This is a genomic window from Leptospira sanjuanensis, assembly GCF_022267375.1.
GTDB classification, from domain to species: Bacteria; Spirochaetota; Leptospiria; order Leptospirales; family Leptospiraceae; genus Leptospira; species Leptospira sanjuanensis.
In genome coordinates, this window is the sequence record NZ_JAIZBH010000001.1 from 3,588,358 (window position 1) to 3,646,028 (window position 57,671).

Consider the following 57,671-nt stretch of genomic DNA (forward strand, 5'->3'; position numbering starts at 1 on the left):
GTCCAGACAAACCTTGGAATCCTCGGGACGACCCGGACCCGGAGAAAGAATGATTCCCTTCGGTTTGAGTTCGTTGATTTCGTTTAACGTGATTTTATCGTTCCGATAAACTTCGACGTCGTTTCCGATCTGACAGAAATACTGATAGAGATTGTATGTGAAAGAATCGTAATTGTCGATGAGGAGAAGCATTACTTCCATTCTCCTTTGAGTCCGTTTCTCGCAAACTCCACCGCTTTTAAAAGAGCGGCCATTTTGTTTTTGGTTTCTTCCAGTTCCGATTCGGCGACGGAATCATACACGACTCCTCCGCCCGCTTGCAGGAATGCGGTGTCTCCGTAGAACACGATCGTGCGGATGATGATCGCGAGATCGCTTTCTCCGGAAAAAGAAATATAACCGAGCGCGCCCGAATAGATCGCGCGGCGGGTGGTTTCCAATTCGTCGATGATTTCCATCGCGCGGATTTTCGGAGCGCCCGAAACCGTTCCAGCGGGAAGAGTCGCGCGGATCAGATCGTAAACGGTTTTTTCCTCGTCGAGTTCTCCCGAACATTGACTTACGATGTGCATTACGTGAGAATATTTTTCGATGACTTTGAAGTCGTTCACGCGGACGCTTCCCGGCATACAAACTCTTCCGAGATCGTTGCGTCCGAGATCGACGAGCATGATATGTTCCGCGATTTCCTTCGGATCCGCGAGAAGATTTTCTTCGAGATATTGATCCTCGCTCGCGTTCTTACCCCGAGGACGAGTTCCGGCGATCGGACGCAAATACGTCTGATTGCCCGCGTATTTTACCATGATCTCGGGAGAACTTCCCACGATCGTGATTTCACCGAGTTTCAGATAATACATATAAGGACTCGGATTGACCGTTCTTAAACCGCGATAGATTTGAAACGGAGAAACCTCCGGCTTAAATTGGAGTTTTCTAGAAGGAACGACTTGAAAGATATCGCCCGCCTTGATGTATTCCTTGGCGCGTTCGACATTCTTCTTATATTCCTCATCCGGAATATTCGGATTTAATTGTAAAGTTCCGTGGACGGCTTTCGGATTTTTGATTTCGTCCGGAATGACTCCGTTTCGGATTTCCTCTTCGATAAAATCGATTTTTTTGAGGACGCTATCGTAACATTCTTTGAGGGAAGCGAATTCTCCGATTCTTGCGTTGACCACGATTCTTAAAACGTGATCGATATGATCGACCACGAGAAGTTCGTCGCAGATCGCGAAGTAACAATCGGGCGCGTTTTCATCCTCGGGTTTTGTATCGGGAATGTTTTCGTAATAACGAACCGCGGAGAAGGACAAAAATCCCACGGCGCCGCCCGCAAACGGAGGCAAACGATAATCCTGAACGTAAACGTCGTCTCCGAGAAGATTTTCGAGAAGCACTAAAGGATCGTATGTGATGATTTCGGTCGCAGGTTCGTCGCCGACGGTGATATAAAAAAGGCCGTTCTTTCCTTGCAAAATTCGGGAAGGCGATTTTCCAAGAAAGGAATTTCTCCCCAGCTTTTCACCGCCTTCGACGGATTCGAGCAGGAAAGAATTTTTTGACGATTCACATCCCCATTTTGCAAACAGAGAGACCGGGGTCTCCATGTCCAAAAAGACCTGTTTGAAAACGGGGATTAAATTTCCGCGCTCGGCTTGCGCGGAAAATTCCTCGAATGTGAGAGAATAGTCTTTCAGAGGTTCGGTCCCTCGATTCCCTTTCCGTCGGCGAGGAAACGAGAAACGATCATTCTTTGAATTTGCGAAGTTCCTTCGTAGATTTGGAAGATCTTAGCGTCTCTCATTAATTTTTCAACCGGATATTCTGTGTTAAAACCGTATCCGCCCAGAACTTGAACGGCGTCCGTACAAACTCTCATAGCCATATCGGCGCAGAACATCTTCGCGATGGAGGCTTGATAGGTGTTTCTGAACCCGTTGTCGATCATCCAAGCGGCTTGATAACAAAGAAGTCTTCCGGCTTCGATATCGCGTGCCATTTCCGCGATCATAAAGGAAATTCCCTGGTTGTCCATGATCGGACGACCGAACGTATTGCGTGTGTTCGCGTAGTTGATGGAATGTTCCATCGCGGCTCTTGCGACACCGACGGCTCCGATCGCGACGCCGGGACGAGTGTGGTCGAACGCGCCCATCGCAATTTTAAAACCTTCTCCCTCGCGCCCTACCATTTGCCACGCGGGAACTTTCACGTCTTCGAATGTGATTCCTCGTGTGTCGGAACATTTCTGTCCCATGTTGATTTCTTTCTTTCCCATGATGATGCCGGGAGATTTGGCATCCACAATAAATCCCGTGATTCCTTTGTGACCTGCGGATGGATCGGTTTTGGTAAGAACGAAAAACCAATCCGCGTAACCGGCGTTGGTGATCCACATTTTGGATCCGTTGATGATGTATTCGTCCCCGACTTTTTTTGCGGAGGTGCGGATCGCGGCAACGTCCGAACCCGCGCCGGGCTCCGTTACCGCATAAGCCGCGAGTTTGAATTCTTCCGTCATAGGTTGAACGAATTCTTTTTTGATTCGATCGCTCGCTCCTAAGAGAACCGGAGCTAACGCGAGATTGTTTGCAAGGATTGCGGTAGCCATTGCGGAACAACCCCAGAATAATTCTTCACCGATGATAACATCGTCAAGTTCCGCCATTCCCGAACCGTTGAACCGAGGTTCGATGTGAATGTTCATCAGCCCGATTTCCCAGGCTTTCTTTAGGACTTCAATGGGATATTCTCCCGTATGATCGTGATGTTCCGCGCGAGGACGCATTTCCTCTTTTGCGAATTTTCGGGCGAGTTCGCGTAATTCTTTCTGTTCGCTGGAAAGGGCAAATTCCATTTTAATAGCACACCTTGGTCGAAATTGAACTCGTCCGATGGTTCCGGGCATCCCGCCTGGATCGCCGATAGCCGGTGTCTCATTTCCGGTACAGCCTCGAATTCGGTATTGGAACCTGGATTGAAGAGCTCTGTATGCAGGATTCGAAGGGAATCCTTTACCGTCAAGAAGGTACGAAAGCCAAATGCCTCGTAGAACTTGAAAGAAGGCTTCTATTCGCTGTTGGAACTCCTAAGAATTCTATTTGAAATTGTAGGAACTACAACCCGCAGCCCCGGATGAATTCGAATTCTTTCCTTCTTCGATTCTATCCTGAAGTTATCCCCTTTTCGGGAGAAATCCAACCGTTTTCAAAACCGAATTTGAAAATGTAGGAGGTACAACGTTTCAGAAAATGCTAATAAAAAAGCCCGAGGAAACCCCGGGCTTTTCGGAAGAAACGGTAAGGAAGAATTCTTCCCGACCGTAACCGTTCGATTCTCTTATGCTTCCGGATTTTCCAGAACGAGAGCGATCCCCTGACCGCCTCCGATACAAAGAGAAGCCACTCCGTATTTCGCCTTTCTTCTTCTCAACTCATACGCCAAAGTGATGGTAACTCTCGCGCCGGACGCTCCGAGCGGATGTCCGATCGCAACCGCACCGCCGTTCACGTTGGTGATCGCCGGATCCAGACCGAGTTCTTTTTGAACCGCGAGATACTGAGCCGCAAACGCTTCATTGACTTCGACCAAACTCATATCGGAAAGTTTCAATCCAGCTTTTTTCAAGGCGGCAGGAATCGCGATCGCAGGACCGATTCCCATCTTTGCAGGATCACAGCCCGCGTGACCGTAACCGCGAATGATCGCGAGAGGTTTTTTACCGAGCTTCTTCGCATAAGAAGCGGAAGTAACGATCGTCGCAGCGGCTCCGTCGTTCAAACCGGAAGCGTTTCCGGCGGTGACCGTTCCACCCTCGCGGAAAACCGCTTTTAAGGTTCCGAGCTTTTCCGCACCCGCAGCGCCTTTGATAAATTCATCTTTTTCTAATGTAACCGGTTTTTTACCGCCGATCGTAACGGGGAGAATCTCCTCTTTCAAACGGCCTTCGTTCGTAGCCTTTTCCGCACGCGTTTGAGAAGTCGCCGCCCACTCGTCTTGTTCTTGTCTGGAGATTTTATATTGGTCCGCAAGATTCTCCGCGGTTTGACCCATAATCAAACCGACATACTGATCGGTAAGACCTTGTTCGAGAGTGTCTTCGAATTCGGCGGAACCGTAACGAACTCCCCAACGGGCGTTTCTTACAACGTAAGGCGCGTTACTCATCGACTCTACGCCGCCCGCCAGAACCGCATCCGCATCTCCGAGATAAATCTTCTTAGCCGCCTGCACGATCGCTTCCATACCGGAGCCGCAAAGACGGTTCAACGTCAACGCAGGAACAGCGAGAGGAAGACCGGTTTTCAAACCGATATGACGAGCGAGATAAATCGCTTCCTTACCGGTCGGAATTACGTTTCCGAAAATCGATTCGCCGATCGCATCCGGAGAAACTCCGGTTTTTTCTAAGATTGCTTTCGAAGCCAAAACTCCCAAATCCACCGCACTGAGGTCCTTGAGAGTTCCTCCAAAATTACCGAACGGGGTTCTAATACCGTCCAGGATGACCGCTTCTTCCATGATTACTCCTAATAACTCTAATATTCTAAATATTGAATGCGTTTACTTTCAGCCGATTCCGTTTCCTATCTCAGTTCACCTTGCCCGCAACGGGAAACACAAGCTCGAAGGGGTTCGCATGAATTCCCGTTTTGAACATACCGCCTTTGATCGCGTCGGGGAACACCGCCTCGTCGCTCCAAATCTCTTGGATGGTCGCAATTCTTCCCTTGCCCTTACCGATAAACTGAGTTTGTAGATATCCTTCGGGAGATTTTTGCAAAAGGGTGTACGGGAGAATTTTTGTCGAAACCGGAAAGGAAAAACCTTTTGTCGCGATCGTAACGCGAAAGAATTCTTTTCCGTTTCGATACGCGGAAATTTTCGTAAGATTTCCTTCCTTCATCCAAACGAAGTCGGCTCTTTCTTTGGGAATCGCCCAGTTGAGAATTCCCTCTTCCACCGACTTTTGACTGGAAACGAAAATTCTCGTGATTCGTTTGTAGGACTCGTCCTTGTATTCGAAGTTTCCGGGAATATAAAGAAGTTCGTAATAAGGTCCGACATCACTGGTCTCGTAGTTCACAAGCATCAGAGAACCGAGGCCGCCCTTGTATTGTTTGGAATCTTCATCGGAAAAGAATCCCATCTCACGGTTGTAATCTTTTTTGGCCCAAAGCGGAAAAAGAAATCCTTCTCCCTTTAAATCCCAAGGCGCAGGAAAGTGTTGTCCCTTGCCCGCTTTGGAAGAACCGATTTGTGATTTTTGAGAAAGGATGACGTTGTTGTTTTTGCCGTTCGTTTTGAAAGCAGGGCCGGATTTTGCGGAGGCCTTCGCGGATGCGCCGGAGTTCCGACTCGTCGAGCGACCTATCGAGCGACCCGTAGGGAGCGAGATACTGAGTTTTTCCGAGCGATCCATAGAGAGGTGTTCGGTGAGTTTTTCCGAGCGATCCATAGAGAGGTGTTCGGTGAGTTTTTCCGAGCGACCCGGCTTCGAGGCCGAACCGCGTTTCAAAGCGGATTTGGAAGTAGGAGTTCCCACAGATTTCTTTTTTACAGCCTTTTTTGCTACCACCGATGCCACCTAAAAATAGAAAGAAACCTTCAAAATAAGGCGATTCTACCCGTTTTGTCTTTTCTTCCAAATCCTCAAAAAAAGCCAATTTTGGAAAGTAGGAATTCTTTTCCTTTTTCTCTTTACTTAATTAACATCGTTCGTTTATTTTGGTCATAATGAACATTGTTCACTGAAGAGAAAAAACAAAGGAGGCCCCTTATGGTCCCTATTTTAATTTTATTTTTTGTCCATTGGTTCGGTTCGGTTTTCGCCCAAACCTTCTTTTTACACAGATACGCCGCTCACGCGATGTTCTCGATGAATCGTAACTGGGAGCGATTCTTCCATTTCTTAACGATGGTTCTACAAGGGCCGTCCTACTTAAATCCATACGGATACGCGGTTCTGCATCGAATGCACCATTCTTACAGCGACACGGAAGATGATCCGCATTCTCCCCATTTTTCCAAGAATGCGTTCGATATGATGATCAAAACGAAAAAAATCTACGACGACTTCGCGTATGACAGAGTTCCGGCAAACCCCGAGTTTACACGGGATTTTATTCCTCGCTGGAAATCGATCGATCTACTCGGTCAAAATTGGTGGTTTCGGATCGGATTCGGCTCTTTATACGCCTTTTACTACATTGCTTTCGTTCCGGAAGGACAATGGGCTTGGTATTTGTTGCTCCCGATTCATTGGCTGATGGGGCCGATTCACGGCGCAATCGTGAACTGGGGAGGACATAAATACGGCTATCGGAATCATTTTAAGACAAAAGACGAGTCTAAGAATATGTTACCGATCGATGTTTTGACCATGGGAGAATTGTATCAGAACAATCATCACGGTCACCCGACTTCCCCGAACTTCGCATATAAATGGTGGGAAGTGGATTTTTGCTTTCAGATCATGAAGGGGTTGCATAAAGTTGGGATCATAAACATAAAACGAGACGTTTGGACGACTCAGGGAAGGGTTCCGGTTTCCAAAGCGGCTTGATCCGAGTTTAGAATCAAAGATGACAACTGCAGTTCGACACAAAAGAAGATCCAGAAACAGCCTAAACCGGGAGAACATCGTACAAGTTGCGATGGAGATCCTACAGGAAGAAGGAATCGAAGGTCTTTCGATGAGAAAGATCGCCGAAAAATTGGACTGCAGCGTCGCAAGTCCCTATTCTCACTTTAAGAGCCAAGAGGAAATCATCCAAGTTCTGATTGCAAAGGGAGAAACCGAACTCACTCAGCTTCTCCGCAACGCGCAAAGGAACGGTAAGAACGCATTCGAAAAGTTAGCCGGAATCGCGAGAGCGTATTGGGATTTTTCATTGAACAATAAGGAACTTCACAAGGTGATGTTCAACACCGTTCACGGTCACATGCACCGTAAAGCGTTCCCTAGTTTACCCACGAGCTATCGCGTGTTTTTGGAAACGATCCGAAACGGATGCGCGAGCCACGAATTCAAACTTCCGAAAGCGGAATATCCCGCCATTGCGAGAATGATGTGGGGTTGGATGTACGGTTTGATGGTATTAGATTTAACGAATATGCTCAAACGCCGCCGCGGCGGAAAAGACGATCCGTTGGATGAAGGCTTTTTATATTTCCGTAGAATTCTTCTCGGCGAATAAACGACAATCTCCGTAAAACGACCGGCCTCATTTTATTAGATCGGATTCGATCTTGAAATCTTTTTTCGGGCGGCTCTTTCCAAATCGATCATTTCAACGAAAATCATAGGGAAAACGCAAAGACCGCGCTTAAACTCAATGTCGCTCCTGACTGTCGCAACAGAATGCTCCGATCGACGAATTGAAAACGATTCCGTAAATCGAAATCCCACGAATCAACGATTTATTGATTCCGCTGCACTGGCTGCCGCGATCGTAATTTAAAATTCTTTAATACTTCTTCCTTAGTCCAGCTTTCGACTCGGATTGGAAATTCAGTATTTCGCCAAAGAAGGATCGACTTCGTCTGAATACAGAAGAATTCCGCCTTCCACGTTATGCACCTTTGCAAAACCGGATTGTTTTAAAATTCCGCAGGCCATTCCCGAACGTCCGCCGGAACGGCAATAGACGATCACTTCCTTACCTGATTCTTTCCAAGGATTGATTTCGCCAACGCGGTTCGGAAGTTCAGCAACGGGGATTAAAAGATCGGTTCCCTCGATCGTACAGATTTCCACTTCGTTCGGATTTCTTACGTCGAGTAAAAAGAACGAATCCTGTCCCGCTTTTCTCAGATCCAATCTCGTTTTTAATTCTTTCGGTGTCATAAGACGGTTTTCCCCAGTTTAAAGATAAAATATACTTCAACAAATCGATCGGAATTCCGATGCTGCAACGCGACCTAAGTTGCGACCCATAGGGAGCAACTTTGAGTTCGAAAGCGTTTTGCCAATTCCAGAAATCGTTTCACACGGTTCCGGTAAGTTCCTCCAGTTCCAATTGAAGCGATTCCCATTCCGAAGTCAAACGAGCGATTTCGTTTTTTGCCTCGTTGAAATTATCCAGTTCCAATTGATAACTGCGATTCTTAAAAAAACCGGGATCGGCCAAAACTTCTTCCAGATTCTTTTTAGACTTTTCTAAAAGTTCGATCTTAGCTTCGATCTGTTCCAGATCCTTTTGTATTTTTTTAATACGATTTTTATCGGCGTTCTTTTTGGAACGGGTTTGTTGACCGTCTTCTTTTTTTGCGGAACCGTTTCCGTTCTGCATTTTAGAAGGAGCCGTTTCTTCCAGATTGTATTTCAGATAATCCGCAAAGCTGCAGTTAAAGTCCCGAATCTGTCCTTGATCCACCGAAATCGTGCGGTTGCAAAGATCCTTTAAGAATTCGGGGTCGTGCGAAATGATCAAAAGAGAACCTTCATAAGCCATGAGCGCTCTTCGTAAATTGTCGCGAACGACTAAATCCAAGTGGTTGGTAGGTTCGTCCAAAAAGATCGAGTTCGTAGGAAAGCGAACGAGAAGGGCCAAACGAAGACGGCTTTGTTCTCCTCCGGAAAGAAGACCGGTTTGTTTGTAAACCGAGTCGTCCGAAAACGAAAAATAACCGAGAAGACTTCGCGCCTGTTGTTCGGTCAGATCGGGATACGCCCCCATCACCGTTTGAAGAAGATTTTTGGAAGGATCCAGTTCTTCATGATGGTTTTGGGAAAAATAACCGATCTTCGTTTTCGGTCCGTAATAAATCTTACCGGAAGTTAATTTATGAATTTCTAATAAACAACGCAGAAACGTGGACTTACCCGCGCCGTTCGGACCGACGACTGCGATCTTGTCACCCGCGGAGATTTCGAGATTGCCCCCGCTGAAAACGTACGGAGGTTTTCCCGAATAGGAAAAAGCGCCGTCTTCGATCCTTGCGGTGATTTTACCGGAAGAGATAAAGTTGAATTGATAATCCGACTTCGAGTTCCAGAAGGATTCTTCCGGCGCTTCCACCTTATCCCGTTTTTCGAGTTTCTTGATCGCGGATTGAACTTGTCTCGCCTTGGTCGCTTTCGCGCGAAAACGTTCGATCCATTCCATTCTCTTTTTGAGATAGGATTCTTCCTTATCGTATTGGGCCTGAAGTTTTTCCTGAAGTTCGTTCTTGTGTTCGAAGTATTCCTCGAGAGTTCCTCGAAATTCGATTACGCCGGAAGGAGAAAGTTCGGCGATCGTATCGCACGTTGCGTTTAAGAATTCGGGATCGTGCGTCACAAGAACGAAGGATTGTCCCGTGGAATTCAGATAATCCGCGAGCCATTGTTTGGACGCGTTGTCCAAGTGGTTGGTCGGCTCGTCTAACAAGAGTAAGTTGCCCGGATTCAAAAGAGTGATCGCAAGGCCGAGACGATGTTGATAACCGGGAGAAAATTCCCGAACCTTCATCTCCATCTGAGCGTTTGAAAATCCCAATCCGCCCAAAACCTTACGTGCTTTGGATTCGAGTTCGTGAACCCCGTATGTGAACGCGTATTCTTCCAGAGAACTTTGTTCGTCCAAAAGTTCGGTGAATTCTTTCGAGTCGTGCGAGATCGAATCGAACTTGCCGTTGATTTCGTTCAATCGCTCGGAATATTCTTTATAATGTTTATGTTTTGCTAATGCGGTATCGATGACCTTCGCTTCGGGATCGAAGTCCGGAATCTGTTGGAATATGGAGATTTCGGTGTTTTTGGACTTGGCTACGCTTCCGCTATCGGGAAAGAATTTTCCTTCCGCGATCCGAAACAAGGTCGATTTGCCGGAACCGTTCGGACCGACCAAACAAACGCGGGACCCGGGTTTGATATGCCAGGAGAATCCGTCGAACAGAACGGCCGACGCATACTGGTGTTTTATGTCGATGAATTGAAGCAAGGATCGGGAAGTTTAGAAAGATAAAAGAAGCAAGGGCCGGGTTCCGCCGAAAACCGACGGACCGGAAAAAGGAATGAAATTATTTCTTACCCTTTGCTGCGAGTTCTTCCAATCTAGCATTCAAATGCAGGATGTATTTGCTGGAACTGCCGTTCATCTTCTCTTTAGAAGTTTGAAGAGCCGTGTTGATCTCAGCAACGGTCATTTTATTGATTTTTTTGTTTTTCTTTTCTTGTGTTTCTTCGGACATAGGTTTCCCGCCAAATAATCTAATGCCAGATTTTTAGAATTGGGGCGTTTCGACAACGATTTTAAGGGAGAATCCTCCGGATTTCCACCGCGCTTGAACGAAATGCATCGTTTTAAAAGAGAATCCATCTTCATCTTTTAGTAAACTCGGCGTATTGGCGCTCGGAAACTCATGTCTCACTTTCTGAACTCAGCGAACGCCTCTCTAGGGATCGGAAAAACTCAGTATCTCGCTCCCTACGGGTCGCTCGATAGGTCGCTCGATAGTCGGAACTGCGCGATTATTTTTATTCAATGCCACCTTGTTCTTTAATAATGAGACATAAATAGTGAGGAGTTTCTACACTTTCATTTCAGAAACAACGGGCCTTACTTTTTTCTTTCGGGAAACTTCGGCGAAATATACAACGGACATTCTCCGGAGTCGAATATGATCCACCGTTTCTTTTTCACACGAGAATCTCTTGCCCCGCTCTTTCTGCGGATCGGTCTCGCAATTTGTATTTTTCCTCACGGCGCTCAAAAACTTATGGGATGGTTCGGTGGCGTCGGTTACGAAGCTTCGATGGATTTTTTAGTGAACACGGCTGAATTTCCGACCGCACTTGCCTTCTTAGCGATCATTTCCGAGTTCTTCGGATCCATCGCTCTCGTCTTAGGACTCGGCACACGATTGGCCGCATTCGGAATCACGTGCACATTGGCGGTGGCCGGATGGACTCATAGGGAAATCGGTTTTTTTATGAACTGGTTCGGCAATCAAGGCGGAGAAGGATTCGAATATCACATTCTCGCGGTCAGCATGGGCCTCTCTCTCTTGCTATTCGGAGGGGGAACCTGGTCTGCGGATTCTTGGGTTTATGATCGTATTGACGGTTGATCAGAAATTTAGAATATTCAAATCTTCGCAAATCCCAACGCGCAAATTTGCGCCCTTGCATTGGACATTTTGGCTTTCGATAGGTTTCCTCTTCGATCGGACATCGCCAAACACCAAACAATCTCCGTAAATAAAAAAGCCGCTTGAAGAAACCTTCAAACGGCTTTTGGTCATCAGAGATCGAAACTTAGATCAATATTTGATCTTATCCACCGCGTCTTCATCCAGGATGTAAGAACCTTTCAGAGTTTGAACGACCAATTTTCCTTTTTTCTGGGAAACGACCACCCCTCTCAGTTCCCTTCCGTCTTTCATGATGATATGTTCGATGCTGAGATCGTAGATCTTGCTCAATTCTTCTTCCGTTTTAGCGGTTTTCAGATTTTGCACATCGTTCAGAAGTTCGCTGTCCAGAGTTCCAAGATTCTTCTTCATATCCTTATATTCAGGAAGTGTAGAATTCACTTTGGAAAGATCGATCGATTCCACTTCTCCGTCTTTGTTTACGGTTACGAGTTTAGAAGCTTCTAAGATATATACTTTTTTGGATGCGTTCAGAGAAGTAACTTCGACGGCGCCTTCTGCCACGAAGACCACGGATTCGCTTTCGGATGCGTTTACTTCAAACGAAGTTCCACGAACCGCTGCGACCGCAGACGGTGTTTCCACGTAGAAGTTGCTTCCTTTCTTTTCTTTCTCGACTACGTTTAATAACCTACCCGCAGCGAGATTCATTCTGATCTGAGAACCGTTGTTTTCTCTCAATTCTTTCAGGATCAATCTACTGTTTTCTTTAACGCGAATTACGCTGGAATCCGTTAAACCGATGTCGACCGCTCCGCCCGCTTCGGTAAGAATGATGTCGGACTCGTTTAAAAGATCGCCTTGGTGTAACTTGATTTCCACATCTCTCATTACGGAAGCCTTGCCTTTTACAAAGACGACCGCCGCTTTCAGAGGAGTTCCTTGAACGATTTCCGTTTCAACTTTCGGAGTTCTTAGGCTAAACCAAGCTCCTCCGATCGTAAGTAATAATACGGCCGCCGCCGCGAGCCATGTAGTTTTTGGAAAATGCAGAATTTTAGTATCAGTCGGAACAGTCATTATTTTGTCCTCCACGGTGAAGCGGGGCTTCATTCCGATCCAGTTCGGATCGAATGCCGGGAGTTGAGATACAGAGTCCTTTTCTCTAAGGAGTCGCGCGTATCCTTCAAATTCGGGAGTATTTATTTTATTTTCCATATTCATGCTTCCCGGGTCTGCAATTCAAGCCGTCCCGCTTCCTGTTTGTTAAACAAACTATAGGAGTCAATTTGACCTTTTTTTTTCCATTTCTGAAATTTTTTTATCACCAGTAGTCCGAATTGATTCTTTTTCAAAATATAAGACGGTAGGAAATAATACCTTATATATAATTCCCCGGTTGGAAACCTATTTTTTTACCTTCTTGGGCTAAGGCCTTCTCCGCTCTTTCAATCAGCCTTGAAACACCGGAAATACTCATTCCAAGAATTTTAGAAATTTCATCCAGTTTCAAGTCTTGCTGATACCGTAACAGCAAAGCCTCTTTGTATTCAGGAGAAATGGCTTCCAAAAGGGAATCCATAGTACTTTTAACATCCGATTGGTCAATTTTTTCCATTACGGAGGATTCCGGGCTTGGGGACTTGGACGCAAAATTATTACCGGTGTCTTCACCGACTAAGGAGACGTTTCTTTGATAATAGGATTTTGCGTGGTTAATAATTAAATTCCGCGCGATTCTAAAGAGAATCATCCGACAAGAAGTCGGATCGGGGAGATCCTTATTTTCATAATATCGAAAAAAGTTTAGAAACGAATCGTGCAGGATGTCTTGTGCAGAATTTTCGTCGTAGAACGATTTTTTTATATAATGAAATAAATCATCTTTGTTGTGGTTATAGAGCTTTTCTAACTCGGTTGTGTGTTCCACATAATGAGGATCACCGATTCCTACTTGTTTTTTCAAGCAAAAAGATAATTTCTTGTAGAAAAGATGAATCATAAAATTTCATGATTAGGAATCGGAATTATAATTATATGTCTCGAATATCTAAAATTGTAGCCTCTTCGGGAGTTTTATTTCTTGTTTTTACGATTTCTTTCCCTCTGGCGGCAAGTACGATCACTCTGAAAAACGGTAAAATCCTTCAGGGTAAGATCGTAAATCAATCGAGAACCGAAGTTCAGATTGAAGTAAACGGAAAAGTGCAAACGATTCCTAAAACGGAAATTTCCGAAATCAATCTGAAAGATCCTAAAAAAGAAGAAACCAAGAAAGTTATAACAAAGCAAGAGACGAAAACCGAAGAAAAGCCGGCACCCTCCACTTGGAAAGAAACGAAGTGGACCATTACGGCGAGATCCGCCGTTCTTCCGGGCTGGGGCCAATGGAAGGTCGGTCAAAAAAAATGGGCAGCGATCAGCTTAGCGCTGTTTGCTGGAGCGGCTCTCTATGCCAATAATGCAAGAGAAAAGGCAGCTACGGAAGAAAACTCATACAAAACGAATTCCATTGCAATCACGGCCCTTGCGTTCTCCGATCCGAACTTAAATCCAGTAACTTCGGACGAAACGGTTCGTGCGACGGCTTTGATTACGAGAGTTTTAGTCACTGCGACGGCAACGAACCCTTATTTCAGCAATTACGACCGCGCGACTTCCCAATACAACCAAGCGCAATGGCTATTAGGTGCAATTTACGGCTTACAGTTGATTCACACGTTCCTCTTTGCAAGGGATTATGAAAAAATGCAGGCGGCGCTTTCCGATCCGAATCCCGAAGGATGGAAATTTACCGCTTCTATAGTAAAGAGTCCGGTCAACGGTTTGACGGAAATCACTCCGACTGCCGCTTATACCGTAAAATTCTAAGATTCTTTTAAAACTTCTTTGAAAGCGCGCGGGAATTCGTTTTCAGGAAACCCGCATCGTTGAAATCGTTTAATCTATGTTATTCGAAAATCAGGTTTTTACTTCAAGCTTTCCGCGTATTTGCTCAGATTCGCGACGTGTTGCTTTCCGCCTTCGATCGCGCCGTATTTTTGATTCACTCTTTCCAGCTCTTCCTTGGAAGGGAAGATCTGTTCCATCGTTAGATTCGTACCTTCGCCCACTTCTTCGAAGGTAACCTTTGCTTGAAAATCGACGTCTTTCGCTCCTTCTCCGTCGCCGAGATGTTTATAATAGATGTGATACGGTTTCTTGATTTCTATAAACTGAATCTTGTTTTTGTAATCGTGTCCGTCAGGACCGTGCATGATAAAATCCCAGATCCCCCCGTTCGAAAAATTCATGCTATTGCTCGTCAAAGTGAAGCCGTCCGGTCCCCACCACTGAGTCAGATGTTCCTCCAATGACCATATCTCGAACAGTAATTCGGCCGATATTTCAAAATATCTTTTATAGATTACCTTGTTGCCTTCGATGATCGTTTCTGTTTCATTTTTTATCATGGGATCGCTCCTTTTTAATTTTCGAAATGTATCGATCCAGTTTGTCCAAACGTTTGTTCCATAGATTTTTTATATCGAGCAGCCATTCTTCCACTTCGTCGATTCCCGAATCGTTTAAACTATAGATGCGTTTTTGTGCGTCCTTCTTCATATGAAGAACTTTCGCTTCTTGTAATACTTTTAAGTGTTGTGATATCGCGGGCGGACTCATCTTGAAATTCCGGCTGATCGCGGTCGAAGTAAGTTCTCCGCTCTTGGCCACCAATTTCACGATTTCCCTTCTCGTATCGTCCGCAAGAGCGGCAAACGCATTCATACATGCATATTAAACCATATTCTTAATTAAGTCAATACTTAATTAAACAAAACAAAAAACTTAAACTTCCAAAGGAACTTTCGGTTCCGTTCGTTACGGAAATATCGAATCGGACATCATAAACAGGCCGAATTCAGAATCGGTTGAAAGGAATGGCTCGCGGATTCCATTCTGAATTCGTTAGAAGGGACCGAGTGTCAAAAATCAGGCTTTGGATAATCAGTATGGCTTGCGACCGATTAAGAACGTTCTGCAGATTTTACTGACGAATACAAATCAAGCGCGCGGGGGTGGAGCAACTGAAGTAATAACTCGCGATCGCGGACGAACTCGTTGAGTTCGTTACACCGTTGTAGCCGAAGCCGGTAGTACCGTCCGTATACGTCGAACAAGTATAAGAACCGCCCATTGGATCGAAAGAGGAGCTTCCGATTCCTGTCCAAAAACTCAACGTAGAAGTATCGCTGCTATGATTGATGCTCGAATTCAATGGAAAAGTAAAGATCGCGCTTCCCGTCCCGATTCCGTTGCTGGTCCCGGTCGCAATGTAAGCTCCCTCCGGTGCGGAAGCGCTGTAAGAAAAATAACGAACTCCGACTTTCAACGGCCAATCGGTTTCCAGTACGCCGCCGGACTTAGTCGGATTTCGAACCGTATCGATACCCAACAAAGCCTTGTATTCGGAAGCGGCTCCCGGTAAAGCGGAAGGCTTCTCCGCCTGACATTTTGCGTCGGCTCCCGCAACTCCGCCCAAGTTTCCGGTAAATCCCGGTCCGGTTACGCCCGGTGCTGAAGAATTGCTCGCAAGAAAAATACAACGATCCCGATCCGTCACATTGAACTTCAACGCATACACTTTCGAATCGGAAACGCGGGTTGCGTTAAGCGTCATCGTATCGTCCAAACAATCGTTATCGATTGCGGTGATCGTTACGTTCGCGGTATTCGAACCGGAATACGTAAAAGTCGCGGGAGAAATCGTGGGGCCGCCGGCTGTATCCGCCCAGGCGAAATTAAACTGCTCGACCGAAGCCGCTCTCGTTTTTAGCGTAAGCGTTACCGAAGTGGATTGTCCTTCGTTCAGCGTTGGAAATTTGGTGGAATCGAACGGATTGTCGTCAACGGGCAGTATCGCGGGAAGAATGTTCGCAATCAATCCTACCCCGCCCTTCGAGAGATCCATTTCGATTTTCTCCGCTTGGCTACAGGAAAGAAGAATGAATACTAAAAATAAAAATCCAAAAAAATGAATCCGAACGATCGACATGTCTTTGCAACCTTTCTATCGGGAGAATTCTTCCGAATTTCTCCGTTCTCTTTTTAGAGCGTAGAATCAATCTATCTTAGAAAGTTTGAATTGAAAACAGAATTTTCGCACGACTAACAAAATTTATATCAAAGTCGTATTAAAATCTGCCAAATTAAACGGAAATTTTTTCTTTCCCTTTGACTTTCGAAATTTCCTTTCGAAAATTTTCATACGGATCTTCGTTTGTACTTTCGGAAGAAGCGCCCTTACCGGCTTTACCGGACGTTGCTCCCGGATCGGGTTTGGAAGCGAACCAGGAATCCAAATACTTCAAAGCCCTGGAAATTTTTTCGTTTTGAAAATCCTCGTCTTTGTTTCTGAGTTTGAATTCTAAGTTCTTCTTTTTTTCGGACAATACTTTATGAATTTCTTTCGCGCGAGATCGAAACGTTTCGTCGTCCGGATACATCACGATCGAATCGTTCTTATCACCGGCCGGATCGGAAAGAAGTACGAACTTTTCCCGATCGATGATTTGATGAACCACATCGGAAGAAGTTCCCGGAACTTCAAAGAGAACGTCCTTTAACAACGGGGGAATCATCTTTTGAAAATAATATTGATTCAAAGCCTCGGATACTTTCGATTTTTGTTCGAGCGCTTTGATTCTTTCTTCTTCTTTTAATTTTTCCTGAATCTTACTTTGTTCCGACTTCAAAACGGCTTCGCGGTTTTTGGATCTTAAAAAAGATTGTTCGGATCTGATTTTTTCCTTTGCGGATTGAAAGAACATATCCTGTAGCAGCTTTCCGATTCCGAAAAAATCCAGAATCGCAAAATACCACGGAAAGTACTCCACATATCCTTTGCGAAGAACCTTTCCGTAACCTTTAACGAATTCTCCGTCTTTGAATACGCCTCGCAGCGCGTCTTCGTTGAGTTCGATCAAGTTTCGAATGCTCAACACTTTCCAAGCTTCCACCGAAGCAACAGTCGCCAAAGACTTGATTACGGACTTTACCGTTTCGACGTCGATTCTCATAAAAGAATGCATCGTCACGCCTTTCGTTTCCCATGTGGAATAGGCGAGATGCATGTCTTCTGTAAAAAGTTTTTTCAACTCGGCGGGAAACGTTCTGAATTCTTCATCGGGAATGAATAAGACGAGTTTGTCCCAACGTCCGGTTTGTTTTGCTAGATGATCGCTCATTTCGTGGAACCGATTTCGAATCTGTTCGTGATAGGAAAGTCCGAGAGAATTTTCGATTTCATCTCCTAAACTTCGAATCAGCTCCACCCCCATCAGCTTGCGTTTTTGTTTTCTTTCGGGATCGGAATCTACGACCTTTTCGATCGCTTCGGCCCTTTTTCTTCCGAAAGAAGTGGTAGGCGTCGCGGAAGGATCGTTCGCGTGAAGCCGTTCCTCGTGCGAAATCATATTGAAGGCGTCCGATAAAGCCCATTTGTATTTTGGAAAGATCTTCTTAAAATGAAACTCGTCCACGAGTTCGAACAAACTCTGAAGTTCTTTGGACTTTACCGTAAGATATCCGAACTCCGGTATTTCCCGGATTCTTCCCTTTTTGATCAATCCGTCCGTGATTTCGAACAGCATGTCCTTTACGTAATCCGAATTTAATGGAATACTAATATACGGAGGTTTGAAAAAATTTTCCGGATTGAAGAAGAGTTTCAATTTCGAAGGATTCTCCCCTTTAAAATCCGCCTCCAAATCTTCCCATAAAACTTCCTTCCCGAGAACGGGTCTGCTTTCCAAATACGTAAGAATCGAGTTGATCGAAAGATCGATAAGAGAAAGATAAATGCGCGTTAGATCTCCGAGTTCCGTATCTGGGTAGGCAACGTAACAAGGTTTTAGTTTTAATTCGGAAGTCGCGGGATCGATATAGAAATAGGCGAACTGAAGAGCGACTCCGTCTTCCAGCAGACGTTTGATATGAAAAACGACTTCGGCTGTTGTTAGCTCTGCGGCTTCGGGAACTCTGGATTCCACTTGAAATAAGTTTTGAGACTTCGCGTTTTTATGATTCGTCTGCGAAACTACGGCCTTATAAACGGAGTGCGTAAGTCTATCGTTCAGATAATAACTTACGACTTCGTTGATCTTTTTAACTTTTAAAAAGTTGGGTTGCGTTTGGTTTCCACCCAACGCTGGATTTAAGGCCGGCTTACTCATCGCCTCTCCACTGTTAGACTATCTAGATAATTTTCAGATTTTTCGGAAGGCTTTTCGTTTAATGGTAACTTCAGTTTTTTCATCGGATCTACGAATGGAAAGCAAATTTCCAAGTTTTTTTCAGATTTGATTCTCTTGACTTCTCGCCTAGCCGACTGGTTCCATGAATCTAACATGAAGCTCACCAAGAAATATACCTTTCGGTCTAGAAAGGCATTGCTCGTTATATTAGACGGGGTCGGATACTCGTCGAAAGGCTCCGAATCCGGAAACGCAATCGCGGGCGCAAAACTTCCTTTTTTAAATCAGGTCTGGAATCAATCCCCCACTCTTCACATTCAAGCGCACGGAAAAGCGGTCGGCATGCCGTCCGACGAAGATATGGGAAATTCCGAAGTCGGTCACAACGTTCTAGGCTCCGGAAGAATTTTCGACCAAGGCGCTAAATTAGTTTCGAATTCGATCGCAAGTCAAGAAATCTTTCAAGGACAAGCTTGGAAAGAAGTGATCGAAAACGCAAAGAAGAGGAATTCCACCTTACATCTGTTAGGTCTTTTTTCGGACGGAAACGTTCACGCTCACATCGATCATACGAAAGCCTTGATTTCCAAGGCGATCGAAGAAAAAGTTCCCAAGATTCGTCTTCATATCCTTTTGGATGGAAGGGACGTTCCCGAAAAATCCGCATTAGATTATTTGAATCCTTTCGAAACTTGGCTCGATTCCCTGCGCAAAAACGGAGCGGATATCCGCATCGCTTCCGGCGGCGGAAGAATGACCATCACGATGGATCGTTACGAAGCGGATTGGTCCATGGTCGAAAGAGGTTGGAAAATCCACGTTAAAGGAGAAGGCAGAAAATTCTCCTCCGCAAAAGAAGCGATCGAAACGTTTCGAACCGAAGATCCGAAAGTCATCGATCAATATCTTCCTTCTTTCGTAATTGCGGAGAATGGAAATCCGGTCGGACCGATCGTCGACGGAGACTCCGTGGTTTTTACGAACTTCCGCGGAGACAGAGCGATCGAAATTTCCTTGGCGTTTACCGAAAAAAATTTCGACAAGTTCGATCGCGGATCTCTTCCTGATATCGTCTATGCAGGTATTATGCAGTACGACGGGGACTTGAAACTTCCCGAACGTTTTTTAGTCGCTCCTCCCGCGATCGATCGAACCCTCGGCGAATACATGGCCAACAGCGGAGTCGCTCAGTACGCGTTATCCGAAACACAAAAATACGGACACGTTACCTATTTCTGGAACGGAAACAAAAGCGGCTACTTTGATCGAACTTCGGAGGAATACAAAGAGATTCAATCCGACGTGATTCCTTTCGATCAAAGCCCGGAGATGAAGGCGCTTCTGATCACTGAAGCTTTGGAAAAAGCCCTTACCGAAAACAAACAGGATTTCTATCGGGTGAATTACGCGAACGGAGATATGGTCGGACATACGGGCAATTTTCCCGCTACGATTCAAGCGATGGAATTTCTGGACGGCTGCGTGGAACGGCTTTGGAAAATATGCGAAAAACAGAATATTGTTTTACTGATCACCGCCGATCACGGCAACGCGGACGAGATGTATCAGTTGGATAAAAAAGGAAACGTGGAAAAGGATACAAAGGGAAATCCTGTTCCTAAAACGAGTCATACTCTGAATCCCGTTCCGTTCTCCATTTTGGATCCGGAAAAGAAAATCCGTTTGAATGCGGGCGTTTCCAATCCAGGTTTAGCGAACGTCGCGGCCACTATTTTGGACGTTATGGGTTACGAAACTCCGGAAGGTTATCATTCTTCCCTGATTCAAAATTAATCCGAAACAATTTGTTTCTGCGCGGCTACTTAGGAAAGTCCTTCTTAGGGAAGATCGCGCAGTTTGTTAAACGAAATCGAACAGAAAATCGCGGAAATCAAAATAAAAATTCCCGAAAATCCTAAAGACCAAGGTTGTCCGTAAAGATCTGCGAGCCTGCCGGTCAACAAACCGGCGAGCGCCGGAGTCGTCTGAAAGATCAAACTGTAAAAACTCATGACCCGTCCCCGAACTCCGTCCGGAGTGATCAACTGCAGCGTGGAAGGAATCAACGCACTGAGAAGTCCTCCCAAAATTCCCGTAGTCAATAGAAGCGCCGCCGATAGAATCGCGTTTTGAGAATTAGCGATCGCTAATGCGATGATTCCCGTAAGAAAAGTCGCGGCCAACATCACGTAGCCGCGATGAAAACGGTCGTGCAGAAGTCTCGCTCCGATTCCGCCGATAAACAATCCGAGTCCCAGAGTTCCCATATACAACCCTCTTCCCTGTTCGTTTAACAATAATATGTTTTTTGCGAATTGCGGAAGAACCACCTGCATCGGTCCAACCATAAAGATCGCGAACGCGGTCAGAATCAAAAGTTCCACGGAGACTTTTTCGGTTTTTAAAAAGAGAAGTCCGGTTTTCAGTCCTTCCCAGATCGTTTCTTTTTCGACGGAAACCGTTTCCCGAATTTTTACCAGGATTAAAAACAAATATCCGAACAGATACAAAGCGCCGATCGTATAAAACAGTATATCCCAATCCTGCTTTTGTTTGATCAAACCTACGATCATCGGAGCCAATCCGAATCCTACGATAATCAGGATGTTCAACATCATCGTTGCCTTTCCCGTGTCTTTCGCATCGACCAAATTGCCGAGCAATGTCAATCGACCGGGAATCATAAACGTCAGAGCGAGTCCGTTGTATGCGGCAAGAAGAATTAAAATCCAACGAAGATCATAGTTCATTCTTCCCGTTCCGATCAGAATTCCGATAATCAATGCGGAAAGAATGTAGTTCGTCTGAAAGAGATACAGAATCTTCAAACGCGAATATCGATCGAGAACGGCTCCCACAAAAAAACTGAACAAGATCGTGGGCAACACGTTCGCAAAAAAGATCGAACCTGCAAACGTCTGCGATCCGGTGATGTCCAGCGAGTATATGATCAAAGAGTAATTGAGCATATTCCCCGCGAGCAAGGTCACTCCCGTATTTGCATAAAAGTACAGAAGACTCTTTTTGGAAAACGTCTCGTTTTCTTTTTGTGATTGCTGATGTTTGGATTTGTTCATATTTGATTCTGATCGATCACGGATCGATTTAGGATTTTCGTCCTTCGATCCATTCTTCGTCGTAGTCTTGTTTTTCGAAGGTGGTTCGCGCCTTCAAGTTTCGCCCGCCTTTGTATCTTCTTTCCTCGGAATGGGAAGACCACCACTGATCGGCTTTTTCGGAAAACTTCTCCCTTCTTAAATCCATGTGAGGATGCGATTGAAAGTATTCGCTGATGAGTTTGGCTTTTTTGGTTCCCGACTCGGGAGAATATTTTTCCAATCGAAGAAACGCAAGTCCCACTCCGTTCGGATCATACATCGTATTCAAGATCAAATCGAACGCGTATTCGTCCGCTTCGTCTTCCTGCGTTTTGTTGTATGCGTGTCTCGTCATCCATTGAAACGCGAAGTCCGCAAGCTTGCCTAACGTTTCCGTTCCGATCTTTGCAGCCAGCAGTTCGAAGCGAACGCCGTCCATACAATGCGATTTTTCGATATGACCCACCTCGTGCGCGAGAACGGCCACCAACTCGTGTTCGGACTTGAGAGTCGTCATCAAACCTCTCGTAACGAAGATCACTCCTCCGGGCAGCGCAAACGCGTTCGGCGATTCTTCTTCCATCACGTAAACCGTGTAATCGAACGGTTTCTGTTTATACGCAGTGAGAGTTCCGATCAACTGATTTAGATAAACGTAATCTTTGTCGTTCGGATTCTGCATCTCCGTAAATCGTTCACGGATCGCGTCGCCGTATTCCTTTTCGTCGAGAGAATCAACGGACAAAACTTTCGTTAGCGCGCGGTTCATCGTTCGAATCGGCTTGCCGAGAATCTGGTAAAAGGGAGCTAACGTGGAGTTTCGTTCCGTTTGAATCTGCTCTTTGTATAATAAGAACATCAGAACGCTTCCAAAACCCAATATCCCTATAAAAAAAATCAATCGTTTCATTTAAAACCGATCCCGGTATTTGTTATAAATCGTATTCATTAAAAGCAATATACTTCCCACTCCCAAGAACACGACCGCTTTGAGAATCGTTCCGGAAGAAGAAAGGTCGTGAAAGATCAACCTTCCCACGCAGAACAACAAAAGTCCCAAGGAAAGATAACGGAACCAGGACTCTTTCAAAAACAATCCTAGCAGGAAGATCAAGAATGCGAGAGTGGACCAAAGCAAAGTAAGGACCGCGCTCGAAAAGGACCAATAGAGGAATAGAAAAATTCCTATAAAGAAAGGATAATATACCACTCCGTTGAGATAGGTTCCGGTCTTGTCCGCGATTCCTTTTAAAAAACCGAGGCCGAGCGGAAACCCTATATTCTCCTTTCCGTATCCTCGATAAGCTCGGAACACGAATAAGAATAAAAGAAGAATGGTGAGAACGCCGGGGATCCACTTCGCCTGCATCCAATGTGCGACTGGATTGTCTTCGGTCGACACGATAAAGGTCAGATAAAAGCAGGCAAACAAATGAAATAGAATTCCATACCATCGAAATCTCGAAAGGTTTTCCTGTTTTCGAATCCCAAGTTCCAAAACTCCGAGTGCCGCGACCGCAAACGCGACGCTGATCCAAGATTCGCTTACGACGGAATAGGAGATCAAACCCAGAAAGAAAAGACAACCTTCGTTTAACAACGGATATACGATCTGCCAAAAACGGACGTTTTCAGTTTCTCTAATATTAGAAGTCGCCCAATAAATCCAAACGGACATCCCGAGGACCGCGGTCCAATTGGAAGCCGACAAAAATCCAAGATACATATAGGAGGACTGTAAATCCACATAAACGTAATGAACCGTAAACGCGATCAATCCCAGCCAGGAAGCTCGTTTAAGAAAATCGGAAAGGATCGCGATCGAAAGAGAATCCTTCTTTCTTCCGAAAAATTGCCCGAATTCCAAAAACGAAATCGACAACAAAGCCCAAGCCGGTCCGACGATGAGATTGGAGATCGGATTCAAAACGTCCTTCGTATAAATATACACACTCAGAACGATTCCGAAAACTCCGAGATAGCCGGGCAATACGTTGTAATACTTTTGAAAGAATCGAAGCGGAGCTTTCCAAATTCCCGTCCAACCGATAAACGAAGTCTCTAATCCTACCAAACCGATTCTCGGAAAAACGAAAAACACGGAACTCAATTGAACGAAAACGGACGCGATCTGAAACCCTCTTTCCTTCCAAGGAAATTCGTTTTGATTCGCAAAGACTGTGGATTCTCCGCCTAAGAAAATTTCCAAATTCGTCCATATGAAAAAGAAATAAACGTACAACGCGAATCGTTCGGTCTTGAGCGTTTTCCGTTTCGATAAAAAGAAAATGACCCAGGTCAGGACCGCCATCGCGAACGAAAGAATTCTTCCGGGTGTTTCGGTATAAATTCCGATGACTACGATCGAAATTAAAAGTTCCCAGAACAAAGGCTGCGCGGACCGCAGCAAATCGAGAGAGGAGAATTCTTCCTCGGGAAAAAGAATCCAGTATAAGAACAAAGAGGCAGCGAGCATCTCGATCCAAAAACGGGCGGGAATCCCGAAAAGAACGGATGCGGATTGAAACTCTACGGTAAAATGTCGTAATAAAAAAATTCCCGTTAATACGAACGACAACACATAAAGAGAGGAGAATAGTTTTCCGTCGTCCGAGGAATCCCCGTTTTCCCGCTTCCGAATCCATCTTCCCAGTTCCAAATAAAGAAGAGAAAGAAGAATCGCGAACGGCCCGAACAAAAGCGAACCCTTCAGATTCAGATAGTAATAAAACGTGAATACCAGGTGCGCCGTAAAACCGAAAATTCCCGGCCAATAAAGCGGTTTTTGTCCGTTTAAAACATTAGAATTCTTTAAATAAACTAAAAACGGCAGTAACCACGGAAGGGATAACGCAAGAACCCGTTCGTGGTTTTCAAACGTTCCAAAAGCGATCGATTTCCACAAACTCAAGGTGACGAGAGGCGCGAGTAAAACGATCGTAAACGAAAGTCTCGTCGAAGACAATTTCTGCCTTAAAACCAGAATTGCGCTTAACAAAATCGATGGGATCCAAACTCCGTAGATTTCGTTCGAAAAGAATAGATAGAATGAAAACAAACCCAATCCGGCAAGCAGACTCATCAACGTGATGAGCAAAGAAGTCAGGGACAATTCTTCCTTTAGAATCGGAAATCGTTTTTCCAAGATTCCGATAAAGCCGACTAACGCAAGTATTAGAACTCCGTAACCTATCTGCGAAACGAGAGCGGACGAAACCGCAACCCCCGGATTTTCCGATTGAAAAAATTGACGATACGAGAAACCGATCAGCGCTCCGAATACGATCGTCGTAAGGGATAGAGAAACGCTTTCCAAAAAGCGGCTTTCTTCCCGAAAACAAACCCAGGAAAAGATCAAAATCTCGAACGACAGGATCGCGAGAATCGCAAGCGAATCCAAACTCCAAAGTCGCAGCGAAAAAATTCCAAGGACGATCAAGGATTGGGAAACCAATCGATCCGTAAGAAACAACCAGGAAATTTCTTTTCGTTTTGCGGCCTTGGACAAGAACCAAACGATTCCTGCGGCGACAAACAATACGAATGTGCTGATCTTCGTTTTTTGCGAATAATGAATCAGGCTGATTCCAAGATACGACCAGTTAAGAAGATGACTTGCGAGTGGAAAGAGTTCGAATTCTTTTTTCCCGTACAAAGTTTCCCGGTAATGAACGAGAAGCGCGCCGCAAAATACGGGAAGAATACAAAGAATCGGAAAAACTACCTCGATACCGGCCGGCTTTGCCTGCGAGAAGATCTGATAATGCCAATGGAGATGGGCCGCAAAAAAACCGGTGCTTACCGCCAACAGATGAATTTGTCTTCGTTCCCTGTAATTCCAGATCACGCCCGGTAAACAAATCAACGCAATTACGCCTAACGTAAAACCGGAGGATTGCGGGATCGACACCGCCACCAATCCCAAAATCGTATGCAAAGAAGCGAATGTTTCGTTTTTAGACCGATAACCCGCGTAAAGATTCACGATTAGTCCCGCACTCAAAACCGCGAGAGCCGCATAGGAATTCTCCAACCATTTCAACGCATCGATGGAACCGCTTCCCAAAGAAACGAAAAGCAGAACCGCCGCCGCGCTGCTTCGAAGCGCGAGCGATACGTTTTTGAATTCCGGTTTTTTTCCGAGCCAGAACGCAAGAACCGCAAGAACAAAAGAAAATCCGAATATAAGAAGACAACGATATATTGCGGAAAGAATAAAGAGCGCATAAATTCCGAGGAATCCGATTCCCGCAACGAGAATAACCGCTCCCAAAATTCCGGTCCAGTTTTCCGAAAGAGGTTTTTCGATCTTCTTCCAGAGCTGAACCAAAAATCCGGGCTCTTTAGGAACCTGCGGTTCGATCTTTTCCGCCGTCGCAGCCTGCGCAACCGACGCTCGTTTTTCTTTGAATTCGACGGATGTCGTTTTAGCAAGAACCGGAGTTTGGGCTTCGGTCCGCACCTCGATTTTATCCGTTTTCTTTTCTTGTTGTCGAACGGGCGGAACGGAGGACGGCGGAGGTACGTCCGTAATCGGAACGATCGGTTTTTCCTCCGCAAGCGGTCGTTTACTTTCCTTAGGTTTTTCCTTAGAAAGCATCGATTCCAAAGAACGAATCCGCTCTTTGAGTTCTTCGATTTCCGTTTTTAATCCTTTGGATTGAAAAAAAGTGTATAAACTGAATAAGAATAAAACGAAGATTAAGAATACTTCCAAATGATCGACTCCCCGATCGATACTTCGGATAAATCCTTTTTCGTCAAATCAATCCGAGATCAAAAATTTATTTCGAAAGAATCCGATTCCTAAAAAGGAAGTAACTCCTTCATAGGAATGGTTGCGTTCGGCAACCACATCAGAATTCCGATTCCGAAAATCAACAACAGCAGAACCAGTTTTTTCCCGGAGACGGGGGTTCCGTTCGACTTTTCGGTTCGAACATACCAGAAGATACAACCGAGACTGAATAATAATTCGATCAAAATCGCGACGTGCGGAAAATAATAATACGAATTCAACGAAACGACGGGAGAATCCGGACTCAACAGCTGATGTTCGAAACCCACGATCAAGTCGCATAACACGTGCAATACGGTCAAGAAGCCGCACCAAGCCGAAAACGAAACATCCTTATAGATCGGATAAATTACCGCCGTAACGACTCCTCCCTGAATAAACGCGGGAATCAAATTGTGGCTGTAGGTCATATGAACCTGGAGATTCTGAAACGTCGCTTCGAATAAAGAGGACGGGAAAGCGGGTTCGACCCCGATGAACGCCAGAAAAAGCCAAAAAAACTCCGGAACGTTAGCGCATAAAAGAAGAACCCAGAACGGATAACGTTTGAACTTGGAATAAGGAATCAGCGCGGATGCGTAATGACCTAAAATCATAATTCTTTTTTTGTTACCACGTAATGAACGAGATACATTCCTAAAAGATAGAAAAACACGAGCGTGATCAATAAGGACGGCATAACTTAGCCTTCGTATTGGTATCGAGTTCGGGGGATTGTCAACAAATAATTACGATCGATTCTATCTAAATCTTAATCAGGAAGTCGTAGCCGATTTCGATTTCCTCTTTCGCTTTGATGAACAAAAGCGAAGGTTTTTCTAGTTTAAAATCCGAAAAGGTTATGTTTACCTTACCGAAAACCCGAATTTGTCCCGATTCCTTTTGCTCCACTCTTCCGCGGGATTCAAAGTCGCGGGTCAAACCGCGGATCGTCAGTTTTCCGCGAATCGAATACGAATCTCCGGAAGGCGTCACGGATTCGATCAGTGCAACGATCTCGGGAGTATCAGGATATCCTAATATTTCCATGATATGTGAATCCCTACTTTCGTCCCCCGAATGAATTCTTAAAATAGGAATCTTAATCGCAAAGGGAGAACCCAGTTTATATCCCGTCCCCGAACTTTGAACGTTCGGTGAATCCGCATTCACTTCCTTGCAAACCCCGTGAACTTCTTTCATGGGATGAATCGCCAGAAAGGTGATTTCCTTTTTGAGAATTTCGGAAGCGTACGTTTGAGAAACGAATAGAAGCGAAACTAAGAAAACGATTTGCCGAAGTTTTTTCATCTTTTTTTGAATCCTTAAAATGTGATCACGAGTAAAGACAGCGAGAAGGCTCCGAACCCAGCCCATCCTACCTGCTGCATATCCCTTGCGGCTTCGGGTCCGTGTTTTTCGATTCTTTGGCCCAAGGAAGGAAGAATCAACATGGCGGCCAAGTGAAACGGAATCAACGCCTTATGCGCAAAGATCGGACTGTAGATATTCACGTCCGAATCCTCCGAGTCGACGACCCGTTTGGGAGCGAAAAACGCAAGTCCTGCGGTCAACATATACATTCCAAAAGTTGAATATGCTAATTGTTTGTGAAAATCTCCCGAATGTTTCGCTTCCCATTCCTCCTGGGATTTTAATGCGAAGTAGAGCGGAAAGTTATTGGCGGGATCTTTTAAAAGGAAATACGTTGCGGCGATGCTGTTTTGGTTCAAGCCCTGCGCCAAAGCGACCGCGTAGACGGGATCATTGTTCGCGTATTCGGGGTGCGCGAAAAGCAGAACCTTCGCATATTGATCCGAGGTTCGATACAAACTGTCCTTCGCTTTTTCCCCTTCCAAGTTGGTCGCCAACCAAAGCCCCAGAGTGATGAATCCGGAAAGTTGATGATATTCCAGCATTCTTCGGCGCGTGGAAAGATCGTTCTTGCTGATTTGCGGTTCCGTGTTTTGCGGGGTTTTCACCGCGGGGGCAACCGGCTGCGCGGTCAGCTCGCTCATGAAACCGCTTCCGATAAAAACGTTCGATACCAGGAGAACACAAATCCATTTTCGAAGCATCATACAATCCTCTTTCACTTTGCGATTCGGGAAAGTATAAGTGAAACATTCACATTTACAACAAGAATCCGATTATTTCATGCGCTTCATTGCGATCATAGCGATGTCGTCAGAAAGTTCGGAAAAGCCCGCATTTCCAATGCTTTTACCCGTGTAGCCGTCCAAATCATTCACGATGGTTTGGATTACTTGAGTAGGCGATTGATGTGCGTTTGACACGAGCGTCTGAAACAATCTTTCCTTGCCGTACATTTTGTTTTGAGGATTACGCGCTTCGTCCAAACCGTCCGTGTACTGAAAGAAAAGATCGCCAGGATCCATCTGAAACGATTTCGGTTCGATCGTGGTTTCAAAAAAGGAATTCTCATCCATTCCGATCGGCAATCCTCCGCCCGGAAGTTCCCTGAGTTTTTTTTCGGACGCGTCGTATAACAGCGGTTTGACGTGCCCCGCGGATGCATATCTCATCTTCGCAGTGGTTCGATCGTAGATGGCGATAAAGAAAGTAACGAAGATATGATCGGGCGTATCGGAATACAGATATTCGTTCAGTTCGAGAAGAATTTTTCGGAGATCCCGTTCGCCTTTGCGGAGAATCGAACGCACCTGCGCGCGGAACAATGACATAACGATCGCGGGTCCGACTCCGTGATTGGAAACGTCCCCCACACAAAGAGCGACTTCGTTTTTACTCAACTCGATAAAGTCGTAGTAATCGCCGCCTACTCCGGCCATCGCTTTGTAGAACGCACCGAACTCCGCAGCATCTCCCAAATTGCTCGGAAGTTTTTCGGGCAGAAGACGTTTTTGAATTTCTTCGGCGGCGAGGAGTTCCCCTTTCATTTCCTCCCGTTCCTTTAAACCGTGCGTCATCCGATTGAGGGATTCGCTCAAAATCCCGATTTCGTCATAACCAGCGGGTGGAAATTCCACATCCAGATTTCCCTTACCGACTTCTTCGGTTTGATGAATGATTTTTTTGATTCTTCTTGCAACCATCCAAGCAAGCAGATACGCGAGAATTACGGCAAAGACGCCGATCAATGCCGTATAACGTAGAAGTTCCTCTCGATTTTGACGGATCTTTCTCAAACCTTCCGTACGGTCCAAAAGAACCACGTTGTATCCCAGATGATTTTTACGAAGAAGATCGTAACCGAGACCTTTCGGATCCTCGCCGAGTTCGCTTAACAACGGAGTGGAATCGAGAACCCACATCCATTCCTCCGCTTCGCTTCTGCTTCGGATTAAAATTCCCGAATCCAAGATCGGAAGTTTCGACTTGGGAAGTTCGGTTTCTGAAGTTCCCGCAAAGATCCATTCCCGCAGAAGATCCCATTTTTTCTGCGCAAGTTTCCGTTCTTCTTCGTCTTTCCAATATCTCCTCATTAAATTGGAATCGGAACGATACGGTAAAAACGCGAATTCATCCAAGGCCGCATCGCGCAGACCGCCGAAAGATTCGGGGGCTTGAAAAAGATTCAGATGAGTCCAATCTTCTTTGTTTAAATCCATTCGTTCCAACGATTCACGAACCTCTTCGATTTTCGCTTCGAGCGAACGGATCGTCTCTTGGATTTCTTCCGGTGAGATTTTTTGTTCGTCCGATTTTACGGGCATTACCGATTTCTTCTGCCAAAGGAGAAGTTCCTCGTGCAAGGATTTGGATCGGGCTGCAAGAGAATTCTTTTCGGACTTCCAATTCTCTTCCCATTGTTTACGATCCTTCCTATAAGGATTCAATTCTTCTAATTTAGAATCCCTGGCCTTCAGAACCTTACGGTATTGAATATAAAGGTTTTTGAATTCGGCGTCCGAAGCGGGCTTAGCGGTTCCGGCTTTTCTGAGTTCGGCGATTCTTCCCTTTAGCTTTTGGGAAATTTCACCCAAGCCTGCGGAGAATTTTTTGTCCTCTTCGAGATATTCTTTCCAAGAATCCAGATTCTCCGAAATTTCGGATACGATGATTTTGGATCGTTCCGCCGTTCCGGGATTTCTGAAAACGGTCCGATACGAAACCTCGTATTGTCTTCCGCCGACTTCGTAGTTCTCGGATTCCGAATATTCGGAATTCGTTTTTAATACGTCCGAACTTTTGAACAAACCGGAGCGTCTTTCCTCGAATTCTTTCAACGCGAGAAGTTTTTTTCCCGTTCCCGAGGATTGAGGAAACAGCAAACCGGTATCCAAGGTTTGTTTTCCGGAAGTATCGTATTCCAAAATCCGAACCTTATCGGGCAACAAACCGAGCGATGCGATCTTATCTTTATAGGCGCCTTTGAAAAAGTTCTGCAGCGTTTTCGTAAGAGCCGTTTCGCCTAACTCCGATTTGGTTTCAAAATTCGGAATATCTTTTGAAAGACTTTTGTTTTCCTGAACGAGCTTTTCCTTTTCCGCCGCGAGGGAATTTTTCCTTTTAAGATCGTCCTGCGCGGAGGCGATCTCTTCTTCGATCGTTTTGATTTCTTCGGAGATCTGTTCGATTCTTGCATTTGCCGATTCGGCGGAGATTCTCGCCGACGCGGTTTGTTTGGCAAGATTTACGATCTTTTCATAGAGATTTGAATCGATGGAAGCTCCGTTTTCCTTTCTCAATTCTCCCTTTACCTTGGTTTCGAATTCCCGGATTTCCTTTTCGGAAAGATAGCGCGTAAAGTAGGTGTCCACGGATTTGTGATAGTAGTTGTATTTCACTTTTAATCCGATCGAAGCTCCGATGGATTTCAAAGCGCCGAAAAGTCCCCCTTCTTTCCGGAGAACCTTTCTTTTGAATTTGCTGAGTTGTTGTTTTTTCTCCTTCACTCGGATTTTGAATTCTTCGATGAGGATCAGACTTCGGCTTAAATTTTCGAGATCGAGAACCGCCGCGTTCACGTATTCCAAAGGCGCTTTCAGCTCGGAGTTCATCTTCTCTTCGAGCGCGGCTTGTTGTTGTCCGTAATAGATCGCGGAAGTCAGCGCGAGAATCGACACGACCAATACGGCCGTGAAAAAGGAAAGTTTGGCTCGGATGCCGGGAAGGAACTTACGAAGAAGTTTGCTTCGGATCATTTTCTATCCTTGTGTGAATGAGTGTGAGTCTGTTTCTTTCAGGACGTTTGAGACGTTTATAACGGACGGTCATGATTTTTTTCAACGATCTTAAACCGAATCCGCCGTCCGCTCCGGTTTCGAAAAGCTCCTTCCAAGTATCGCTTTTTTTCAAGGTGGGATCGAATGGAATTCCTTCGTCGGTGATGGTGAATCTCCAAGTGTCTTTGTTGCGTCTCATTTTGAGTTCAACGTTAGACGCCCTTTGATCGGGAAATCCGTGTTCGATCACGTTCGTAATCGCTTCGTCCACCGCGAACACGAGTCGACCTCGAATCAGATCTCCGCATTCGTTCCCTAAAAAATTACGGACAACTTCCCGGATTTTGGAAAGTTCCGAAAGATCGTTCGGAAACGTATGCGTTAATTCCTTTTTCGAATTCATTTTACGCAGGTTTGGCGATTAAAACGCCGCCAATGCGTCCTTGACCGATTCGAAGATGCGAATTTTTTTCGTAAAATACATAAGGTCCATCGTGTCTCGAACCTCTTTTTTGATATTGGCGAATACGAGTTCTCCGGATTTTTCCTTTAAGAATTTCAGAATGGAGTTGAGAACCCCGATTCCCGCCGAAGCGATGTAAGAAACTCCGGAGAAGTCGCATACGATCTTTGTCGCGCCGTTTCCGATGGAGGATTCCAATTTCAATTTCAAATCCGGCGCGGTTTTCGCGTCGATCTCTCCTTGAATTTGAAGAACCAAAAGATTTCCTTCTTTTTTTTCCTGAATCGTAAGTGTCGCCATTTATATTCCCTTCTTGATGTCTTTCATCATGTCTTTTTCCCGTATGATCGCGTAGAGTTTCCTTTCCAATCCGTCGATTTCGTAATAATATTTCGCGTTCGGATCTCCTTCGAAGATATGCGCGTATTTTCGAATTCCCTGAATCGCCTTTCTCGGATTACCTTCGAGAATTCCCTTGGTAATGAGATAATAGAGTTCGATCGCGAGAGAATCCCGGAGATTCTCCTTAAACGAAACGTCCCGTTTTGCGAGAGCGCCGATCAGATTTTCCACTTCCTGAAGATTGTAATCCTCGGAATCGCTGAATTTTATAATATAAGAAGATAATAATTTTTTACACTTCGGAATATCGTTCGATTTGGTCGCTACGAGAATCATGTTGTAAAGCCGATGAACCTCGGCGTCCAGATAAACCTTCTGACGATGTGTGTCGAGTTTCACCGGTTCCAAAACGTGTTTCAATTCTTCGGGAGAAAAATTCTTGATAGAGTCCTCGAACAGTTTTTCGCTTTTAGTACGGTTGAGCTCCCGGAAATCCGCCAAAGGTTTTTCGATCAGAGAAAAAAATTCGATCGCTTCTTTACTTTCCGCGACCGCTTCCTGTTCCTGAATTTTTTCCAAAAAGAAAATACAACTGTCCCCTACCGCGGACAAATTCTCCCCAAGAGCGTGCGACACGAGGCGTTTGCAATTCAGACCGATCGTGTGAACATAGGCGGGATCAAGAGAATCGGCCTGAATCTTATCGATAATTTTTGCGGAGGTTTGTGCGGAATGCGACTTCTCCTTTTCCCAACCAGCGTATGTCAGCGGATCGATCAAATAATTGCGAAAATTCTTTTTTCCGGATAAGGCGAGAAGCCGAATCGTTTTGATGAATTCTTGAGCGAGCGGCTGCGGGATGTTATTTCTCGGATTCGGCATTGCGGCTGTTTCGAAAACGGAACTGGTTTTTCCTTGATTCTCGCGCTGCCGTTAGCGATAGAAGACGCGAAAGATGCCGACTGATTTAAGGCAGTTCCGCAAATTGTAAAGTAAAAAGAACCGAAAATTGTGAAATTCAAACGCCGAAGAAAGTAGACATATTTCCGATTCCCGATCGCGGATCGAAAATACCTCCATTTCGTTTAACAGATCAGCTCGACCAAATATCCGTCCGGATCCTTTTTTTCCAATTTCAGACCGAACTCGTCATTCTTCCTTTTTTTCTCTAAAGAAAAAGTGTGCCGATTCAAAGAACCGGCATCTCTGCGAGACCTTGACGAACGCTGAGCAACGGAGAATAACCTAAATCCTTTTTAGCGTTGTCGATTTTGATCGTACAATCGCGGGACATGATGCTCGCACTGAATCGAGTCAACGGAGGTTCGTTTTTGATTCCAAAAAGTTTCCAAACGGCTTCGATGATTCTCGCTAAAAAACGAGCAAGCCAACCCGGAACGGACCGATTCGGGGCTACGACTTTTTGAGTGAGCAGAAGCGATCCGAGAAAATTACGAAAATTGAATACTTCGTCGTCTGTGACGAAATACGCCTTACCGCCTTGTCCTTTCGTCAAAGCGAGCTCGATCGCGTGAACCAAGTTGTAAATATGAGTCGTGTTGGTAAGAGCCTTTCCCCCGTCGATCCAAGAGAAATTTCCTTCGGCGATCATTTTCAAAAGAACGGGAAGAACGGTTTTATCGCCCGGTCCCCAAATCAAACGCGGACGGATCGAAATCGTCTGCATTTCGGAGGAATTTCCGGCTAACACGCGTTTTTCGGCTTCCGCCTTTGTGCGTGAATACGGAAACGGAGAATTCTTCGGATATGGATAACTTTCGTCGATGTCGATCATCGGTTGTCCGTAAAACAGAGCCGCTTCGGTTCCGATAAAGATGAATCGTTTTACGCCTGCCTTTCTCGCCACCTCGAGGAGCTGCGCCGTACCGTCCACGTTGACTTTCCAAAAATCCTGAAACGGTCCCCATTGTTCCACATAGGCAGCGCTATGAATGACGACGTCGATTCCTTTGAGTTGATTCGGGTCTACGGAATTCAATTCGGAACGAACCGGTTCTCCTCCTGCTTTGGTGATCACGGAATCGGTTTTTTCCGAACGGGACATCGCTTTGACTTTGTGTTTTTTAGAAAGAATCCGGGTGGCGGCTTCTCCTACAAAGCCGGATGCCCCTGTGATAAAAAGATTCATTTTCGCCTCCAAACGGGAATGGGATTTAATTTTCGACTAGATAGATCGTTCTACCAAAATTATTATTGCCGATGATTTTGGTCAAGAAATTCTCTTATGCAGGAATCAATACGCTTAAAATCCCTTCTAACTGCTTTTCCACTGCTTTTAGGGGTTGGACGCTTCTGTGGGCTCGACAAAGGATCAGAGCGCCCTCGACGGCGGACAAAAGAAGAATGGCGACAGATTCTACACGCTCTTCTTCCATTCCGGACCGATGCAACAGAGCTTGAATCAGATTTTGCCAATTTTGATAAGTAGTAGAACAGACTTTCTGGATCCGATCGTTGTCGGCAGCGACTTCGAGTACAACCGTAGCGATCGGACATCCTTTTTGAAAACCGGAGTTGATCAGCTCCTCCGCAAGATGATTCGTAAATTCTTGGAGAGCGCCGTAAAGATCGGAATGATTTTCGACAGCGGTTTCGATTTGTTTTTCAAGACGTTCTCCGGCGCTTTGAATCGCTTGTGCGGTCAATTCTTCCTTTCCGTTCGGAAAGTGATGATATAAGGAACCGCTCGGGGTTTCGCTTAATTTCAGAATGTCCTTTAACCCGGTACCATGGTAACCCCTTTCCTGGAGAAGTTTGCCGGTCGTTTGTATCAGTCTTTCTCTGGAGCTGGGTTGTTCCATATCTTCCACGATGAGAGTCTGTCGTTTTTTCTGTCAAGGGGAGTTCGAAGACTACAAATCCGTTTTTCGTTGAAAGGAAATTTTGCGTATTTTCCTCTTTTTGCTTTCTTTAAAAGGAAATTAGATTTTTCGAATGTGTTCGATAAAAAAGTGCCGGTTTGTGTTGTTAGGTAGTTGCCGTAAGTAGTAAGTCGAGATTCAGTTTTTCAAGACCTCGTCCACGCATTGAATGTCTTATGCGGAGTCAGGGTGTGCGTTTGATACGCGCGGGCATACTTTGTTAAGCTTCGAATTTTGGTTTCAAAGCGGTTGAAGGTTGTTTGTTTTAAATCTTGTTTTTAGGTTGGTGTTTGTCTGTTTGACTAAATGTCGAACCAGTCTCGCGGATCCAAAACGTAAAATATGTGGGTGGGATCGCAGACGAGGGTCCGAGTTATGTTGTTATTTAAAAGATCGAGGTGGAGGATGTATTTGTAATTCCTGTGAAATGTTGGACCTCCTTCATTCATAATTCTCACGATAGAATCCCCAACCCCGGCCTCATCCAACAACAAAAGATATCGAAATAAATAACAGCGGGATACCCCGTGTGCCTGCGCGAACGTTCCGAACAACGCCCAACTTCCCGTACTCAAGCGCACGTTCATCCGAACCATATTCCCCCGACCAGGACTTGGCTGATACAAAGTCTTTCCCGCCCTGTTCCCCAAACGTTTCGCAGCGGTTAAATATTTCCCGTAAATCTTCAGAAGAATAGGAATTCTCTTCGCTAAAATTTTACGATCCTCCTCGCGATACCGAGATAAAGTTTCCTTAGAAACTAAAAGAGTAACGACCTCGGTTTCAATCTCTTGAAGCCTGGAACAGATTTTCTCGTCGGAGTTGAGTGATAAGATTCCCATACAGACATCGGTTCCGAAATTTTTCCGAATGGACAAAATCCGATCATCAATCCGAAAAAAATTCAGATCATTCTAAAAATTCGGGACACAATCCGAAACTTCAAAACGATTATTTCAGATCGAAGACCGCCCGAAATTTGGAATCCCGCAACAAGGACCGGATTTTATCGGATTGATCCGAAGGAATTAAGAATTTATGTTTACGATACAAAGAAGCATAACGCGGTTCCGCATACTCCTCAAACGACTGCGACTTTTCCCTCCCATTCCCGGATCGCTTGTAAGGAATGATGGAAGAATTTCAATTCTTTCGGATTCACGATTCCCAATTCCCAATTCCCGATTCTATAAAACCCTTTGTCTTTCGAGCGCATCGACACGGGTTTTCCTTACGAACCAACCCGCATTTCGAATTCATAAACTGATAGAGATCCTTTCTCGCTCTGGATAATCTCTTTCGAAAATTAGTCCTCGATATTCCGAGGATTTCGCTCCCGACCAAGTCGCTTGCGGAAAGAAAATTCTTCCTCATGACTTCCCTCCGATCATTCGAAAGGCGCCCATTCCACGACGATTTCCTCGACTGGTATTTGATTTCTTAGAGACGGCGGTCGAACAACTGTGACAGTTTTTCAAAAAATTCCGAAAAACCGAACTTTCCGATTTGATTCCCCGCAAGTCTCCTTACGAATTCTTCCCTTTCAAATTCTCACGCATCCAACGCGCAATCGTCCTTGAATTCTCATCCGTCATCGCTTCTAAGTTAGAAGCAATCCGTTGCTGAATCTCGGTCGACTTATTCTGGCTAAGCTTGAACTTTCCTTCCATCTTCGTGACTTCGATTTGAAACGCCGCAATCCCTTTTTGCACGAGATTTCGGAAGAAAGAATCGTTAAAATCCAATTTCCATTCGGAAGAAGGATTCGTTTCGTAGGAAGCGACTAGCTGCCCAATCCGTTTCTGAGAATCCGCTTCATCCAAAAGCGAAAGATTCCCGGTAACATGAACGGCGGCATAATTCCATGTGGGAACCGTATGAGGTTCTCCCAACCAAGTCGGAGAGACGTAACAGTGCGCACCGGAAAAAACGACCAAAACCCGATCGCGAACCTTCTTCCAGTGATCGTTGACTTTTGCAAAATGTCCGTAGAGAAATAACCTGCCGGATTCGTCCTTTTCCGGATGAAACACGAGATGAGACGCTTCCAAGGAAGTATCGTCGGCGGAAAACAAAATTCCGAACGGATTTTCACGTATAAACGCGATCAACTTATTTTCATCGGTTTCTTCGAACGCTTTTGGAATATACATACTTTCCCTCCCGTTCCGAACTTCAATTTTCCGGGAATTTTTGTAAAGAAAATTCGATCCGTATATTCAATATTTAGAATATATCAAGTCGCATAAAATCCGCTCGCACGCGAACGAATTTTCATGTTCCAAGCTGTTAAGCCGCATTCCCCTCTTTTAAAAGCAAAAAAGAACGGAAAGAGAACAGAGGAAAATGAAATCGCCGCGATCAGCCGAAACGAATTGGAAAAAATTCCTTGTACCATTTCCTATTTTTTGGAAAAAAGGAAGGATAGAAAGTTCTAAATTCGGACTTTCAGGGTCTAATCAGCAATCTCTGAAAACCCAAACTTTATGGAATCCTACTCTTACGGTATTGAATGGAATTTGAATTCGGCACTCTTGTTTTATCCGGCCTGATCATTCTCAGTATCGGGCTTCTGCGCGTTTCCTCCAAATTCGGGGTTCCCTCTCTTCTCCTCTTTCTTCTGATCGGAATGGCCGCCGGGTCCGATGGACCCGGCGGAATCGACTTCGACAATCCTCTTCTGGCAAGGCAAGTCGGCTCGATCGCGTTGGCATACATTCTCTTCTCCGGCGGTTTGGAAACGGAATGGCAAAAGATAAAACCCGTTCTCTGGAAAGGAATCGTCTTAGGAAACCTGGGCGTTTTGATCACATGGGCGACGATGGGACTCTTTTCCGTTTACGTTCTCGGGTTTTCTCCGATCATCGGCTTCTTATTGGGTGCGGTCGTTTCGTCGACGGACGCCGCCGCGGTTTTCAACGTCCTCAGAACCAGAAACACGGGGATGAAAAAAGGACTTACATCCTTGCTCGAACTCGAATCGGGAAGCAACGATCCGTTAGCCGTTCTTTTAACCGTAAGTATTCTCAGTTTGTTAGGACCGCAACCTCCGAGAGCGGGAGAATTGGCGCTTCACATTCTCATGCAATTCTCCATTGGATCGGCGGCGGGCGTAGCGTTCGGCTACGTGATCTACAAGGGACTCAATCGAATCAAACTCGAATACGAAGGGTTGTATCCGGTTTTAATTTCGGCTTCCGTGTTGTTCGTGTATTCTGCGACCGAATTGATCGGAGGAAACCCGTTCTTAGCGGTTTATATCGCGGGGCTCGTTTTAGGAAATCAGTCCTTCGTTCACAAACGAAGTAATCTCCGCTTCTTAGACGGAATCGCTTGGCTCATGCAGATCATCATGTTCTTAACGTTGGGCCTGCTCGTTTATCCGAGCAGAATCCCTCCGTTGTTCGGAACGGGAATTTTGTTTTCCCTCTTTCTCGTTTTTTTTGCGAGACCGATCGCGGTGTTCATCTCACTCTTTCGGTCCGGTTATAATTTTCGGGAGAAGTTATTGGTCTCTTGGATCGGACTTCGAGGAGCGGCCCCGATCATTCTCGCGACATTTCCGTTCGCACAAGGCGTGGAAGGCTCCGATAAGATTTTCCATCTCGTATTCTTTACCGTTTTAATTTCCCTGTTGTTTCAAGGAACGAGCGTTCCTCAAGTCGTCCGCTGGCTCGGATTGGACGCGCCTTTGGAACAAAGAGCTTCGTATCCGTTCGAATTCGAAAATCGGGAACAGAGCGATTCCAATCTTTTGGAATTCATCGTTCCTTACGGTTCGAATTCGGTCGGCAAGTTCGTGTATTCGTTGAACTTTCCGGAAAACTCTCTGATCACCTTGATCTACCGCGGCGACGGACATATCGTTCCAACAGGAAAAACTAAATTAGAAGAAGGTGATGTTCTTTTGATTCTCACTCCGAAAGGAAGCGAAGACAAGATCCGCGAAATTCTTTCCAAGATGGACGCGCCCGCAACTTAGGGAAGATCGGGCGGTTCCTGCGAACGGATTCGTAATTCGATACTGAAAACGAACACGCAGGACCGGGCTTGCTCTGCGCTTCGGCTTTCGCCTTCGGTCGTCTCTAACGAGACGACTGCTTCGCACGCTCCGCATCCCTACCGCAGGTTTTCCGGATCAAAGTCGAAAGCCTTGAATCGTAAAAACGAGACTCAGTTTAGGATTTTACGACCAAGGTCGCGCTTTCCGAAGAAACTCCGATTGTAGCGATCGAACCGGAATTAAACTTAAGATAATCGCTTTCGATTCCGTCGCTGAAAATAACCCCGCCTGCGGGCATCAACGACTCGATCGTCAACGGAAATCTTTCCGTAAGAACGCCCGCGGTGATTCCGATTTGAGTTCGGACGCTTTGAAACGGCTCGCGCACGGCGAACAAAAGCTGATCTTCCTGCAATGCGGGACGTTTGAGCGTTAATTCCTTTTCAAACAGTCCCGTAACTCCATAAGCCATATTGAATATAGAACTGAGCCAACCGGTACTACCGGCAGGAGTGGAAACGATGATCCCGCTCGAAGATTGTTCTTCCAGATTCCGATTGTACGAAATCTTATACCGCGCGGAAGTATGGGAAGAAGGACCGATAAACAAGTCGTTGAACGCAAGCAGCCGTTGACCGTCGTTGAGTTTTGCTTCGGCGAAACGAACCGTCTTGGAAGTAAAATTTCCTTCCATCACGTTTTCGACCGCGTGCATAAAATTATCCTTATCAAACGGAAGCAATACACCGTCATATCGTTCCTTGTCCGGGTTGACGGCGACGATCGGAACTCCCTTCGAATATTTCGCCGTGTTCGCGACCAAGCCGTCCTGACCGATCGTAACGATCACGTTCTTTTGCGAAAAAAGAAACGAAGGAACGTACATCCGTTCCACGATTTTAGATTTGATCTTTTTGGAGATCCGCTTCTGAACGAGATCCAAGGATTCGCGAAAGATCTCGTGTTCCGCTTCGTAATCTTCGAACCTTCCACCGAGCCTTTCGATATAAAAACGCGCCTGCTGTTTCGTGTTGAACCGTTCGATCAAAGTTTCCAGGCGCGTTTTGTTCTTAACGATGATCGCGTATTCGACCTTCATTTTTTGGAATCTTTCTTTTCCTGAAGAAGATTTTCCAGCAGATCGGGACTGATGTTCAAGCTTCCGATCTTTTCCGCGTTTTCCGCGAGTTGTCTAAAGGCGAGCGAGATGTTGAATTTCGGATCGGGGTTGTTGTTCAAGGCGACTAACGTTCTCCAGTCGATATCGCGGAACGGTTTCAGAGTCGTTTCCGTAACGAAACCCTGCGCTTCGGCTTCCTTTTTCTGGTTGGCTGTTTTCATCTCGATGAACTTTTTTCTTTGTTCTTCGACGGCGATGTCGGCCTGAACCTGCATCTCTCTGAGTTTTCGTTTGTTGTCCGCTTCGAGAATCTTCGCCTCCATCTGCTTTTCGGAAATTTGTTTTTTCTTTTCCTCGACGGCGATCTCGGTGTTCAATTCGCTTTCTTTGATCTTGCGTTCCTGTTCCACGGCGAAATTTCTTCTTTCATAAATCGCTTGATCCGCTTCCTGCTGAAGACGTTCTCTCGTTTCCGTTTCCAAAGCCCGTTCCATTTCGGGATTCGGACGGATCGCGAGAATGTTCACGTTCAGAATTTCGATCCCCAAAGTGGAAATCGCACTCGAAGTCTGCAAGCCCTGAAGAATTTGCGTTTCGATCGTCTTTGCGGAACGGATCGAATCCTTCAGACCGATCCCGTGAATAAAGGAAGAGGTCGAAGTCTGCGCGTAGTTGATGATCCTCTGATTCAACTTTTCGATCTCGTTCTTCTTGTACGTTCCGCTGGAATCCACCGTGAAGTCCAAAAGTTCGGACAAAGACTTCGGATTGGAAATCTTATACGTGATCTGCCCCTGAATCGAAACGGTTTGATAATCGTTCGTGGATTCGTTGAAGATAAAGGGAAGGTCGTTGCTTCCCAACGGAATTGCCGCGATCGAACTCGTGGGAGCGAAATAAAAAAATGACAGACCTCGTCCTTCTTTGGAAACTTTTCCATTTTTATAAACAATTACATGAGTCATCGAATCGAATTGTATATAATTCCATCCAAACATGCTATTAGATTCTCCCGCATTTCGTTTTCCGGTTTCGGAGAATCGAATCTTTCAGACTTCATCTTTTCGATCAAATCATTTTATAACCTGTTCTTATAATGGAACCGATTCTTTCCGCAGACTTCGTTTGATTCCGTTTTAGCTCCGAAGAAATAATTTCTGTATAATCGTTTTGTTTTTCGCAATAATGAATTGACTTTTTTGAAAATACCTGCAGATTTCTTCCACTCTTTAAGGAGAATACGCAAATGTTTCGAATCATCTCAAGATTTTTCCTCGTTCTTCTGGTGTTCGGTTTTATCTCGACCGCAACCGCTCAGATCGGCCAAATAAACGCTTCTTCCATCAGCGGGAAGTATCGGGTCGCCGGAACCAATCCGGACGGCTCCTCTTACGGCGGAAGCGTGACGATCACCCAATCGAACGGAGAATATCTTTTTACTTGGACCGTTGCCGGACAAACCTTTACGGGAACCGGAACTCTGGATGGAACTACGTTGACCGTGGATTGGGGACAAAACGATCCTGTGATCTACGAAGTGAAAAACGGGGGCAGACTTTTGGAAGGAACCTGGGCAGGCGGAAGCGCCACGGAGACTTTAAGAAAATAAGAATATTCGAATATTCTTTTGAAGCTTCGCCGAGCCGTTCTTTCTCGGCGAAGTCATCGTTTCGTTAAGCCGGAACCGCTTGTTTGGAAGTTCTTTCCAGCTTGATCAGATTCGCGCTGGAAACCGCTATGCTGTCCAAATTATAAGCCTGGGAAATCGCTTTCCGTTTTTCTAATTCTTTTCCGCTCAAAACCTTGAGAGATCTTTCCAAGAGCATTCCGCAGAGAAACCGCGCCGCGATCTCCACCACTTCAAACGCTAAAGAATCCTTCACGCTTCCGTCGTGGATCGATTTAAAAAGAGCGACGGCCGCATCCAGGTCGTTCCAGACTTTTTTCAGATCGTCCGAGGCGGAGAATTTGGAAAGTTCTCCTTCCCCATATTGTCTGAGTTGTCCGGTCGGTGACATTCCCGAAACCACTCCTCCGATCGCCGCGACGACTTGAAGCTGAGTCGTTCCTTCGTAGATCGTAGTGATTCGGCTGTCTCTGTAGATCCGCGCCACGTCGTAGTCTTCGGTGTAACCGCTTCCTCCGTGAATTTGAAGCGCATCCGACGCGATGGAAACGCATCCTTCCGAAGCGTAGTATTTGCTGAGCGGTGTAAAAAGATCGGCGAGTTTTTCCCAACGGCGAATACTTTCATCCTGGCTCACGTCCCGTTCTGATTTGCCCTCCACTTTGATGAGATGTTCTTTCGGCCAATGATATAAATCGATCGCCTTTCCCGTTTCGGCGATGAGAACTCGTGTCGCGAGAATCTCCCGTTCCATACGATCGAGAATCTTTCTGACCGCGGGAATTTGTTCGATCGGTTTTCCGAATTGAATTCTTTCCGATGCGTATTTCTTACCTTCGTAATACGCGGCGGTTGCGATTCCCAAAGACTGGGTTGCGATCGTGAGTCGCGCCGCGTTCATCATTCCCATCGAATACTTTACGAGACCGTATCCGGTTTTACCGATCAATTCTCCCGGTGCGTTGTCGAACACGACTTCGCAAGTGGGCGAACAATGGAGTCCCATCTTGTGTTCCACGCCTGCGATATGAACGTCGCTTCCTTTTACGAGAAAGAAGGACAAACCTCGCGCGCCGCTTTCGGGCGATCCGGTTCTCGCTAACGTAAGAATGACGGAAGGCGCGTTTACGTAACCGCAGGCATGCGTGATAAAACGTTTTGCACCGTTGATTCTCCATACTCCGTTCGCGTCTTGAGTCGCCCTTGTCTGAACGTTCGGAAGATCCGATCCGTAGTTCGGTTCGGTCAATGCCATCGCCGCGCTGTATTTTCCGGCGGAAATATCGGGAAGCCATTTTTCGCACATTTCCGGTGACGCATAACGTTCCATGATCTCCACGATGTTGATGTTTCCGTATGCAAGACAGAAGGCCGCATCGGCTCTCGCCGCGATCTCGCACATGAAGGATTGAACCGTTGCGGGCAAACCCATTCCTCCGTATTTTCTGCTGATCGAAATCGGCATCAAGCCGGCGTCACGAAGCGTATTGTAACATTCTTCCTGCGCTTTCGGAAACGTCACTTTTCCGTTTTCATACTTGAGTCCGATCTTATCCATTTCCTTGCTGCGGGGAGCGACGAATTCTCCCATAATCTCGCCCAAGGATTCCAAAACGGACTTATAGTATTCTTTGGCTTCTTCCACGCTCGAAGGAGCGTATGCCAATCTGTCGTTTCCGGATTTCTTATATTCTTCCGCGTCTTCGAATTTATGTTCGTAAGCGTGGACAATTTCATCCCAATCGATCAACTCGTCGAACACGAGTTTGATATCATCATTGTCATGAAAGTAATTACTGATAATCATGGGGACTTTTACCTCTCAACTATGCCCAATAGTTAAAACCATTGAGAAGAGATGTCAAGCGTACAAAAAGAACTAACCCCCGGTCTTATCCTCTTCTTTCGATTTTTTTAATTTCGGCAGCTCGCCGATCGCAACGGAATACCAAATCGTATTTAAGGAATGTTGATAATACGCTTTTCGATACGCGATTTCCGAATCCAAGAAGGAGGTTTCCGAAACTAGAAGTTCCAAACGGGAAGCGGTTTTAAAACTGAATCCTCTTCTTTGACTGCTGAGATTGGATTCGGCGGAGTTGCGCGCTTTCGAATATAAAGATAGCAAACGGGCCGAGTTCAAAGAACTTTCATACGCCTTTCGAATCTCGTCGCTCGCAACGCGTTTAGCCTGCGACAACTGCAATTCCGCTTGTCGTACCGCGGATTCCGCCTGTTTGACTCCGGCGGTGATCGTACCCGCGGATAATATAGGCACGTTGATCGACAACTGCATCGTGATGTCTTTGTTCGGAGTCGTGTTGTGTTCCGGGATCGTATAATAGTTGTTCAACGTTACCGAAGGCAGGTGCCCTCCCCAGGCTTTTTTCAAATTGAGTTCGGCCATCTTGAGATTCTCTTTTGCGGCGATGACGTCGTATCGTTTGGCGATTCTTTCCTCCGGCGTAAGGTTGCGAGGAATCACGATCGCTTCTTTGGGAATCGCAAGCCTAAGTCCCCCTTCTCCCGCGCCGACAAGACTTTCCAAGGCCATCTCCGCTTGTTTGAGCTGATACTTAAAATCCTCCAGACCCGCTTCGGAACGGGAAAAAGCCGCTTCCGATCCGCTCAAATCCGCCCGCGTGATTCTCCCTAAGGAAAAAAGTCTTCTGCGTTCTTGGATGGTTTTACGTACCAAGTCCGTCTTTTTCTCCTCCAGAAGAATGATCTCTTTCAACTGGAGAACATTATAATATGCTTGTGCGATTTCCAGATACAGCCGCCCGGATTCGTAACGAGCCTCGTTCATTCTCACGTTAGTCAAAGCGCCCGCGGCTTTGTATGTCGTATATTGACTTACCCCGTTAAGAATCGGAATCGACAACAAAAGTCTCGTCCCGGGGCCGACCGTCGGAGGCAAGTTGCTCGAAGAAGATCCTCCTGTATACGGGTTCGGCTCCGTATAATACGGATTAAAGTGAGAATTCGGTCCGGGAATCCGATAAAATTTGTTATATACCAGGGACAAAGAAGGGAAGAAGGACGCGAAGGCCGCCGCCTTTTGCGAATCCGCCTGTTGAATCGCCTCTTCTTTGAGCGCGATCCGTTCCGTCCGTTCGACCGCGTATGCGTAGAGTTCGTCGATGTTCAATTCTTGTTCGGGAGAAATGTTCCGGATTTTTTCGGTCGTGACTCCTGTGACTTCTTCCAAGCGAGGTTCCACGACTCCGTCGTTGGTTCGGATCGCGGAGTCGTCCGTACAACCCGCAATCAAAACCGAAAACAGAATTGCGGTTAATGCGAAGCTCGAATAATGATATTCTTTTTTTATAATGTTTTTCGAAATCATTTTTTTGTTTTTTTATTTTTAGGAACGGAAGGCGAAGGTTCGGGAAAAACGAAGGAAGTCTTTGCAGTCGCTTCTTCTTTTTTCGTTTCACCGAGATAATACGCCGCTGGAACCACCAACAAAGTGATGAGAGTCGAAAGAGTCATCCCTCCCAGGATCGTAACCGCCATCGGAATTCTCGTTTCGGCTCCGGGTCCGAGCGCCAATGCGGGAGGGATCGCCGCCGCGATCGAACTGAAGGAAGTCATCAGAACCGGACGCAAACGAATCGGACAACCTTCCCGAATGGATTCCTGAATGCTTTTACCCGTGGTTCGAACGTGATTGACGAACTCGACAAGAAGAATCGAATTCTTTTTCACCAATCCCAAAAGAAGAATCAATCCGATAAAACTATACATGTTGAACGACTGACCGAACAGATAAAGAGCGACTAACGCGCCCGTAAAACTGAAAGGCATCGCCAAAAGAATGTAAAGAGGCTGTTTCAAACTGTTGAACTGACTTGCAAGAATCATATACGAAAGAAGAATTCCGAAGAGCAACGCAAGAGTCAGACTTTCTCCCGATTCTTTTGCGGTTTTTGCCGAACCTGTCACCGAAACCGAATATCCTTCCGGCAGGATCGATCGCGCGATCTCCAGAGCTTTTTCCGTCGAAGCGGTTTGACCTAGGGTCGGAGTCGGATTTCCGAAAACGCGGATCGCACGTTCGCGGTTGATTCGGGTGATCGTCTTCAGCGCTTCCTTTTCCTGAATGCTTATGACTTCCTTCAGTTTTACGAATTCTCCGAAAGTGTTGCGTACGCTGATATCCGGGATTACCGCAATCGTTTCTCCCTTATCCTTTTGAATTTTAACGCGCACATCGTAGCTCCGACCATTCTCCGTAAAACGGCTCACGTTCTTACCGCCCATCAGAGTCCCCACCGTGTTTCCGACGTTCGCCATACTCACACCTCGAAGCGCGGCGGCCTCACGATCGGTCACAAGCCTGAGCTCTTTTTGTCCCGCGACGTAATCCGTATCCACGTCCAAAACGGTTTTACTTTCTTTCAATTTTTCTAATATTTGAACCGAAAGGGCGGATAACGTCTGCCAATCGGGACCGGTTAACACGAGTTCGACGGGATATCCCCTTCCCGCGGAAAATCCCCTCTGCGAAAGGTCCTGCACCGAAAACGTGGCTTCCGGAACGAGTTCCTTCAAATCCTTTCGCAAAATTCCGAAAAGACCCGCCTGCGTGATTTCTCTTCCGGTCTTGGGATTTTTCGGTCTGTGTCCCATTTCCTTCATCGTGATAAAGAACATTCCGGCGTTCGCTTCGGTTCCTCCGAAACCTCCCACGTTGGAAATATACTTGTCGATTTCCTTCCTTTGGATGAGATATTGCTCCACTTTCTTCATGGCTTCGTCCGTTCTTTGCAAAGAAGAACCTAGAGGCAAACGCACACGCACGATAAAACGCCCCATGTCCTGCGGAGGAATGAATTCCTTCTTTAAAAGAAAGAAAAAACCGAGCGATATAAGAAACAAAAATGTCGTTCCATACAGAATCGATTTAGGATATTTTAATACGAAGTCGATCGAGCGAGCGTATAAACCCGTGCCGTAATCCAGAAAACGTTCGATCGTAGGATCCATTCTTTTGAAAATCGAAACCCTTGAAATCCAACGATTCCAAGAATCGCGCGCGTCTACGGAAAACACGGAGGAAAGATAGGATTTCCTTCCATTCTCCTTTTTACCTTCGCTGTACAAAGAAGCGCGCATCGGAGTAAAACTCAACGCTTCGAAAAGGGAAAGAAGCACCGCGACGGAAATGGTGACGCCGAATTCCAAAAAGTATCTTCCTATGATTCCTTTCATAAACGCGACGGGAAGAAAGATCGCAACGACGGCTAACGTGGCCGCCAAAGCGGCAAAACGGATTTCGGAAGCGCCGTCCAAGGCGGAGTCGAACCAAGACTTGCCCATTTCCCGATGTCGCGTAATATTTTCGAGAACCATGATCGCGTCGTCGACCACGATCCCGGTCGCAAGGGACAAACCCAACATCGTGAACGTGTTGATCGTAAAACCTGCGAAGTATAAAAACAAAAACGTCCCGATCACCGAAGTAGGAATCGCAAGAAGCACGTTCCCCGTACTTTTCCAATTCCCCAAAAACAAACGGCAGACGAATCCGGTAAGAATCGCGGAAAAGATCAGAGTGAATTCGAGTTCGTTCACGCTGTCTCGGATATAACCCGTGTTATCGTTGGAAACCGTAAGATCGTAACCTTTCGGAAGTTTCGGCTTTAATTCCTTCACCTTTGCCTTAACAAGATCTCCGACTTGAACCGCATTCGCCCCTTTGAGTTTTTTAATCCCGATTGCGACGGAGGAAATTCCGTTAAAACGGGAAACTCTCCGCACTTCGCCTAACCCGTCTTCTACGATCGCGATGTCCTTCAGACGGATGGATCGAAACAAGGGAGAACCGCTTCTCGAATTCAAAAAGATATTTCCGAATTGCTCTGCGGTCGGAACCTCTCCCACTGCGCGGAGACTGATCTCGCTCGTTTTATTTTCCAGTCGACCGGAGGGAACTTCGAGATTTTGTTCCTTCAACGTGTTGACGATGTCGTCGACGGCGATTTCGTTTCTCGAAAGTTTGATCGGATCCAGATAAACGTTAATCGTCCGATCCACGTAACCGCCGAGAATGATCTCGCCCACTCCGGAAATCTTCTGAAACTTATCCTTCAGAAAATCCTTCACAAAGAGCATCTTTTCTTTTTCGGTTTTATCGACCGCGGTCACCGAAACCCAGATGATCGGGATGTCATCCGGATTGGATTTCGTAATCACAGCCGGATCCATTTCTTCGGGAAGTTTGTTGGAAACCTGCGCGAGTTTGGTTTGAATCTCCTGCACCGCGACATCCACGTCGCGGCTGAGTTCCAATTCTACGGTTACGGTCGCCGATCCGTCCGAGGAAGTCGATCGCACCTCGGTGACTCCTTCGACCGTCATCAGAACCTCTTCGATCGGGTCTACCACGTCGGTTTCCATCACCTGCGCGTTGGCTCCGACCAAGGTAAGAGAAACGTTGACCACGGGAAAGTCCACGTCGGGCATTTGGGAAACGCCCATTCTTGAGAATCCGACCGAACCGAAAAGAATGATCGCGGCCATCATCATCCAGGAAAAAATAGGATTGCGTATCGATACTGCGGAAAGCAAGAAAAACCCCTTAGATGAAATCGAACGAAGAAAGGAACGGCCTTGATACGCATTCGACCTATTTTTCCGGTCGCAGGTCCGATTTTTTACGGATCCTTCCACTTTCATCCTATAATCTTGAATAATTTTCTGATTATTTCACAGGTTCGAAAATTAGAATACACAATTGTGCTAAAAATAGTAAAACCACACATCTGAAATTCCCGTTCGCTTGAGTAAATTCCAGGACCGGAAAAGGTTAAGCGTCATCCTAGACTAAACGCTGTTAGCAAATCGGAATACGATGGCGATAGGTTAATAATTTATGGATCGCCTTCTTACGGAGAATTACCCGAAACTCCTTCGTAAAAAAAATCGAAATTTATTTTAAATCAAATAGGAAATTTCTTTCCATTTCGATCGTTTCGTCCAATACTTTGCAGCCGGCTTCTTCTCTTGGAACGCGACGCATATCGTTATGAAAAAAAGCGACAACCCTTCCAGCGAGCACGATACGAACGGAAATAACGAAAGTTCCCGTCCAGGTTCCCTAAAAAAGAATCTGATCGGCAAAAAACGAAAACTCGGCATTCGCGCCCGTATCTCCATTATCCTCACCGCTTTATTGACCGTGGGCGCGCTTTTAGTGACGACGATCAATTCCATCGTCGCTTATCAAAGACTCAAACAGGAAGCCGAATCGGGAGCGAGACTCGCCTCCGAAAAATATACGAGAGAAATATCACAATTCTTGAATGTAGGACTCGGGGCAGTGCGCAGCTTCAAGGCCGTTCTGGAAAAGACGAGACCGAACCGTCCGATGTTCGTCGATGCCTTGGGACAATTTCTGCACATTCAACCGGACTACTTCGGAGTCTGGGCCGTCTTCGAACCGAACGCGTACGACCGATCGGACAACGCTTATAGAAACGCGAAAGGACACGACTCTTCGGGAAGATTCGTTCCTTATATCAACCGTGCCCTCGACGAAAACAAACTCGTATATGAGAATTGCGTAAACTACGAAGATCCCGGACCGAAAGGACTCTATTATTCGGTACCGAGACAGACACAAAAAGAATTTCTCACCGAACCGACGAGTTACCTCGTATCCGGAAAATCGATCCTCATGGTTTCCATCGTAGCGCCCGTATTCCGCGATTCGAAATTCGCGGGTGTGGTCGGAATGGACGTAACGATCGAAAGAATGCAGACTAAAATCGGATCGATCCGTCCTTTCCGCAACCAAGGCTATCTCGCTTTTTTATCGCCGGACGGTTCGTTTGCCGCAAACGGAAAAAATCCTGAGACGGTGGGCAAACTGATCGAGGATGAAAACGAACGGAAAAGAATCACGGACGGAATCGCTTCCGGACAACCTTTTATCGAAGCCAAAGAAGGTTTCACGCACTATTATTATCCCGTTCTTTTGGGAGATTCCCCGCGTCCGTGGGCCGTAAGAGTTTCCATTCCGGATTCATTATATTCGGGAGATTTAATTTATATTTGGGCGATCTCGATGATTTCCACGTTTGCGGTTCTCGGATTGATTCTGGTAACGCTTCGATTCTCCTTCGATCGATACGTTCTCAAAGGATTATCCAAAGCCATCGCATATTCCGAACAGATCGCAAAGGGAAATCTTTCCGCGAGAGCGCATTATCCGAGAGAGGACGAAATCGGCGAACTGCTGACCGCGATGGATAAAATGAGGGAAGATCTTTCCATGTATCTCGAGGAACGGATCGTAACGCAAGCCGCGCTGAGAGAAAGCGAGGAAATCCGCAAAAGAAACGAACTCATCGAAGCGCAGAAAAAACATCTCGAAGAAGCTCTTGAAAATTTACGCAAGGCGCAGAATCAGCTTCTTCACTCGGTGCGAATGGCGACTCTCGGACAACTCTCCGCCGGAATCAGTCACGAACTCAACAACCCACTCGGAGCAATCAAGGCTTCCAATCAAACTCTTCTTGCATCCGTTCCGAAAATGCGCTCGATGTTGCCCAAGGTTCATTCGATCTTATCTCTAGCTTCTCCCGAAGAAAGACAACTCTATATCGAATTTATCGACACTTGCAGAAAGGGCGACTCCGGAATCGCCGGTTTGGAGGTGAGAAAAAGAAGAAAGAATATCAGCGACACTCTAAAAAAATGGAATATTCCCAATCACGAAACGTTAGCCGACACCATTGCCGATATGGGAATCGAAAGCATTCCCGAAACGTATAAACCTTTTTTTCAAATGTCCAATCGCGAAACGCTTTTGGAATACATTTATCTGGAGGAAATCTATTTCCGAAATTCGGATACGATCCGAGTTTCGGTGGATAGAGCTTCCAAGATTTTATTCGAGCTGAGAAATTATTCGGAAACGGGCAACGAAAGTTCTACGAAAAACGTTCATATCGAAGAAACTCTCGAAACCGTGTTTACCGTATATCAGCATTACATTCGACGCGGAGTGAATTTGGTCCGCTCCATCGAAGAAGTTCCTCCGGTTCATTGTGTTCGGGAAGAAATTGTTCAGATCTGGACGCATTTGATCTTTAACGCCTTGCAGGCGATGCAATTCAAAGGAAAACTTACCGTCCGTTTGTATCAGCAAAACGGAGAAGCGGTCGTGGAAGTCGAAGACGACGGCCCCGGAATTCCGCCGGAGATCGGAGAGAAAATTTTCGATCCGTTCTTCACCACCAAGGACGCGGGAGAAGGAAGCGGTTTAGGTTTGGATCTTGTCCGTAAACTTCTACTTAAAAACGAAGGAAGAATCGAATGGTTTAGCCGACCCGGACAAACGGTCTTCCGCGTTTATTTACCGTTGGATTTAAAACCGCCGGAAGGTTCCGCGTGAGCGGGCCGCAAGGCGCGTAGCGTCGTCGCAGACGACGAGCGGGGCTCCGCGAGCCTGAAGGCACGCGACTCGAAGCCGATCACGAAACTATATTCGTTTTTTTGAATATTTTAGCGAGAGGCACGCCCGAAAAGAACTTCAAGTCCTTCGATTGAGTTCTTCGAGACAGGCGACACAAAGACAATCGTCGTATTCTTTTTTGAGTCGCGCGCTGACTTCCGGTGAAAGTTTCACGGAAAAACACTCGCAGAAGTTCGCTGCGGCCCCGCATCCGAAAACCTTGCCGCAGCGCCGACAAGGTTTTTGAACGATTCCGATTTTTGAATATTCAACTTCGGACATCAGCTACGCCGTATCGCAAAGATCAAACGTCCCAGGAATAATGAAAGAAGGTTTCGTCTTTCACGAATCCGATCGACTCGTATAATTTTTGCGCCTTGTGATTGTCGAACGCGGTGGAAAGCTGAAGATATTTCGCGTTCGTTCCTCTCGCGAGGACCGCGCTTTGTTCGATGAGCGCCCTTGCTCCGCCCTTCTTTCTATATTCGGGCCGAACGAAAAGATCGTTTAAAATCCAAGCGCGCTTCATGGACAAGGAAGTGAAGATCGGATACAACTGAGTAAATCCGCAGTATTGATCGCCTTCCATATAAACGTAGATTTTGGATTCTTGATTGCGGATTCTTTCTTCGATGAAATTTGTCGCACCGGCGAGATCCGATTCTTTCCGATAGAACTGACGATATTCGTCGAACAATTCCGCGAGTTCGGGTAGGTCTTGTAGGGAAGCCTCTCTGATTTTCATTTTCAATTTTCCTAATAAACCTATTTTTTACGGATTGAAGACTCTACAAGTTTAAAAACGGAATCCAATCGCTTCGAATTAGTTTACAAAGGTTTTCCATTTACCGGAAAGTTTACCCTTCCGTATCAAATGAACCTCTCCCAGTTCGGCCATCACCTTCTCGCTTTGAGTCGGTCTGTAAAATACGAAATCGTTCGGAAACAAGGAAGTTTTCAACGAGCCGTTGAGAATTCCCTGATTGGTGCTCGCTCCATAAAGCGAATTGTCCTGAAGCCCGGACGGAGATTCTTTCTTTGCGGAAAACGCGCCGCCGTACGTAAAGTATGTCAGTTGTTGATTCGGATCCCATAACGAAAACAAAAACGAAATCGATTCCAAAAACGGAATGTTAGTCCCCACCGGACGTTTTGAAAGTATTTCGCGTCCGTCTTGGAATAAACGTCCGCAACCGCGTTGATCGGCATGGGTTTTCCCAAAAGAATATTAAACTTTCTGAATTCTCCGTCCGACAAAAGCATCGCTACGTCTCCCGAATGGAACACCATCAAACGATCGCTTCCCGTGGCACGTACGATATATCGTAAAAGATCCAAGGAGGGAAGCGACTTTACGACAATGCGATATCGCAAAGGGGACTTTAGTTTTTCCTTAAGAACCTCGAGATTCTCGTCCAAACGATCCAAGTCCAAAAGTACGATGGGTTTGCCAGGACCGTTCTCTTTCAATTCTTCGTTGAGGTTTTGGAAATAGGGAGAATACGGTTTTCCGTTATCACCGGGTTTGATCGCCAAGATCAGAAGGAAAAGCAGGATCGGAATTCCGACCAAGATCGTTTTCTTTCGGATGAGTTTCATTCGTTTACTCCTTGGTTACACCGGTAAGAATGGAGTTCAAAGTCGAGTTCAAGATTTTTTCCAAAGTTCTTTCCTCTAAGATCGCCGGAGGAATTTGTCTTCCGTTGACGAGAACCACAAAGCCGTGAACGAGACTCCAGAGCGTAAAAGAAAGATCGTACGGATCTTCCTCTTTGAAGATACCTCTTTTTTGACCGTCTTCTAAAATTCGAAACAAGCCCATAAATGCGTCCCTTCCGATCGTTTCCAACTCTTCGGGCGCGCCCTCTTCGCAGGCAAGCGCTCCGCCGAACATCAATTCGGTTCTTCGAGGATGTTTTAGTGCCAAAGACACATAACGTGTCCCGGACGAACGGAGTCTTTCCACCGGATCATCGCTGCTTTCCCAAGCGAGACGCATTTCTTCCGCGAGATCCATAAAACCGCGCGTAGCAAGAGTAAAAAGGAGATCGGCCTTTCTGGGAAAGTGACGATACGGCGCGGCATGGCTGACTCCGAGATCCGCGGCGATGTCCCGCAAACTCAATCCTTCCGCCCCTTTTTGTTCTAAAATTTCTTCGGATCTTTGGATAATCGCCTTTTTGAGATCGCCATGATGATACGGCTCGGGGGTTTGTTTTTTAGAAGATTTCTTTTTGGATGCGCCTTTTTTTTCCATAACATGTTGTCGGTGACTACTTTTTTATGTTGACATAGCCAACATTTATGTTTACAGTAGTAACATACTATCCAAAAGGGTCAAGACCCTTTTTCGGAGGAATTTATGAGAATTCTAAATAGGATCCTTCCCTTTTCCAAACTCAATCCGCCTCTATTTTGGAACGGGTTCGTAAACGCAGTCAGTCTTTTGATTCTGATTCCGGCGCTTTTTCTCGATGAAAGAACCGTAACAAACGCTCCCGTTTGGCTCAAACCGATCAAGTTCTCCCTTTCGATCGGAACGTATTCGTTTACGTTGGTCTGGATTCTTCAATTCGTCGAAGGCCGGGAAAAAACGATCCGCGGCATTTCCTGGATCGTCACCGTGATGCTCGCAGTGGAAACCGTCTCGATTGTGTTTCAGGCTTATCGAGGAATTCCGAGTCATTTTAATATTACGACTCCCTTAAACGGTTTCATCTTCAGTCTGATGGGAACGGCGATCGGTACATTATGGTTTTTTCATGTTGTTTTGGCGATCTTTCTATTGCGTCAAAAATTGGAAAATAAGACTCTTATGGAATCTCTGCGCTGGGGAATGGGAATCGCCGCTTTGGGAATGATTCTCGGTTTTTTTATGACGATTCCGAGACCCGAACAAATCGAACAGATGAAGGCGGGAATTTTGGAAGCAAACGGAGGGCATACGTTCGGCGCTCCGGAAGGAGGCCCCGGTCTTCCTTTAGTCGGTTGGAGTACGATCGCCGGCGATATGAGAATCCCGCACTTTCTCGGCATTCATGCGATGCAGTTGATTCCGATGATCGCTCTCCTATTCGGAAGTTTCAAAGTTTCGCATGCGATTTCCGTTCCTGCGGTCAGAAACTTTTCGATCTTTTTTGCGGGTTTGACCGTAGTTCTGACGATACAAGCATTGAACGGAGAAGCGCTGCTTCGTCCTTCGACAGGAATTCAAATCGGATTTTTAATCTGCGGGCTCGGAATGTTCGGAAGCCTGCTGGTTCCTTTTCTTTTCAAAAAAACGTTAAAAACGGAAATCAACGGAGTTTAACATGGACCTTTCCCTTCTCTTTAAAATCGCAAACAATGTCGCATTAGCGGGTTGGATTCTTTTGATCGCGATTCCGCAATGGAAATACACAAGGCTCGTTACCACGGGTCTTTTGGGAACTCTCCTTTTCGGAGGAGTATATACGGCTTTACTTATATTCAGTTTCGGTAAAACACAAGGAGGGTTCGACTCGTTGGAGGGAGTTTCTCTTCTTTTCCAGAATCAGGCCGTTTTAGCGGCAGGATGGATTCACTATCTTGCATTCGACCTTTTTGTGGGAACCTGGGAAAGCGCAAACGCGGAGAAGCTGGGAATTTCGCGTTGGCTCGTGATCCCTTGTCAGATCGCGACATTCCTATTCGGTCCTTTAGGGTTACTCAGTTATCTGCTTTTGAGAGCGATCTTACGAAAACCGATCCTGATCGATCAACCGTTTTCATAAGCGTTCGAATTCAACCGGCAACACGAACCCGAACCGTTAAGGTGGCGGTCTCGAATGAGGCCGCGTCTTTAATAGGAAAGTCGAACGTAAAATTCGAAACGGACGTCGAGGAATTTCTAAATCGGTTCGTTTTGACAATCGGAATTCTTTAATTGTTCCGACAAACCATCGACAAAAATAAAACTTGCAATCCTATCAAAATCGTTCGGTCAGAACTTTCCGAAGAATGTTTCTCGTCTCCGGATGAGTCATCACCTGATAATGAGAAGTCTCCAAAAGACGATAAACCCTCGATTCAGGGTTCGATTTCTTCCGATACACTTTGTCGCTTAACAAAGTCAAACTCGGTTTTTCCACGATCCCGTCTCCGATCCAAGAAGACCATTTGGATTCCTCTTCGGTTACAAGACTATAGATCTGAGTCGCATTCACGTCGTCCAATTCCCCGAAATACGAATCGTTGACGTATCGTTTGATTTGATCGTTTTTGATCCAATCCTCTTCCCGTATAATTCCGTGTGAAAGATCCTTGATTGCGTCGCTTCTCTGATTTCCGATAAATCCGATGATGCTCACGGGTAAAATCGGCAACGATTCCGCGCCGAGACCGAGCCAAAAACCGATCTTTTCGATATACGATCCTCCGTCCGGGGAATTGATGATCAAAGCGTGACGAATCTTTTTAGGAAAGGAAGAATTCTCCCGTTCGGCTTGATACAGAGCGCTCCTTAAAATCAGACCGCCCTGACTGTAAGCAATGACGTCTAACGTATGATTTTTAAGTTCGGGAGAACCCAGAAGATTCTCCACAAGTTCCAGCATGTATTTTGCGTTTGTCGATAGATGGACGCCCGGATTAAAACGAAGATAGATCGGATAATAACCGCATTCCTTCATCGTATCTGAAACCGGAACTTCGCCCTTAGCGTTCCAAAGTCCTTCGTCGCAAAAAAGTCCCGGAATACAAAGGATCAACTTCGGAAGTTTGGAATTCTTCCAATCCCCCAACACTTCCGCGACTCCCGCGTCCTTTCCGTTCAAACGAAAGGACGCTTGAATGTGGGAAGTGGTAACAAGTCCTGCGAAAGATTCTCCCACGATGCTGGATACGGGAATGTTCTCAAAAAGAGTTCGCTTAACAACGACGTCGGCCGCATCAAGCGCGTCTAACGCTTGGTGCATCGCCTTGGCTGTGGAAGTCAAAGCCTGAGTCAGACCTTGGTCCGTTTTTTCGCCGGCGCTCTTCAGCGATTCTCCCGATTTGGAAAGGAATTCCGCGAAATTCGTGTTTTGAATCAGAGGAGCGTCCGAAAGTTTGGATAATTGTTTCGAAGACCAGTCGAAAGATTCGGTCAAAATAGAACGCACACCTTCCAAGGTTCCAACCGAAGTATCTTTCGCGAGTCGAACCAGCAATTTACTCAGATCCATACTCGGTTGAGTGGGTTTATAGGGCATTTTCGCTTCTCCTCTTATGTGCCGCGAAGTATAACCCGAAAACACGCTTTAGTCAACGGTTAAAATCCGATTCTCACTTTGTATTCAAGAACGAAGAGACTTGATCTTTCCATTCTCTCCGTTTCCATGACGACATGCGGCTCCTTCTCATTCAACCGCCCGTAGAAGATTTTTACGATACCGATATACGATTGCAACCGATCGGTCTTTGTTATTTGAAAGGAGCGATTCAAAAATTTTTACCGGACGTAGAAGTGATTCTCCGCGATTTTCACAAAAGTCTCGGCAACAAACTCGCGGGAAGAAGAACGGTTCCGATTCCACCCGAACTCAAATACTTAAAGGAATATTATCCGGTTCCTGATAAAAGTCCGTTCTCCACGTTTTTCGAATACTTTCATTTCGGAGCCTCGTACGAAGACATCGCGGAGGAAGTGAAATCGATACGACCCGATATAGTGGGAATCTCCTCGCTTTTTTCTCCGTATTATCGGGAAGCCTTAAAGACGGCGGATGCGGTAAAACAAGTTTTGGACGTTCCCGTTTTGATGGGCGGCTCGCACGTTTCCGCTTGTCCCGAACTGATGCTTTCTCACAAGAACGTTGATTTCATCGTTCGAGGTGAAGGAGAAAAACCCCTCTGCGATTTTTTGAACGAATTTCGGACGAACAAACGTTATGCGCTCGTTGACTCTCTCGGTTGGAAAGAAAACGGAGACCTCCGACTGAATCCGATCGGAGAAAATTATCCGATCCGCGAGTTGCCACCGCCGGATCTTTCCTCCTTAAAAAAAGAACACTATCTTTTCGAAGGAAAGCCGATGCGTTTTATCATCACTTCGAGAAGTTGTCCGCACCGATGCAGTTTTTGTTCGGTCCACACAACCTTCGGAACCAAGTATAGAAGAAACACCGTAGAGAACGTGTTAAACGAAATCAAGGATTCTTACGAACTGGGTTATCGTGTTTTCGATTTTGAAGACGACAATCTTACGTTCTTTCGGCCCGAGATGAAACAGCTCTGCGAAGAATTGATCGCGGCCTTTCCGCAAAAAGAAGTTCAGTTCGTGGCGATGAACGGAATTTCCTACATCAGCTTGGACAGCGAACTGCTTCATTTGATGAAAGAAGCCGGATTTACGAATCTCAATCTTGCTTTGGTCAGTTCGGATAAACTCGTACGGGAAACCACCAAACGACCGCATACGATCGA

General features: G+C 45.9%; 51 protein-coding genes (2 of these 51 only partly in view). 11 read left to right on the plus strand and 40 right to left on the minus strand.

The window, feature by feature from the left end; all coding sequences use genetic code 11:
• The 5 genes from LFX17_RS16265 to LFX17_RS16285 all read right to left on the minus strand — a co-directional run.
• On the minus strand, positions 1-192 hold the beginning of the coding sequence (locus LFX17_RS16265; protein ID WP_238731631.1) for an anthranilate synthase component II. 387 nt of this gene lie to the left of the window's left edge; only the first 192 of its 579 coding nucleotides appear in the window; it begins with the start codon at positions 190-192; its stop codon lies beyond the left edge, outside the window.
• On the minus strand, positions 192-1,613 hold the full coding sequence (gene trpE, locus LFX17_RS16270) for an anthranilate synthase component I (RefSeq protein WP_238747343.1): 1,422 nt from the start codon (positions 1,611-1,613) through the stop codon (positions 192-194). The genes LFX17_RS16265 and trpE overlap by 1 nt, the downstream gene beginning before the upstream one ends.
• Positions 1,614-1,699: 86 nt before the next feature.
• Complete coding sequence (locus tag LFX17_RS16275; protein ID WP_238731171.1) at positions 1,700-2,863, minus strand: acyl-CoA dehydrogenase family protein; 1,164 nt, start codon at positions 2,861-2,863, stop codon at positions 1,700-1,702.
• Between the two features lie 482 nt (positions 2,864-3,345).
• The gene (locus LFX17_RS16280; RefSeq protein WP_238731172.1) at positions 3,346-4,527 is read right to left on the minus strand and encodes an acetyl-CoA C-acetyltransferase; all 1,182 of its coding nucleotides are present in this window, start codon (positions 4,525-4,527) and stop codon (positions 3,346-3,348) included.
• Between the two features lie 70 nt (positions 4,528-4,597).
• The gene (locus LFX17_RS16285) at positions 4,598-5,284 is read right to left on the minus strand and encodes an acetoacetate decarboxylase family protein (protein ID WP_406600711.1); all 687 of its coding nucleotides are present in this window, start codon (positions 5,282-5,284) and stop codon (positions 4,598-4,600) included.
• Positions 5,285-5,785: 501 nt separating this feature from the next.
• On the opposite strand from LFX17_RS16285, the gene LFX17_RS16290 reads away from it, so the two are divergent.
• Together LFX17_RS16290 and LFX17_RS16295 are read left to right on the plus strand one after the other, a co-directional pair.
• Entirely contained in the window at positions 5,786-6,571 is a 786-nt protein-coding gene (locus LFX17_RS16290; RefSeq protein WP_238747344.1) for an acyl-CoA desaturase, read from the plus strand.
• Between the two features lie 19 nt (positions 6,572-6,590).
• On the plus strand, positions 6,591-7,205 hold the full coding sequence (locus LFX17_RS16295) for a TetR/AcrR family transcriptional regulator (RefSeq protein WP_255717836.1): 615 nt from the start codon (positions 6,591-6,593) through the stop codon (positions 7,203-7,205).
• A gap of 314 nt (positions 7,206-7,519) precedes the next feature.
• Here LFX17_RS16295 and LFX17_RS16300 read toward each other — a convergent pair whose 3' ends face one another.
• The 3 genes from LFX17_RS16300 to LFX17_RS16310 form a co-directional block, all read right to left on the minus strand.
• The gene (locus LFX17_RS16300; RefSeq protein ID WP_238731174.1) at positions 7,520-7,855 is read right to left on the minus strand and encodes a rhodanese-like domain-containing protein; all 336 of its coding nucleotides are present in this window, start codon (positions 7,853-7,855) and stop codon (positions 7,520-7,522) included.
• 139 nt (positions 7,856-7,994) lie between these two features.
• Positions 7,995-9,932, minus strand: coding sequence for an ABC-F family ATP-binding cassette domain-containing protein (locus tag LFX17_RS16305; protein WP_238731175.1), 1,938 nt, complete (start codon positions 9,930-9,932; stop codon positions 7,995-7,997).
• A 79-nt stretch (positions 9,933-10,011) separates the two neighbouring features.
• The gene (locus LFX17_RS16310) at positions 10,012-10,182 is read right to left on the minus strand and encodes a hypothetical protein (RefSeq protein ID WP_238731176.1); all 171 of its coding nucleotides are present in this window, start codon (positions 10,180-10,182) and stop codon (positions 10,012-10,014) included.
• 429 nt (positions 10,183-10,611) lie between these two features.
• On the opposite strand from LFX17_RS16310, the gene LFX17_RS16315 reads away from it, so the two are divergent.
• Positions 10,612-11,061, plus strand: coding sequence for a DoxX family protein (locus tag LFX17_RS16315; protein WP_238731177.1), 450 nt, complete (start codon positions 10,612-10,614; stop codon positions 11,059-11,061).
• Positions 11,062-11,253: 192 nt separating this feature from the next.
• Here the strand turns inward: LFX17_RS16315 and LFX17_RS16320 are convergent, their stop codons facing one another.
• Positions 11,254-12,303, minus strand: coding sequence for a FecR family protein (locus LFX17_RS16320; protein WP_238731178.1), 1,050 nt, complete (start codon positions 12,301-12,303; stop codon positions 11,254-11,256).
• A 163-nt stretch (positions 12,304-12,466) separates the two neighbouring features.
• A complete protein-coding gene (locus LFX17_RS16325) occupies positions 12,467-13,015 on the minus strand; it encodes an RNA polymerase sigma factor (protein WP_238731634.1) in 549 nt (182 codons plus the stop codon).
• 107 nt (positions 13,016-13,122) lie between these two features.
• On the opposite strand from LFX17_RS16325, the gene LFX17_RS16330 reads away from it, so the two are divergent.
• Entirely contained in the window at positions 13,123-13,956 is an 834-nt protein-coding gene (locus tag LFX17_RS16330; protein ID WP_238731179.1) for an LA_0442/LA_0875 N-terminal domain-containing protein, read from the plus strand.
• A gap of 98 nt (positions 13,957-14,054) precedes the next feature.
• On the opposite strand, the gene LFX17_RS16335 is transcribed toward LFX17_RS16330, so the two are convergent.
• The 4 genes from LFX17_RS16335 to LFX17_RS16350 form a co-directional block, all read right to left on the minus strand.
• Positions 14,055-14,537, minus strand: a complete 483-nt coding sequence (locus LFX17_RS16335; protein WP_238731180.1) for an SRPBCC domain-containing protein — start codon at positions 14,535-14,537, stop codon at positions 14,055-14,057.
• Positions 14,524-14,853 (minus strand): ArsR/SmtB family transcription factor, encoded by a 330-nt coding sequence (locus LFX17_RS16340; RefSeq protein WP_238731181.1) that lies wholly within the window; start codon positions 14,851-14,853, stop codon positions 14,524-14,526. Before LFX17_RS16340 ends, LFX17_RS16335 begins: the two co-directional genes overlap by 14 nt.
• A 259-nt stretch (positions 14,854-15,112) precedes the next feature.
• Positions 15,113-16,036 carry a DUF1554 domain-containing protein gene (locus LFX17_RS16345; protein WP_238747345.1) on the minus strand — a complete coding sequence of 308 codons (924 nt, stop codon included), beginning with the start codon at positions 16,034-16,036 and terminating at the stop codon, positions 15,113-15,115.
• 238 nt (positions 16,037-16,274) lie between these two features.
• Positions 16,275-18,299 carry a hypothetical protein gene (locus tag LFX17_RS16350; RefSeq protein ID WP_238731183.1) on the minus strand — a complete coding sequence of 675 codons (2,025 nt, stop codon included), beginning with the start codon at positions 18,297-18,299 and terminating at the stop codon, positions 16,275-16,277.
• A gap of 174 nt (positions 18,300-18,473) precedes the next feature.
• Between LFX17_RS16350 and gpmI the strand changes: the two genes are divergently transcribed.
• On the plus strand, positions 18,474-20,114 hold the full coding sequence (gpmI, locus tag LFX17_RS16355; RefSeq protein WP_238731184.1) for a 2,3-bisphosphoglycerate-independent phosphoglycerate mutase: 1,641 nt from the start codon (positions 18,474-18,476) through the stop codon (positions 20,112-20,114).
• Between the two features lie 44 nt (positions 20,115-20,158).
• Here gpmI and LFX17_RS16360 read toward each other — a convergent pair whose 3' ends face one another.
• From LFX17_RS16360 to LFX17_RS16430, 15 genes are all read right to left on the minus strand, one after another.
• Complete coding sequence (locus LFX17_RS16360) at positions 20,159-21,397, minus strand: MFS transporter (protein ID WP_238731185.1); 1,239 nt, start codon at positions 21,395-21,397, stop codon at positions 20,159-20,161.
• A gap of 28 nt (positions 21,398-21,425) precedes the next feature.
• Entirely contained in the window at positions 21,426-22,328 is a 903-nt protein-coding gene (locus tag LFX17_RS16365; protein ID WP_238747346.1) for a M48 family metallopeptidase, read from the minus strand.
• Complete coding sequence (locus tag LFX17_RS16370) at positions 22,329-26,135, minus strand: DUF2339 domain-containing protein (protein ID WP_238747347.1); 3,807 nt, start codon at positions 26,133-26,135, stop codon at positions 22,329-22,331.
• A gap of 89 nt (positions 26,136-26,224) precedes the next feature.
• Entirely contained in the window at positions 26,225-26,812 is a 588-nt protein-coding gene (locus LFX17_RS16375) for a hypothetical protein (protein ID WP_238731188.1), read from the minus strand.
• Positions 26,813-26,960: 148 nt separating this feature from the next.
• Positions 26,961-27,506 carry a YceI family protein gene (locus tag LFX17_RS16380; RefSeq protein WP_238731189.1) on the minus strand — a complete coding sequence of 182 codons (546 nt, stop codon included), beginning with the start codon at positions 27,504-27,506 and terminating at the stop codon, positions 26,961-26,963.
• A gap of 14 nt (positions 27,507-27,520) precedes the next feature.
• On the minus strand, positions 27,521-28,273 hold the full coding sequence (locus LFX17_RS16385; RefSeq protein WP_238747827.1) for a hypothetical protein: 753 nt from the start codon (positions 28,271-28,273) through the stop codon (positions 27,521-27,523).
• A gap of 72 nt (positions 28,274-28,345) precedes the next feature.
• On the minus strand, positions 28,346-31,324 hold the full coding sequence (locus LFX17_RS16390; RefSeq protein WP_238747348.1) for a PP2C family protein-serine/threonine phosphatase: 2,979 nt from the start codon (positions 31,322-31,324) through the stop codon (positions 28,346-28,348).
• Positions 31,299-31,748, minus strand: coding sequence for an ATP-binding protein (locus LFX17_RS16395; protein ID WP_238731191.1), 450 nt, complete (start codon positions 31,746-31,748; stop codon positions 31,299-31,301). Before LFX17_RS16395 ends, LFX17_RS16390 begins: the two co-directional genes overlap by 26 nt.
• 18 nt (positions 31,749-31,766) lie before the next feature.
• Positions 31,767-32,108 carry an STAS domain-containing protein gene (locus tag LFX17_RS16400; RefSeq protein WP_238731192.1) on the minus strand — a complete coding sequence of 114 codons (342 nt, stop codon included), beginning with the start codon at positions 32,106-32,108 and terminating at the stop codon, positions 31,767-31,769.
• Positions 32,109-33,032: a hypothetical protein gene (locus LFX17_RS16405; RefSeq protein WP_238747349.1), complete on the minus strand. Its 924-nt coding sequence runs from the start codon at positions 33,030-33,032 to the stop codon at positions 32,109-32,111.
• Positions 33,033-33,339: 307 nt separating this feature from the next.
• Positions 33,340-34,299: an NAD-dependent epimerase/dehydratase family protein gene (locus LFX17_RS16410; protein ID WP_238747350.1), complete on the minus strand. Its 960-nt coding sequence runs from the start codon at positions 34,297-34,299 to the stop codon at positions 33,340-33,342.
• Between the two features lie 94 nt (positions 34,300-34,393).
• Complete coding sequence (locus LFX17_RS16415) at positions 34,394-34,972, minus strand: TetR/AcrR family transcriptional regulator (RefSeq protein WP_238731195.1); 579 nt, start codon at positions 34,970-34,972, stop codon at positions 34,394-34,396.
• 362 nt (positions 34,973-35,334) lie between these two features.
• Positions 35,335-35,874: a DUF1564 domain-containing protein gene (locus tag LFX17_RS16420; protein WP_238747351.1), complete on the minus strand. Its 540-nt coding sequence runs from the start codon at positions 35,872-35,874 to the stop codon at positions 35,335-35,337.
• 239 nt (positions 35,875-36,113) lie between these two features.
• On the minus strand, positions 36,114-36,248 hold the full coding sequence (locus LFX17_RS21060; protein ID WP_406600684.1) for a hypothetical protein: 135 nt from the start codon (positions 36,246-36,248) through the stop codon (positions 36,114-36,116).
• A gap of 310 nt (positions 36,249-36,558) precedes the next feature.
• Positions 36,559-37,185 carry an FMN-binding negative transcriptional regulator gene (locus tag LFX17_RS16430; RefSeq protein ID WP_238747352.1) on the minus strand — a complete coding sequence of 209 codons (627 nt, stop codon included), beginning with the start codon at positions 37,183-37,185 and terminating at the stop codon, positions 36,559-36,561.
• Between the two features lie 359 nt (positions 37,186-37,544).
• Between LFX17_RS16430 and LFX17_RS16435 the strand changes: the two genes are divergently transcribed.
• Complete coding sequence (locus LFX17_RS16435) at positions 37,545-39,014, plus strand: potassium/proton antiporter (RefSeq protein WP_238731199.1); 1,470 nt, start codon at positions 37,545-37,547, stop codon at positions 39,012-39,014.
• A 196-nt stretch (positions 39,015-39,210) separates the two neighbouring features.
• Here the strand turns inward: LFX17_RS16435 and LFX17_RS16440 are convergent, their stop codons facing one another.
• Both LFX17_RS16440 and LFX17_RS16445 read right to left on the minus strand, forming a co-directional pair.
• Complete coding sequence (locus LFX17_RS16440; protein ID WP_238747353.1) at positions 39,211-40,134, minus strand: NAD(+)/NADH kinase; 924 nt, start codon at positions 40,132-40,134, stop codon at positions 39,211-39,213.
• Positions 40,131-41,120, minus strand: a complete 990-nt coding sequence (locus tag LFX17_RS16445) for an SPFH domain-containing protein (protein ID WP_238747354.1) — start codon at positions 41,118-41,120, stop codon at positions 40,131-40,133. The genes LFX17_RS16440 and LFX17_RS16445 overlap by 4 nt, the downstream gene beginning before the upstream one ends.
• 281 nt (positions 41,121-41,401) lie before the next feature.
• On the opposite strand from LFX17_RS16445, the gene lfb1 reads away from it, so the two are divergent.
• A complete protein-coding gene (gene lfb1 / locus LFX17_RS16450; RefSeq protein ID WP_118954837.1) occupies positions 41,402-41,764 on the plus strand; it encodes an LIC10280 family protein in 363 nt (120 codons plus the stop codon).
• A gap of 64 nt (positions 41,765-41,828) precedes the next feature.
• Here the strand turns inward: lfb1 and LFX17_RS16455 are convergent, their stop codons facing one another.
• The 3 genes from LFX17_RS16455 to LFX17_RS16465 form a co-directional block, all read right to left on the minus strand.
• The gene (locus LFX17_RS16455; RefSeq protein WP_238747355.1) at positions 41,829-43,589 is read right to left on the minus strand and encodes an acyl-CoA dehydrogenase family protein; all 1,761 of its coding nucleotides are present in this window, start codon (positions 43,587-43,589) and stop codon (positions 41,829-41,831) included.
• Positions 43,590-43,661: 72 nt separating this feature from the next.
• Complete coding sequence (locus LFX17_RS16460; protein ID WP_238747356.1) at positions 43,662-45,131, minus strand: TolC family protein; 1,470 nt, start codon at positions 45,129-45,131, stop codon at positions 43,662-43,664.
• A complete protein-coding gene (locus LFX17_RS16465; RefSeq protein ID WP_238747357.1) occupies positions 45,128-48,358 on the minus strand; it encodes an efflux RND transporter permease subunit in 3,231 nt (1,076 codons plus the stop codon). Before LFX17_RS16465 ends, LFX17_RS16460 begins: the two co-directional genes overlap by 4 nt.
• Positions 48,359-48,815: 457 nt before the next feature.
• On the opposite strand from LFX17_RS16465, the gene LFX17_RS16470 reads away from it, so the two are divergent.
• Entirely contained in the window at positions 48,816-51,188 is a 2,373-nt protein-coding gene (locus LFX17_RS16470) for an ATP-binding protein (RefSeq protein WP_238747358.1), read from the plus strand.
• A gap of 138 nt (positions 51,189-51,326) precedes the next feature.
• Here LFX17_RS16470 and LFX17_RS16475 read toward each other — a convergent pair whose 3' ends face one another.
• The 5 genes from LFX17_RS16475 to LFX17_RS16490 all read right to left on the minus strand — a co-directional run bounded on the left by LFX17_RS16475 (position 51,327) and on the right by LFX17_RS16490 (position 53,505).
• The gene (locus LFX17_RS16475; RefSeq protein WP_238731206.1) at positions 51,327-51,530 is read right to left on the minus strand and encodes a cysteine-rich CWC family protein; all 204 of its coding nucleotides are present in this window, start codon (positions 51,528-51,530) and stop codon (positions 51,327-51,329) included.
• A 22-nt stretch (positions 51,531-51,552) separates the two neighbouring features.
• A complete protein-coding gene (locus tag LFX17_RS16480; protein ID WP_238747359.1) occupies positions 51,553-51,993 on the minus strand; it encodes a GNAT family N-acetyltransferase in 441 nt (146 codons plus the stop codon).
• A gap of 78 nt (positions 51,994-52,071) precedes the next feature.
• Positions 52,072-52,353, minus strand: coding sequence for a type III PLP-dependent enzyme domain-containing protein (locus LFX17_RS21065; protein WP_406600685.1), 282 nt, complete (start codon positions 52,351-52,353; stop codon positions 52,072-52,074).
• On the minus strand, positions 52,320-52,847 hold the full coding sequence (locus tag LFX17_RS16485; RefSeq protein ID WP_406600686.1) for a type III PLP-dependent enzyme domain-containing protein: 528 nt from the start codon (positions 52,845-52,847) through the stop codon (positions 52,320-52,322). Before LFX17_RS16485 ends, LFX17_RS21065 begins: the two co-directional genes overlap by 34 nt.
• A 4-nt stretch (positions 52,848-52,851) precedes the next feature.
• On the minus strand, positions 52,852-53,505 hold the full coding sequence (locus LFX17_RS16490; RefSeq protein ID WP_238747361.1) for a TetR/AcrR family transcriptional regulator: 654 nt from the start codon (positions 53,503-53,505) through the stop codon (positions 52,852-52,854).
• A gap of 105 nt (positions 53,506-53,610) precedes the next feature.
• On the opposite strand from LFX17_RS16490, the gene LFX17_RS16495 reads away from it, so the two are divergent.
• A complete protein-coding gene (locus LFX17_RS16495; RefSeq protein ID WP_238731209.1) occupies positions 53,611-54,558 on the plus strand; it encodes a hypothetical protein in 948 nt (315 codons plus the stop codon).
• A 1-nt stretch (position 54,559) separates the two neighbouring features.
• The gene (locus tag LFX17_RS16500; protein ID WP_238747362.1) at positions 54,560-55,000 is read left to right on the plus strand and encodes an ABA4-like family protein; all 441 of its coding nucleotides are present in this window, start codon (positions 54,560-54,562) and stop codon (positions 54,998-55,000) included.
• A gap of 195 nt (positions 55,001-55,195) precedes the next feature.
• On the opposite strand, the gene LFX17_RS16505 is transcribed toward LFX17_RS16500, so the two are convergent.
• Positions 55,196-56,458, minus strand: a complete 1,263-nt coding sequence (locus LFX17_RS16505; protein WP_238747363.1) for an esterase/lipase family protein — start codon at positions 56,456-56,458, stop codon at positions 55,196-55,198.
• Positions 56,459-56,592: 134 nt separating this feature from the next.
• Here LFX17_RS16505 and LFX17_RS16510 point away from each other — a divergent pair, with 134 nt between their 5' ends.
• Positions 56,593-57,671, plus strand: partial view of a B12-binding domain-containing radical SAM protein gene (locus LFX17_RS16510; protein ID WP_238747364.1) — the 5' portion only. Its footprint extends 628 nt past the window's final position; the window shows 1,079 of its 1,707 coding nt (coding positions 1-1,079); it begins with the start codon at positions 56,593-56,595; its stop codon lies off the right edge, out of view.

What these genes read in the sequence shown, in the direction of transcription:
- LFX17_RS16350 (WP_238731183.1), bottom strand. Translation starts at nt 18,299, where the DNA reads ATGAGTAAGCCGGCCTTAAATCCAGCGTTGGGTGGAAACCAAACGCAA.
- LFX17_RS16315 (WP_238731177.1), top strand. Translation starts at nt 10,612, where the DNA reads ATGATCCACCGTTTCTTTTTCACACGAGAATCTCTTGCCCCGCTCTTT.
- LFX17_RS16445 (WP_238747354.1), bottom strand. Translation starts at nt 41,120, where the DNA reads ATGACTCATGTAATTGTTTATAAAAATGGAAAAGTTTCCAAAGAAGGA.
- LFX17_RS16295 (WP_255717836.1), top strand. Translation starts at nt 6,591, where the DNA reads ATGACAACTGCAGTTCGACACAAAAGAAGATCCAGAAACAGCCTAAAC.
- LFX17_RS16330 (WP_238731179.1), top strand. Translation starts at nt 13,123, where the DNA reads ATGTCTCGAATATCTAAAATTGTAGCCTCTTCGGGAGTTTTATTTCTT.
- LFX17_RS16390 (WP_238747348.1), bottom strand. Translation starts at nt 31,324, where the DNA reads ATGATCCGAAGCAAACTTCTTCGTAAGTTCCTTCCCGGCATCCGAGCC.
- LFX17_RS16440 (WP_238747353.1), bottom strand. Translation starts at nt 40,134, where the DNA reads ATGAAGGTCGAATACGCGATCATCGTTAAGAACAAAACGCGCCTGGAA.
- LFX17_RS16320 (WP_238731178.1), bottom strand. Translation starts at nt 12,303, where the DNA reads ATGGAAAATAAAATAAATACTCCCGAATTTGAAGGATACGCGCGACTC.
- LFX17_RS16380 (WP_238731189.1), bottom strand. Translation starts at nt 27,506, where the DNA reads ATGAAAAAACTTCGGCAAATCGTTTTCTTAGTTTCGCTTCTATTCGTT.
- LFX17_RS16410 (WP_238747350.1), bottom strand. Translation starts at nt 34,299, where the DNA reads ATGAATCTTTTTATCACAGGGGCATCCGGCTTTGTAGGAGAAGCCGCC.
- LFX17_RS16470 (WP_238747358.1), top strand. Translation starts at nt 48,816, where the DNA reads ATGAAAAAAAGCGACAACCCTTCCAGCGAGCACGATACGAACGGAAAT.
- LFX17_RS16490 (WP_238747361.1), bottom strand. Translation starts at nt 53,505, where the DNA reads ATGGAAAAAAAAGGCGCATCCAAAAAGAAATCTTCTAAAAAACAAACC.
- LFX17_RS16505 (WP_238747363.1), bottom strand. Translation starts at nt 56,458, where the DNA reads ATGCCCTATAAACCCACTCAACCGAGTATGGATCTGAGTAAATTGCTG.
- LFX17_RS16360 (WP_238731185.1), bottom strand. Translation starts at nt 21,397, where the DNA reads ATGAACAAATCCAAACATCAGCAATCACAAAAAGAAAACGAGACGTTT.
- LFX17_RS16475 (WP_238731206.1), bottom strand. Translation starts at nt 51,530, where the DNA reads ATGTCCGAAGTTGAATATTCAAAAATCGGAATCGTTCAAAAACCTTGT.
- LFX17_RS21060 (WP_406600684.1), bottom strand. Translation starts at nt 36,248, where the DNA reads ATGCGCTCGAAAGACAAAGGGTTTTATAGAATCGGGAATTGGGAATTG.
- LFX17_RS16460 (WP_238747356.1), bottom strand. Translation starts at nt 45,131, where the DNA reads ATGATTTCGAAAAACATTATAAAAAAAGAATATCATTATTCGAGCTTC.
- LFX17_RS16430 (WP_238747352.1), bottom strand. Translation starts at nt 37,185, where the DNA reads ATGTATATTCCAAAAGCGTTCGAAGAAACCGATGAAAATAAGTTGATC.
- LFX17_RS16395 (WP_238731191.1), bottom strand. Translation starts at nt 31,748, where the DNA reads ATGAATTCGAAAAAGGAATTAACGCATACGTTTCCGAACGATCTTTCG.
- LFX17_RS16345 (WP_238747345.1), bottom strand. Translation starts at nt 16,036, where the DNA reads ATGGATCTCTCGAAGGGCGGGGTAGGATTGATTGCGAACATTCTTCCC.
- LFX17_RS16290 (WP_238747344.1), top strand. Translation starts at nt 5,786, where the DNA reads ATGGTCCCTATTTTAATTTTATTTTTTGTCCATTGGTTCGGTTCGGTT.
- LFX17_RS16415 (WP_238731195.1), bottom strand. Translation starts at nt 34,972, where the DNA reads ATGGAACAACCCAGCTCCAGAGAAAGACTGATACAAACGACCGGCAAA.
- LFX17_RS16365 (WP_238747346.1), bottom strand. Translation starts at nt 22,328, where the DNA reads ATGAAACGATTGATTTTTTTTATAGGGATATTGGGTTTTGGAAGCGTT.
- gpmI (WP_238731184.1), top strand. Translation starts at nt 18,474, where the DNA reads ATGAAGCTCACCAAGAAATATACCTTTCGGTCTAGAAAGGCATTGCTC.
- LFX17_RS16495 (WP_238731209.1), top strand. Translation starts at nt 53,611, where the DNA reads ATGAGAATTCTAAATAGGATCCTTCCCTTTTCCAAACTCAATCCGCCT.
- LFX17_RS16385 (WP_238747827.1), bottom strand. Translation starts at nt 28,273, where the DNA reads ATGCTTCGAAAATGGATTTGTGTTCTCCTGGTATCGAACGTTTTTATC.
- lfb1 (WP_118954837.1), top strand. Translation starts at nt 41,402, where the DNA reads ATGTTTCGAATCATCTCAAGATTTTTCCTCGTTCTTCTGGTGTTCGGT.
- LFX17_RS16400 (WP_238731192.1), bottom strand. Translation starts at nt 32,108, where the DNA reads ATGGCGACACTTACGATTCAGGAAAAAAAAGAAGGAAATCTTTTGGTT.
- LFX17_RS16375 (WP_238731188.1), bottom strand. Translation starts at nt 26,812, where the DNA reads ATGATTTTAGGTCATTACGCATCCGCGCTGATTCCTTATTCCAAGTTC.
- LFX17_RS16310 (WP_238731176.1), bottom strand. Translation starts at nt 10,182, where the DNA reads ATGTCCGAAGAAACACAAGAAAAGAAAAACAAAAAAATCAATAAAATG.
- LFX17_RS16275 (WP_238731171.1), bottom strand. Translation starts at nt 2,863, where the DNA reads ATGGAATTTGCCCTTTCCAGCGAACAGAAAGAATTACGCGAACTCGCC.
- LFX17_RS16340 (WP_238731181.1), bottom strand. Translation starts at nt 14,853, where the DNA reads ATGAATGCGTTTGCCGCTCTTGCGGACGATACGAGAAGGGAAATCGTG.
- LFX17_RS16405 (WP_238747349.1), bottom strand. Translation starts at nt 33,032, where the DNA reads ATGCCGAATCCGAGAAATAACATCCCGCAGCCGCTCGCTCAAGAATTC.
- trpE (WP_238747343.1), bottom strand. Translation starts at nt 1,613, where the DNA reads ATGGAGACCCCGGTCTCTCTGTTTGCAAAATGGGGATGTGAATCGTCA.
- LFX17_RS16480 (WP_238747359.1), bottom strand. Translation starts at nt 51,993, where the DNA reads ATGAAAATCAGAGAGGCTTCCCTACAAGACCTACCCGAACTCGCGGAA.
- LFX17_RS16300 (WP_238731174.1), bottom strand. Translation starts at nt 7,855, where the DNA reads ATGACACCGAAAGAATTAAAAACGAGATTGGATCTGAGAAAAGCGGGA.
- LFX17_RS16420 (WP_238747351.1), bottom strand. Translation starts at nt 35,874, where the DNA reads ATGGGAATCTTATCACTCAACTCCGACGAGAAAATCTGTTCCAGGCTT.
- LFX17_RS16435 (WP_238731199.1), top strand. Translation starts at nt 37,545, where the DNA reads ATGGAATTTGAATTCGGCACTCTTGTTTTATCCGGCCTGATCATTCTC.
- LFX17_RS16280 (WP_238731172.1), bottom strand. Translation starts at nt 4,527, where the DNA reads ATGGAAGAAGCGGTCATCCTGGACGGTATTAGAACCCCGTTCGGTAAT.
- LFX17_RS16485 (WP_406600686.1), bottom strand. Translation starts at nt 52,847, where the DNA reads ATGAAACTCATCCGAAAGAAAACGATCTTGGTCGGAATTCCGATCCTG.
- LFX17_RS16500 (WP_238747362.1), top strand. Translation starts at nt 54,560, where the DNA reads ATGGACCTTTCCCTTCTCTTTAAAATCGCAAACAATGTCGCATTAGCG.
- LFX17_RS16455 (WP_238747355.1), bottom strand. Translation starts at nt 43,589, where the DNA reads ATGATTATCAGTAATTACTTTCATGACAATGATGATATCAAACTCGTG.
- LFX17_RS16335 (WP_238731180.1), bottom strand. Translation starts at nt 14,537, where the DNA reads ATGATAAAAAATGAAACAGAAACGATCATCGAAGGCAACAAGGTAATC.